A 57,671-nucleotide genomic window follows, 5' to 3' on the forward strand; every position below is an offset into this window, starting at 1 on the left:
CTCGCCGCCGCGCCCGCCGGGCCCGCGGCCGTCGGCCGGGCCCTGCTCGCCACCGCCGAGGCCGAACTCCGGCGCGCCTGGGAACGCGGTTGGCAGCCCGCCGACGTGATGCGGCCGGTCCGCCGCGACGCGCCGCCCGCCGGCCTCCGCTTCGTCCTCGCCGCCGTCGCCGCCGAGGCCCGCCGCTACGCCCCCGGCACGCTGCCCCCGCGCTGGGCCGGGCAGCTCCGCGAGCTGGACGCGACGGTGTGGTGGCCGGACGACGACGCGTTCCTGGACGCCTTCGCGCGCCGCGAGCGCCTCAGCCGCTTCGAGACCGTCGCCACCGCGCTCCTCGCCCTGCGCCTCGTCGCCCGCCTGCCGCACATCGGGACCGCGGGGCCGCTCCCCGGCGCGGCGAGACCCGCGGGCGCGCCGACCGCCGCCGTCGAGCCGAAGACGCTCGCCCGGATCCGGGCGCTGCTCGCCAAGGCCGAGTCGACGGACTTCCCCGACGAGGCCGAGGCGTTCTCCGCCAAGGCGCAGGAGCTCATGGCGCGCCACTCGCTCGACGACGCGCTCCTCGCCGCCGCCCCGGACTCCGCCGCCGGCGACGGGCCGGGGACCTGCCGGCTCGGCGTCGAGGGCCCGTACGAGTCCGCGAAGGCCCTGCTGCTCAGCGCCGTCGCGGAGGCGAACCACTGCCACGCGGTGTGGTCCGGCGAGTACGGCTTCTCGACTGTCGTCGGCTTCGAGGCCGACCTGGAGCTCGTCGAGCTGATGTACACCTCGCTGCTGGTGCAGGCGGACACGGCGATGCGCCGCGCCGCCGACGCGCACCACCAGGAGGCGAACGAGCGGGGCGCGCGCGGCCGTTCGGGCCGCCGGACGCGCGACTTCCGCGAGTCCTTCCTCATCGCCTACGCTGCCCGGATCGGCGACCGGCTGTCCGCCGCCGCCCGGGACGCCACCGAGCACGCCGCCCGTCCCGAGGCCCTGCCCGTGCTGGCCGCGCGCGACGTCGCCGTCGGCGAGACGGCCGGCCGCCTGTTCCCGGAGACCACCTCGCACCGGCTCCGGGGTCGGGACGCGGAGGGCTGGGCGCGGGGGACGGAGGCGGCCGACGCGGCCCGGCTGGGGCGGCGTCCGGGGCGCTGAGGCCGCCGCTCAGTCGCCCCCCTACGGGTCTACGCGTACTCCCACCACCGCCGCACCTCGTCGTCGGTGACCTCGTCGGCCTCCGCCGCCGCGCCCAGCGCCTCCAGTTCGACCTCGGCCGCGCGGGCGTAGTGGTCGACGACCTCGTCCGTGAGCAGCTTCCGGGCCAGGGCGCCGGCCCGGAACCGTGCCACGGCCTCCGCCAGGCCGGCCGGGACCGGCGGCGCGTCCTGCCCGTAGGCGCTGCCGGTCACGGCGGGCGGGGGTTCGAGGGTGTGGTCGAGGCCGTGCCGGATCGCGGCGAGGGCCGCGGCGAGCGCGAGGTACGGGTTGGCGTCGGCGCCGGGCAGCCGGATCTCCAGGTGGAGGCCCTTGCCCCGGCCGACGACCCGGACCGCGCAGGTCCGGTTGTCGTGTCCCCAGGTGAACGCGGTCGGCGCGAAGCTCTCCGGCACGTAGCGCCGGTAGGAGTTGACGTTCGGCGCGTACAGCGGCGCCAGCTCCGGCAGCGCGGTGAGCAGGCCCGCCACGGCGTGCCGGCCGGTGGCCGACAGCCCGCCGCCGGCGTCCGGCACCACCGGCTCGTCGCCCGCCCACAGGGACAGGTGCAGGTGCAGCCCGCTGCCCACGCCCGGGGCCGGGACCGCCATGAAGGACGGCGCCAGCCCCGCCCGCGTCCCCAGGTGCCGGGCGGCGTGTTTGAACAGGACGTGCCCGTCGCAGGCCGTCAGGGCCTCGCCGTACGGGAAGGTGATCTCCACCTGACCGGGGCCGGCCTCCGTCTTGGCCGCCTCCAGGGGCAGCCCCGCCCCGCGCATCGCCGACCCGAGGGCGCGCAGGAACGTGTCCGTCCGGTCGTCGTGGTCGAGGGAGAGGTCCCGGTTGCGGCCGGTGACGGGCCGCAGCCCGGCGCGTCCGGCCGCCGCGAGCTCGTACGACCCCTCGTACAGGACGAATTCGGTCTCCAGCCCGGTCCTGGCGCTCAGCCCGCGCTCCGCGAGCAGGCCGAGCTCGCGCCGGAGCAGCTCCCGGGGCGCCACCGCGACCGGCCGCCCGTCGAGCGTCGCGTTCGTGTGGACCAGCGCGGTCCCCGGCCACCAGGGGAGCACCCGGACGGTCTCCGGGTCGGGGGTGAGGTGCAGGTCGCCGTAGCCGGTGTCCCAGGAGGAGAGGGCGTAGCCGGGCAGCGGGCGCATGTCGACGTCGGTCGCGAGGGCGTAGGCGCACAGGTCCGAGCCGCCGTCGACGACCTTCTCGACGAAGTGCCCGGCGTCGTAGCGCTTGCCCTTGAGCCGGCCCTGCATGTCGACCAGGGCCAGCGCCACGGTGTCGATCCGGCCGCGCCGGACCTCCTCGCGCAGTTCGTCCGGGGTGAGCCGGCCGTTCGAGGGGGTGAGGGCGTCCATCAGACGATGTCCTCCATGAGCTGGGTGCCGCGGGACGAGGTGTCGTACGTGGGCGTGGTGAGGGAGCTCTTGGCGAACGGCCACCAGGCGGTGGCCAGCAGCAGCGCGGCGGCCAGGGCGATGGCGGCGTAGTTCATCGTCTCGGCATTGACCGGGCTGGTCTGCGGCAGGCAGAACAGGACCGTGGCGAACGACACCCAGCCGACCGCTATCCAGCCGACCGGCCGGCTCCAGCGGCCCAGGGTCCACGGCCCCGGGGTGAACCGCTCGGGGTGGCGCAGCCGCAGGAACACCGGGATGACGTACGAGGGCGTGATGCCGATGACGTTGATGGCGGTGACGGCGTTGTAGGCGGTGGTGGAGTACAGCGAGGGCAGGGCGAGGACGAAGGGGCCCACGACCGCCAGCCACACGGCCGGGTAAGGGGTCTGCGTCCTGCTGCTGACCCGCCGCCACAGCCGCGAGCCCGGCAGCGCGCCGTCGCGGCTGAACGCGAACGTCATCCGGGACGCCGACGCGATGCCCGCGTTGGCGCAGAACAGCTGCGCGCCGATGACGATCAGCAGCAGGAACGTCGCGCCGTCGGTTCCCACGGCGTCGATGAAGATCTGCGCGGGTGGCACCCCCGCCTCGGACGTGGTCGCGTAGTCGCTGATGGCGAAGGTGAGACCGGCCAGCAGGACGAAGCCCGCGATCCAGGACACCCAGATCGACCGCACCATGCCGCGGGCGGAGGCCACCGAGGCGTTCGCGGTCTCCTCGGACAGGTGGGCCGACGCGTCGTAGCCGGTGAACGTGTACTGGGCGAGCAGCAGGCCGAGCGCCGTCACGTACAGCGGGTTGTCCCAGCCGGTGTTGTTCACGAACTTGGTGAAGACGAACGAAGGCGACTGATGGCCGTCCGGCGCGATCCACAGCACGCCGACGATGATCGCCACGCCGAGCAGGTGCCACCAGACGCTGACCGAGTTGAGGAAGCCCACCATCCGCACGCCGAAGAGGTTCAGCACCCCGAAGACGAGGAGGATGGCGCCGAAGATCAGCAGGGTCGACTCCGGGGTCGGCTCCGTCCCGAACTGCAACTCGATCAGCGCGCCGATGAACTGGGCCGCGCCGTAGCCGCTGCCGGCGATGCTGCCCAGCAGGCCCAGCAGGTTGACCCAGCCCGTGTAGTAGCCCCAGCGGCGGCCGCCGAGCCGGTTGGCCATGTAGAACATCGCGCCGGAGGTCGGGTAGGCGCTGGTGACCTCGGCCAGGGCCATGCCGATGAAGAGCACCATCAGGCCGACGCCGGCCCAGCCCCACATCATCACCGACGGGCCGCCGGTGTTCAGCCCGAACCCGTAGAGGGTCATGCAGCCGGAGAGCACCGAGATGATGCTGAAGCTGATGGCGAAGTTGCCGAACCCGCCCATGCGCCGCGCCAGTACGGGCTGGTAGCCGAGGTCCCGCAGCCGCTCGCTCTCGTCCGGCAGCCGCATGGAGTGGTCCGGCCCCATTCCTGCTCGTGGTCTCGACGTAAAGGACACAGGACTTACCTCCGAAGCGCTGAACGGGAAGGCTGGTACGGGGACGTGATGGGGACGTTCTCGGTGTTACGGGTGGTGTTACGGGTGGTGTGTCTGATGGCCGACGGGCGGGTGGGGATCCCGCCGCGGCGGCCGGGTACGGGCGCGCCGGTCTACGGGGGCCCCGCCGTCCTAGCGGCGGCTCACCGGCGGCTCACCGGCGCGGTCCCCCGCCCGGCCCGCCGGCCGCGGCCTCGCACTGGCCGCGGGCCCGGACGATCCACTCGGCCGCCACCTCCTCGGCGGGCCGCCGGTCACCAGGGTCGGCGCGGTGGACCCAGGGCCGGGTGGCCGCGCACGGTCCCATCGCCGCGAACACCCGCGCGGCCTCGGTGAACCGGTGGGCCGCCCATAAGGCGTGGGCCAGGTGGCTCAGGTCGAGGATCGAACGGCCGGCCGGATGCGCCGCTTCGAACCAGCCCCGCAGGGCGCGTTCGGCGTCCTGGACGGCGTACTCCCCGGCCCAGTACATGTCCAGCTCCCGGCCGGGGCCGTGCCGGTCGCGCCACAGGCCCACCCGGACGTACAGGGGCAGGGCGAGCAGCGGCGATCCGTGCGGCGTGCGGTCGAGCACCCACCGGGCGAACTGGTGCGCCTGCCCCCAGGAGCCGTCGGCCCGCGTGGCCAGCAGCGTCGTCATCCGGTGGTACGCCTCGCGGTTGCCCGGGTCGCGCCGTTCGACCTCGCCCAGCAGGTTCCAGGGGCCGGGGGCGAGCAGCGGGTCCGGGGCCGGCACGCGGTGTTCGGGGAGCCGCTGGTGCTCGTCGAGCGGGGCGAGGGCGAGCAGGCAGGTCCAGGGCACGGGGTCGTCCGGGGACGCGTACGCCGCGGCGCCGCACGCCTCAACCGCCTCGTCCCACAGTCGGCCGGCGTCCTGGTGCCCCAACCGGTGTGCGCGGACCGTCCGTTCGACGGCCACCCGGGCGTGCATCACGGCCGCGGCGACGCTGTCCGGCTCCTCCGCCCGCCACATCCGCACCATGTCCGTCCCGGCGGCGGCCGCCCCCAGGACCTGGGTGCGGCTCGACCACCGGCTCCAGTCGCGGGCGCGGACGGTCCGGTCGAGCAGCGTCCGCATCGACAGCCAGCGCCCGGCGGGCAGGTCGGGCAGCACCATCCGCAGCTCGTCGTCCAGGCCCGCGGGGTCGAAGCGCGGCCGGAACTCGCCCCGGCCGGCGGCTCCTCGTGAAGTCAGGGCCATCAGGACGTCACGCCCCCCGGCGCCGGTTCCGGCTTCGCTCCCGTACGCCCCCGGTGTTCCCTGCGCGCCCTGCCGAGCGCCTGCCGCAGCGCGTCCGGGCGGGTGGGCGAGCGGGGGGCGTCGGGGACGACGTGCCAGTGCGGGCCGGGCGGCGCCGTGCGCTCGGCGGACGGGAGGAGCACGTGGCAGCGTCGCCCGAGCGGCACCGTGTCCCGTTCCTCCCAGCGCGCCGCCGTGCCCACCGGGACGAGGAAGTACATGCGGGGCTCGGGCCCTTCGGGGTCCAGGACCACCGGGCCGACCGGTTCGCCGGCCTCCCGCAGGAGCGCGACCGCGCGCCGCCCGACGGTCTCCGGGACGCGCACGGCGTCCCACCGCTCGCCCGCCGCGCACAGGTGCGGCCCGTCGCCGACGGGCACCCAGCGCGGGGGGAGGGGCCGGGCCGCCGGACGGGCGCTGGACATCGGACGTCACCTCTTCCACAACGTGGGGCCGACCATTCCATTCGCCGGGCGTTCGCGTGCGGACAGATTGTCCGCGCGTCCTCCGGCGCGGCCTCTTGACACGCGCCTCAGGAAGTGCCGACGCCCGCCCAACTGCCGAACGAGGTCAGCTCATTGGGCGGGCTGGCGTCCATGCGCAGCAGGGCGGCGGCGGTCTCGCGGACGGAGGGGTGGAAGCGGGTGTGGTTCGGCGCGAGCCTGCGCGCCCGCTTGAGGGCGGCGAACGCCCCGGGCCTGTCACCGGCGGCGAGCTTCGCCGAGGCCACGTCGATGAAGTGGTGGCTCGCCCGCTCACCGGCCGTGCCGGCGGGGGGAGTCCACTCGCCGCCGGGGACCGGCGACCACGCGGCCGGCAGTGCCAGGGCCCGTTCGGTGTCGCCCGTGCGGAGCGCGGTGTGCAGCTCGTGGATGCGGATGTTGGTCGGCCCGAACGCCATCTCGTAGGCCGGGGAGTCGCGGTTCCCGGCCGCCCGCGCCACCTCCGCCGCCTCCCGCAGCCGGTCCCGCGCCCGCTCGGGGCTGTTCTCGCGCGCCTCCAGCACCGCCAGTTTCAACAGCACCGCGCCGTCGACGGCGAGGACGTCGTCCCGGGCCGCCGGGGAGGGGGCGCGTTCCAGCTCGCGGCGCAGGGCGGTGAGTCGACGGCGCGCCGGGGCGTACGCGCCCTGCCGGAGCATCGCCCCGGCGACCAGGTACTCGGCGGTGATCCGCAGCAGCGGGTCGCCGGAGCGGTCGGCGGCCCACCGCACGCGTTCGAGTGCCGTGTGCGACAGGTCGTGGTGGCCCGTCTTGTGCGCCAGGGAGTTGACCGCCCGGTAGGCCCGGACCAGCTGGCGGAAGGCCTCCTGCCGCTCCCGCGCGTGGCCGTCCAGGGCGATGTGCGTCAACTCCGTGATGACCGGCGCCAGGAGAGGCCCCATCGGCACGTACCGGGCGTCCCGCCGCAGGGCCGCCACCTGATCCGTCTCCGAGGCCAGGACCGGCAGCGGGCGGGGAGCCAGGGCGAGGTCGTCGGGACTGTCGTGGCAGAGCAGGACGCGCCGGAGGCCGGGAAGGACGGCGTACACACCGTCGTCGGATTCCGTTTCCCCGTAGTGCGGTTGCCCGGTGAGCGCTTCGGGCCCCAGGTGCAGCGCCTTCGCCAGAGCCAGGACGAGCGCGGGCGACGGCTTCCGCTTGCCCGACTCCAACTTCTGTACGTAGCTCGGGGAGATGGCGACCTTCTGCGCCAACTGCGCGGCGGACAGCCCGCGTGCGCGACGGGCGATGCGGAGGCGGTCTCCCGGGGTGGGCCGGTGGCGGGGCGGCGGGCCGGTCTCGTCGTGATCAAGCACTCGGCTCAGACTAGTGAACGGACGTTCGGGCCGGCCCCTCGGCGGACCGTTCTCGCCGATCGTTCCGGACTCCTTCACCGTCCGTTCCGGGTGACGTGCCCGCGCGTCCGCGGGGCGGCCGCTGCGGTGGCCGGGGGTCCGTGCAGGGCCGTGAACAGCCCTTCGAGCACTCGCCCTTGGTGACGGTCGCGATGCGGGGACCGTCACCCGAGTGGCGGCCGTGCCGCATGCTTCCGGGCGGGCGGGCGGGCGGGCGGGCGGACGGGCGGACGGGCGGGCGGACGGGCGGACGGGCGGACGGCGACCGTCGGGGCGCGGCATACTGCGGGGCATGCGAGTGGCGTTGATGAGCGCGGGATCGCGGGGTGACGTGGCGCCCTACACGGGCCTGGGGCGCGCGCTGGCCCGGGCCGGGCACGAGGTCACCCTGGTCACGCACGGATGTTTCGCACCCCTGGTCGAGGCCGCGGGGCTCGGCTTGCACGCCCTGCCGGTGGATCCGCGGGCCGAACTGAACACCGAGCGGGGCAAGGCGCTGCAGAACAGCTCCACCGGCCTCGGGCAGCTGAAGCGCGTGGGGTCGCTCGCGCGGGAATCCGCCGAGCGGATGGCCGAGGAACTGGTGCGGGCCGCGGAGCGGGCGGACGTGCTGCTGCTGTCGAGCTCGCTCGGCACGCTGGGGCACACCATCGCCACTGGTCTCGGCCTGCCCAGCCGGGGCGTCTACCTGCAACCGCACGCCCCCTCCGGGGCGTTCGCGCCGCCGGTCGTCACCGCCGGTTCCTGGGGTCCCACGGTGAACCGGCTGGCGGGACGGGCCGTGGCCGCAGCCGTGGACAGCCTGTACGTCCCCGCCCTGCGCACCGTACGCGCCCGGCTCGGCCTGCCGCCCCTCGGCTCGCGCGCCGCCCGGCGGATCCGGGAGCGCCAGGACTGGCCCGTGCACCACGGCTTCAGCCCCCTCGTCGTACCGCGCCCGGCCGACTGGCGCCCGGGCCTCACCGTCGACGGCTACTGGTGGCCGTACACCGAGCCCGGCGCGGAACTGCCCGCACCGGTCCGGGACTTCCTCGCGGCCGGCCCGCCGCCGGTCTTCGTCGGGCTGGGCAGCGCCACCCTGCCCCACCCCGAGCGCCTCGCGGCGACCTTCGTACGCGCGCTGCGCGCGGCCGGTCTGCGGGGCATCGTCCAGCGGGGCTGGACCGGCCTGGAGGCCGAAGGAGACGACCTGCTCACCGTCGACGAACTGCCGCACGCCGCGCTGTTCCCGCACCTGGCGGCCGTGGTGCACCACGCGGGCGCCGGGACCACGGCGGCCGGCCTGCGCGCCGGCGTCCCCGCCGTGCCCGTCCCCGCCTGGTTCGACGCCCACTTCTGGTCGGCCCGGCTGACCGCCCTCGGCGTCTCGCCCGGCCCCGTCCCCGTCCGCCGCCTCACCGCCCCCGCCCTCGCCGCGGCCCTCCGCCGGGCGACCACCGATCCCGGCTACCGGAGCCGCGCGCAGGCCCTGGCGGCCCGCCTCCGCGAAGAGGACGGCACGGCACCGGTGGTGGCGGCGGTGAACCGGCTCGCGGGGGCGTGAGAGGGCGGCTCCGGCGCGTGCACCCGGGCGCCGGGCGCCCACGCCTGCCGGTGACCGGCTCATCGCCGGTACACCGTGGAAGGAGGTGTCGGTCGCGACGCGGAGAAGGTGAGGGACAGTGACGCTTCTCGATCTTCAGGTGCTGGAAACCGAGGCGGAGGCATGGGGTCGTGAGGCGGAGGAGGCCGCGGGGGCGGGTTCCATCCTTGACCCCAACAGCGGCATCAGCATTCTCATCTGTCACTGACGGAAGGGGCCGCCGATCGGCCGGCGCGAGGCCGGGCGACGGTCACCCTCACCGCTGACTGTTGCGGAATCCGACGATCACCGCGCCCCACCAGCACAGTTGGGACACCAGGGCGGTGCCGGCCCCCCAGGCCAGGAACCGGCGCGACGGCTGTTCACTGGGCCGCAGGCCGGCCGCGCGCCGGTTCAAGAGTCCGGCCTGCAGCCCGTTCAGGGACAGCACGAGCACCATCACCAGCTTGACCCGGGTGAGGGTCGACGACGTGTCCGGGTGCAGCAGCATGCCGCTGCCGACCAGGCCCGTCAGGCCGGCCCAGATCGGCGTGTGCAGCCGGGCGGCGCCGTCGAGGGCCTCCGTCAGCGCCATCCGGCCGGTCAGCCACAGCAGGCCGTAGTAGTCGGCGACGAGCACGGCCCCGAAGCCCAGCACCAGCGTCGCCAGGTGCGCGAAGAGCGCCGCGGAGTGCAGCGAGGCGTCCGCCCGCAGATGCGCCGAGATCCATACCGCGGCGGACCAGGCCGCGCAGACGGCCAGCCCGGTCGCCGCGACCGTCCACCACGAGTCGTACACCCGCACGGGCCGGGGGCGCCGCGCGCCCGCCGCCCAGGCCGGCGTCGTCCGCGCGCGGGTGAGGAGGGGCGCCGACGGGTCGTGGGGCAGGCCGGTGGACACACTTCTCCGATCAGGTAAGGCGAGGCTTACCTCACCGTTGGTGAGTGGTCACTATGACCGCCCCGACCCGCTGATCACCACCCGCGGCCCCTCTTGTGACCACGTCGTTGCCGAGCCGAGACCGGCGCGCCCGCCCGGCCCCGCCCGTCCCCGTACGGCTCAGGCGTCCGGGGACGGCGCCTTCGCGACCCCGATCGGGCAGCTCACGCCCGTACCCCCGATGCCGCAGTAGCCGCCCGGGTTCTTGTCGAGGTACTGCTGGTGGGGCTCCTCGGCCCAGTAGAAGGGGCCGGCCGGGGCGATCTCGGTGGTGATGTCGCCGTGGCCGGAGGCGCGCAGGACCGCCTGGTAGGCGTCGCGGGAGGACTCGGCGGCCCGCTGCTGGGCGGGGGAGTGGGTGTAGACGGCGGAGCGGTACTGGGTGCCGCGGTCGTTGCCCTGGCGGAAGCCCTGGGTGGGGTCGTGGGACTCCCAGAAGACCTTCAGCAGCGCCTCGTAGGAGACGGCGGCCGGGTCGAAGACCACCCGGACCGCCTCCGTGTGCCCGGTCAGGCCGCTGCACACCTCGTCGTACGTCGGGTTCGGCGTGATCCCGCCCTGGTAGCCGACGAGCGTCGTCCACACGCCGGGCGTCTGCCAGAAGCGGCGCTCGGCGCCCCAGAAGCAGCCCAGGCCGAAGTCGGCGACGGCCAGGCCCTCGGGGTAGGGCCCGGCGAGCGGGTTGCCGAGGACGGTGTGCCGGGCGGCGAGCGGGAAGGCCGGCTCGGGGCGGCCCTTGAGGGCCTCCTCCTCGGTGGGCAGACGGTGGTCGTGGCGGAGGTGGGGGAAGAGCATCACGACTCCAGGGCGGCGGCGGACGGTGTGGAGGGGGAACGCGCGGCCGCGGGTCCGGAATTCCCGGCTCCTCCTACCCCCCGTCGTCCCCCCTGGGGCACCCCCCGTCGTCCCCCCGGGGGCCGCCCCCCGGTCAGAACCCCGCCACCGCCCGCGCCCGGTACGCGGTGTACACGGCGACCGGGTCCTCCTCGTACGTCCACGGGATGGCGCCGATGTGCCCGTCCACCGCGCGCAGGTGCTCCAGGGCCTCGGGGTACCGTCCGGCGTTCACCAGGAACCAGGCCAGCAGGTGCCGCACGTGCGGCAGGACCGGGTGGTCGGCGGGGGCGTGGACGACCGCGTACTGGGCCGCCTCGATCGCGTCCCGGACGACGGCGCTCTCGTACAGGCTGCGCACCAGGTTGACGTCGGGCAGGTGGTCGTGGACGGCGAAGAGCGGCAGCGCGGGCAGCAGGCTGCCCTGGGGGGCCGCCGCGGCGGCGCGCCGGGCGAAGGCGTCGGCCTGCTCCTGCGAGCCGTGCCACTTCGCGCTCCAGTAGCGCAGCGCCACCAGATGCGCCCCCATGTGCCCCGGCGCGCGGGAGACCACGGTCTCCCAGACGGACTGGAACTCCGCCTCGCTCGCCCCGAGCCCCCGCTCGACGTTCAGCCGGACGATGTACGGGACCGGGTCGCCCGGCGCGAGCAGCGCGGCCTCGGCGCAGACCGTCCGGGCCTCCTCCAGGATCATGCGGTAGTCCTGCGACGAGGGGTCGCGCATCGCCTGCTGCACCAGGAACTCGGCCTGCACGGCCGCGCCGCCCGCGTCCTTGGGGGCGACCACGCGCCAGTGGCGCAGCCACATGCCGCCGGTGCCGGGCGCCTCGGCCAGCTCCCGCGCCGCGGCCCCGGCCAGCGTCTGCACGCGCTGCCAGCGCAGCTCGGCGGCGCCGTCCGCCGGGGTGCGGGCCAGCAGCTCGGCCGCCGGCTTCCAGTCCTGGGTGCGGCGGGCCTCCTCGACGGCGGCCAGCAGCTCCGGGTCCGGGCCCGGCAGCCGCACGTCCAGCCGCTCGGGGGAAACGAAGCCGTGCCCGTACGACGGGTCGACGGCCGCGCCGGCGCCCCGCAGCGCGTCCTGGGCCGCGCGCCGGCGGCGCAGCGCGGGCGCGACGACGACGCCACAGATGACGACGAGGGCGAGCAGGATGAACAGAAACTCCATGAGCTGTCCTGGGATGGGAGGGAGTGCGAGGGGCGCTCCGCGAGGGGCCGACGACGTAAGGACGAGGCAGCACGCCCGATCGTTCCTGACCTCGGATTCCGAGGCCCGGCCGATCGTTCATCCGCCGGTTACAAGTGAACAGGAGTATTCCGGTAAGGCGGGTACTACTCTCGGAACAATGAGCGACCAGCAGCAGCAATCCTTCGAGACCCTCGCCATCCACGCCGGGCAGGAGGCCGACCCCCTGACCGGGGCCGTCGTGCCGCCGATCTACCAGGTCTCCACCTACAAGCAGGACGGCGTGGGGGGCCTGCGCGGCGGCTACGAGTACAGCCGCAGCGCCAACCCGACCCGTACCGCCCTGGAGGAGAACCTGGCGGCGCTGGAGGGCGGCGTCCGGGGCCTGGCCTTCGCCTCCGGCCTGGCCGCCGAGGACTGCCTGCTGCGTACGCTGCTGGCCCCCGGCGACCACGTCGTCATCCCGAACGACGCCTACGGCGGAACGTTCCGCCTGTTCGCCAAGGTCGTCGGCCGCTGGGGCGTCGAGTGGTCCGTCGCCGACACCTCGGACCCCGCCTCCGTCCGCGACGCGATCACCGACCGCACCAAGGCCGTCTGGGTCGAGACGCCCTCGAACCCGCTGCTCGGCATCACGGACATCGCCGCCGTCGCCCAGGTGGCCCACGAGGGCGGGGCGAAGCTGGTGGTGGACAACACCTTCGCCAGCCCCTACCTCCAGCAGCCGCTGGCGCTCGGCGCGGACGTCGTCGTGCACTCGACCACCAAGTACATGGGCGGCCACTCCGACGTCGTCGGCGGCGCGCTGATCACCAACGACGCCGTGTTCGGCGACGAGCTCGCCTACCACCAGAACGCCATGGGCGCCGTCGCCGGCCCCTTCGACTCCTGGCTGACGCTGCGCGGCATCAAGACCCTCGCCGTCCGCATGGACCGGCACAGCGCCAACGCCGAGCGCGTCGCCGACCTGCTGCTCTCGCACCCCAAGGTCACCCGGGTCTACTACCCCGGCCTGCCGGAGCACCCGCTGCACGAGGTCGCCGCCAAGCAGATGAAGTCCTTCGGCGGCATGGTCTCGTTCCGCGTCGAGGGCGGCGAGGAGGCGGCGGTCGAGGTCTGCAACCGCGCCAGGCTGTTCACCCTCGGTGAGTCCCTCGGCGGCGTCGAGTCGCTCATCGAGCACCCCGGCCGGATGACCCACGCCTCCGTCGCCGGCTCCGCCCTGGAGGTCCCGGCCGACCTCGTCCGACTCTCCGTCGGCATCGAGTCGATCGACGACCTGCTGGCGGACATCAAGCAGGCGCTGGGCTGAGCCGAACCCAGCCCGTCCGGCGCGTGAGGACAGCGCGCGCAGCGCGCTTCGGGGGTGCGGGGGCGGAGCCCCTGCAAGAAACGGTGAAAGGGCGGGGCCGGGGCACCACCCCTACCCCCGGGGCGCCGCACGGAAGATGACACCTGCGGCGCCCGCCCGGCGAGGGCGCCCGCCCGGCCGGGCGGCGAGCGCAAGGCGCCCCCGCCGCGAGGAAGACGGCGAGCGCCGTCAGGAAGCCGGCGGCACCTGCGGCAGAGAGCTGTGCACCTCGGACAGCGCGGAGTTGAACCGAGTCAGCAACGTGCAGAACACCGCCCGCTCCTCCTCCGTCCACCCCTCCGTGCACAACGCCATCAACTGCCTGCGCGAAGCCCGCACCTCGTCCAGCCGCGCCTTGCCGCGCGGCGAGAGCTGGAGGACGACGGCCCGGCCGTCCTCCGGGTGCGAGGTGCGCTTGACCAGGCCGGTGTCGACGAGGGGCGCCACCTGGCGGGTGACGGTCGACGAGTCGATGCCCATGCCCGCGGCGAGCGCCTTGACGCCCATCGGGCCTTCCTGGTCGAGGCGGTTGAGCAGCAGGTAGGCGGCGCGGTCCATCGAGTTGTGGACGCGGCCGACGCCGCCGAGCCGGGTCTGTTCTGCACGACGGGCGAAGACGGCAACCTGGTGCTGGAGAGTGTCGAGGACACCTGGTGCGAGGTCGGTCGTCATGTCCGGAGGGGTGGGCATGGCTGGGGACTCACTTCGTGCGGCGGGCTGGAATTGCTCGGGAATGGGGGACAGAGTACGCGGCCGGACGGGCGCGCGTGCCGTTGCCGGGCAAACCGGTCGGTTCGTATGGTCGCGGGGTCCCGTTCGTTCGGATGGCGGCCCCCTCGCGGGTCCAGGGCTGCGAGACTGGCGGTATGGCTGCACGAGTGGGAGGCGGCGGCGACCGTCCGGCACCCGTCCCTCCCGTTCCCCCCTCTGACCCCGGTACGTCGGAAGAGCCCCTCCCCGGCCTCCCCGTCACCCTCCCCGTCACCCTCGACGACATCCGCCGGGCGCAGAAGACGCTGTCCGGTGTCGCACGGGTCACCGCGCTGGAGGGCAGCCGGCACCTGTCCGGACTGATCGGTTCCCCGGTGCACCTCAAGTGCGAGAACCTCCAGCGGACCGGCTCCTTCAAGATCCGCGGCGCGTACGTGCGCATCGCGGGCCTCTCCCCGGCGGAGCGCGCGGCCGGTGTGGTCGCGGCGAGCGCGGGCAACCACGCCCAGGGCGTGGCCCTCGCGGCGTCCCTGCTCGGAGTGCGGTCCACGGTCTTCATGCCGGAGGGCGCGCCGCTGCCGAAGGTCGTCGCCACCCGTGAGTACGGAGCCGAAGTGCGGTTGCGCGGACAGGTGGTGGACGACGCGCTGTGCGCCGCCCGGGAGCACGCGCGGCGCACGGGCGCGGTCCTCATCCACCCCTTCGACCACCCGGACGTCATCGCCGGCCAGGGAACCGTGGGACTGGAGATCCTGGAGCAGTGTCCCGAGGTGCGGACCGTCGTGGTGGGCATGGGCGGCGGCGGGCTGGCGGCCGGGATCGCCGTCGCGCTCAAGTCGTTGCGGCCGGACGTGCGCGTAGTCGGCGTCCAGGCGGCGGACGCGGCGGCCTACCCGCGGTCGCTGGCCGCCGGCCGTCCGGTGGCCGTGGAGGCGCCGGCCACGATGGCCGACGGCATCAAGGTCGCGCGGCCCGGCGACGTACCGTTCCGGATCGTCCGTCGGCTGGTGGAGGACGTCCGCACCGTGTCCGAGGACCAGTTGGCGAGCGCGCTGCTGCTCTGCCTGGAGCGGGCGAAGCTGCTGGTGGAGCCGGCCGGGGCGAGTCCGGTGGCGGCGCTGCTGGCCGCCCCGCGGTCGTTCGAGGGGCCCGTCGTGGCGGTGCTGTCCGGCGGGAACGTCGATCCCCTGCTGCTGCAGGGCGTTCTGCGGCACGGCATGGCCGCCGCCGGTCGCTACCTCTCGCTGCGGCTGCGGCTCACCGACCGCCCGGGTGCGCTCGCCGCCCTGCTGGAGGTGCTGTCCGCCGTGGACGTCAACATCCTCGACATCGGCCACGTCCGCACCGACCCGCGGCTGCGGCTGACGGAGGCGGAGGTCGAACTGCACCTGGAGACGAAGGGCCACGAGCACTGCGCCGCCGTGCGCACGGCGCTGCGGGAGGCGGGCTACCCGGTGCTGTCCTGATTCCCGCCCGGTTTCCGCTGGTGTCTGCCCGATTCCCGCTGATGCCTGAGGGCCGGGCGAATATCCGGAATTTCCATTCACGGAGCGGAATGCCGTCGGTGAACGTAAAATCCTGTACTACGTCCCCCTACTCCATCTCTGTGCCACGCTCCATGCCACGCCACTGACGGACGGACGGACGCAGGTCACCGAACGGGGAGAAGCTCCATGCCGGGCGCGATTCACGCCGAGGGCCTGGTCAAGACCTTCGGCGAGGTAAAGGCTCTGGACGGCGTCGATCTCGACGTCCCGGAGGGAACGGTCCTGGGGCTGCTCGGTCCCAACGGCGCCGGGAAGACGACGGCCGTGCGCGTCCTGACGACCCTCATCAGGCCGGACCGCGGCACGGCCTCGGTGGCGGGCGTCGACGTGCTGCGGCGGCCCGACGAGGTCAGGCGCAGCATCGGCCTGTCCGGCCAGTTCGCCGCCGTCGACGAGTACCTGACCGGACGCGAGAACCTGCGCATGGTCGGCAGGCTCTACCAGTTGAGCGGACGCGAGGCGAAGCGCCGCGCCGGCGAACTCCTGGACCGCTTCCACCTCGCCGACGCCGCCGACCGCCCCGCCAAGACGTACTCCGGCGGAATGCGCCGCCGCCTCGACCTCGCGGCTGCCCTGGTCGTCCGGCCGCCCGTGATGTTCATGGACGAACCGACGACCGGCCTCGACCCCCGCAACCGGCAGCAGTTGTGGGAGGTGATCCAGGAACTGGTCGCCGGCGGAACGACGTTGCTGCTCACCACGCAGTACCTGGAGGAGGCCGACCACCTCGCGCACGACATCGCCGTCGTCGACCACGGCCGGGTGATCGCGCGCGGCACGTCCGACCAGCTCAAGGCGCGGACCGGCGGGGAGCGCGTCGAGGTCGTCGTGCACCGGCCCGAGCACATCCCCGTCGCCGACGCCGTGCTGCGGGGCTTCGGCGACGGCGGGTCCGCCGTCGAACCGCACACCCGGCGGATCACCGTCCCGGTCTCCGGCGGCGCGCGGCTGCTGGCCGAGATCATCCGCGAACTCGACGCCCGGGACGTCGGCATCGACGACATCGGGCTGCGCCGTCCCACCCTGGACGACGTGTTCATCTCGCTGACCGGCCACGCCGCCGAGACCGCGGACGAGCCGGAGCGGCAGCAGGAAGGGGCCCTGCCATGACCGCCGCCGACCACGCCGTATCCGCCGGGGGCCCGGCGCCCGGACGGGACCAGGGCCGGGGCGGGGGTGGGGGTGGGGGTGCGGGCCGGGGCCGCGTCGTCCGGTCCGTCCACGACTCCCTGGTCGTCGCCCAGCGGAACCTGATCCGGATGATCCGCATCCCCGAGGTGGTCGTCTTCGGGCTGGTCCAGCCGATCATGTTCGTGGTGCTGTTCAGCTACGTCTTCGGCGGCTCGATCGCCGTCGGCGGCAGCACGGAGCCGGCGCTCTACCGCGAGTTCCTCATGGCGGGCATCTTCGCCCAGACGGTCACCTTCGCCACCGCGGGGGCCGGGGCGGGCATCGCCGACGACATGCACAAGGGCCTCATCGACCGCTTCCGCTCCCTGCCCATGGCCCGCGGCGCGGTGCTCACCGGCCGGACGCTCGCCGACCTCGTGCAGACGGCGCTGACGCTGGTGATGCTGGCCATCGTCGCGGCCATCGTGGGCTGGCGGATCCATGGGGGGGTGCCGAAGGCGCTGGCGGGCTTCGCCCTGCTGCTCCTGCTCGGTTACGCCTTCTCCTGGATCGGCGCGCTGATCGGGCTGTCCGTGCGGACGCCGGAGGCAGCCACCTCGGGCGGGCTCGTCTGGCTGTTCCCGCTGACGTTCATCTCGAACGCGTTCGTGCCGGCCGGCAACATGCCGACCGTCCTGCGGGTGATCGCCGAGTGGAACCCCTTCAGTGCCACGGTCCAAGCGGCCCGGCAGCTCTTCGGCAACCTGCCGCCCGGCTATCCCGTGCCGGACGCCTGGCCGATGCGGCACCCGGTGTGGGCGTCGCTGATCTGGTCGGCCCTGATCATCCTGGTGTTCCGGTGGCTGGCGGTACGGAAGTACCGGTCGGCGACGGGGTGACGTAACGGCGTAACGGGCGGGGTGACGTACCGGACGGGGTGACGTGCCGGGCGGGGTGACGTGCCGGTGGAAAGCTCCGGCCCCGGACCGTGGTGCGTGGTCCGGGGCCGGGGAGGGTGACGCGAGGAGCGCGGGGCTCAGCCCTGGTACGGCTTGGCGTCCAGGATGCGGACCTTCGCCTTGCGGCCGTTCGGCAGCTCGTACTCGGCGTCCTCGCCGATCTTCTTGCCGTTGACGCCGGTGCCCAGCGGGGACTGGGGCGAGTACGTCTCGATGTCCGAGCTCGCGTACTCGCGGGAGGCGAGCAGGAAGGCCAGGGTGTCGTCCGGGTCGCCGTCGAAGGCGATGGTGACGACCATGCCGGGGGCGACCACGCCGGTGGCGGCCGGGGCCTCGCCGACCTTCGCGTGCTCGAGCAGCTGCGTCAGCTGGCGCACACGGAGCTCCTGCTTGCCCTGCTCCTCCTTGGCCGCGTGGTACCCGCCGTTCTCTCGCAGGTCACCTTCCTCGCGCGCCGCGGCGATCTTGGCCGCGATCTCGGTGCGAGCGGGACCAGACAGGTACTCCAGCTCGGCCCTGAGCTGGTCGTACGCCTCCTGAGTCAGCCAGGTGACGTTGTCGCTGGTCTGGGTCACAGGTGCTCCTCGTCGGTGCTGGGAAAATCTTCGGGGTCACGGATACAAATGAACGCCCTACTCAGAAGGGTGCACCTCCGTAGGCGGGCGAAACCACGAGCCTAACAATTACGTCCGGAATGGGGGAAGAAGTCGTGGGACGAAATCCGGCAAGGCGCGCGTCGGCGCTGGTCAGCGTGGTTCTCCACGGACTCCCCGGCTGCCGCGCCGATCGCGCCGACCGCTCGGAGGTCCACCGCCCGCCGCGGTCTCAGCCCCGGTCGGTGGTCCGGCAGCCTTCCAGCTCCGTGATGCGCGCGGGAGCGGTGGTGCGGAGGGTGACGAGCTCGGTGAAGTGCGTCTCGCGGCGGTCCAGGGCGACGTCCTTGCGGGCGACCTCGGCCCCGTCCTCGCCCAGCGAGCGGAGGGTGCACACGCCGTTGTCGTTCTTCTCCTTGCGGACCTCGATGACCGCCTGGACCGACGTCGGGGAGATCTTCTTCGAGCGGATGAGCTGGCCGCTGACGTCGGATTTGGTGACATAGTGCACACCGGCCCACGCGACGAACCCGAGCAGCACCGCGAACAGCGCCCCTCCGACGATCTTGAGCTTGCGGTTCGCGCGCTCGTCCGCCGAGCGGCCGTAACGCCCCTCGGGAAGGGCCTCGCGCTGCGCAGCCATGATCATCGCCTCCCGGACGCCGATTTGTGAACGCGGAATGAAACGGCTCCCGCTTCGGTCACTATAGGAGGCGTCTGCCGAGACGAGTGACTGAGGATCGAGCCTTGACTGAGCAGCTGCGAATGATGGCCGTTCACGCCCACCCCGACGATGAGTCGAGCAAGGGCGCGGCCACGATGGCCAAGTACGTGTCCGAGGGGGTGGACGTGCTGGTCGCCACCTGCACGGGTGGGGAGCGCGGTTCCATCCTCAACCCCAAGCTCCAGGGGGACCCCTACATCGAGGAGCACATCCACGAGGTCCGGGCCAAGGAGATGGACGAGGCCCGGGACATCCTGGGCGTCAAGCAGGAATGGCTGGGCTACGTGGACTCCGGGCTCCCGGAGGGCGACCCGCTGCCCCCGCTGCCCGAGGGCTGCTTCGCCCTCCAGGACGTCGACGAGGCGGCCGGGACGCTGGTGAAGCTGATCCGCGAGTTCAAGCCGCACGTGATCACCACGTACGACGAGAACGGCGGTTACCCGCACCCCGACCACATCATGACGCACAAGATCTCCATGGTGGCCTTCGAGGCGGCCGGCGACCCGTCCCGCTACCCCGAGGCCGGCGAGCCGTGGCAGCCGCTCAAGCTCTACTACAACCAGGGCTTCAACCGGCCCCGCACCCAGGCGCTGCACGACGCGCTGCTGGAGCGCGGCATGGAGTCGCCCTACGGCGAGTGGCTGGAGCGCTGGCACACGATGGGCCGGGAGCGCACCCTCACCACCTACGTGCCCTGCGGCGACTTCTTCGAGATCCGCGACAAGGCGCTGATCGCCCACGCCACGCAGATCGACCCGGACGGCGGCTGGTTCAAGGTGCCGCTGGACCTCCAGCGGGAGGTCTGGCCGACCGAGGAGTACGAACTCGCCAAGTCTCTCGTCGGCACGTCCCTCCCCGAGGACGACCTCTTCGCGGGCATCCGCAACAATTGAGCCCATGATGAGCGCGACTGCCTCCCTCGCCGTCACCCACCTGGTGCCGCTCGCCGCCGCCGGGGACGACCTCGACAAGAGCAAGGTCACCCCCGGTGTCCTGGGCTTCATCGTCTTCGCCGTCATCGGCGCGGCCGTGTGGCTGCTGATGAAGAGCATGACGAAGCACATGAAGCGGGTCGACTTCGAGGAGGCGCCGGAGGGCGCCGCCCCGGCGTCCACCACAGCCACAATGACGGCCACAGCGACGGCCACGGCCACCGCCGCCGTCTCCGACGGCGGGGCGACGGGCGGCAAGACCCCCGCCTGACCCAGGGCGGCCCCGAACCGCCACGCCCCCCGACCGCCGGCTGCCCCAGCGCCCGGCGGCGCTCGGCCGATCGCCCGGCCGTCCTGCCACCGGGCTGTTCTCAGCGGTTCGGTACGGCCCGGACCGGTCCGATGCGACGACCGCGCACGGGCCGCGCAGCGGCGGGTGCGGGCCGGAACGGCCACACCCGGTCGCAGCGGGTTCCGGCATGCCCTGGCCCGGTCGCCCTCCGTCCTAAAACCTGGCCCGGCCGGTCCGGCCCCCGCTGCCGCGTGCCGGCCGCACCATGCCGGTACGGCGACGCCATGACGCGGCGCCCCTGACTCAGCGGGTGGCCCAGCGGGAGCGACCCGCCTCTTCTCTCCGACGGCGCCGCCCGGACCAGTGCCCCAGCCACGGCCCCAGCCCCAGGTGTAGCCACAGCCGTCGCCGTTGCTGTCGCCGCCGCATGCCGCATGCCGCATGCCGCATACCGCTGAGAGCGCTAGCGCGAAAGCACGGCCATCACCTCCCGTGCCCGCCGTCCCGGCACCATGCCCAGGCGCCACGCCTGCCACCCGGTCTCCGGCTCCACCCCGCGCTCCAGCACCAGCGCGTACGCCTCCGCGTACTGCTCCAGCGCCGGGTCCACCGCCCAGTCCGCACCCCGCAGCTCCCGCCGCAGGCGGGCCAGGTCCTCCCCGGCCACGGCCGCGCCGACCACCGAGCCGCCCGGTGACACGAACGGCAGCAGCGTGCAGCGCAGGAAGCGGGCCCAGCTCTCGCCGCGCCGGTCGCCGAAACTCGTGAACAGCCGCTCCGCCTCCTCCGTCAGCTCCAGCGCCTGCTCCAGCCGGCCGTTGCCGGCGTCTATCACCGCCAGTTCCAGGCACGACCAGGCCTCGCCGTGCGCGACCCCCACCCGCTGGAAGTCCAGCCGGGCGTCCTGCAGGAGCTGCCGGGCGAAGCCGCTGTTCCGCAGGCTCCCGGTCTGGGCCGCCCGCTGGTCGCGGGTGACCCGTGCCGAGTGGTGGCGGGCACAGGCCAGGCCGTAGACGTCCCGCATCCGGTTGAACATCGTCCGGGCACGCTCCAGCTCCCGGAGCGCGGCCGGCAGATCGCCGAGCTCCTCCAGGGCCTGCCCCAGGTAGAACAGGGTCCACGCCTCGCCGCGCGCGTCCTCGTGCTCCCGGTGCCGGGCGACGGCCTGCCGGAGCCCCTCCACGGCCGCCGCCGCGTCGCCGGCTATCAGCCGGCTCCGGGCCAGCTGGGTCAGGGCCCAGGCCGCGCCCCGGCCGTCCTGTGTCCGCCCGTACAGCTCCAGCGCCTGGCGCAGTTCACCCTCCGCCGGCTCCGGGCGGCCCATGCGCAGCCGCACCTGGCCGAGCTGGAAGTGGGCCCACGCCTGGCCGTGCAGGCTCTCGCTCTCCTGGTGCAGCTCAAGCGCGACGGCCAGCAGGTTCAGGGCCTCCGCCAGCCGGCCGCGGTCGCGCTCCACCGCGGCCAGGGCGTGCATGGTCCACGCCCGGTCGCCGCTCAGCTCCGGGGCCGCCTGCAGCTCCAGCGCCTCCCGCAGCTTCGCCGCGGCCTCCTTGAGGTTCCCCTGGTGCTGGAGGGTGATGCCCAGGTCGCGCAGCGCCCGGGCGGCACCCGCGTGGTGCTGGGCGTCGAGGTACAGGTCCACCACCGACGTCAGCGTCGTCCGGGAGGCGTCCAGCTCGCCGAGCTGCCGGGCCGCGACACCCGTGCGCCACTGCACGGAGCGGGTCAGCAGCTCCCGGTCCGTGGCCTGCGTCAGCTCGCTCAACTCGCCGAGCCGGTAAAGGTCCCCGCGGAGCAGGCAGTAGTCGCACAGCGCGCCCAGCAGGTGCAGCACCGCCGACTGGTCGACACCCTCCGCGTGCCGGAGTGCGGCCGTGATGAAGCTCGACTCGTCGTCCAGCCAGCGCAGGGCCGCGTCCAGCGACGGGAAACCGTGGCCTCCGGCCGCGCCCTCGGCGAACATGTCGGCGCGCGTCGACGTCTTGCCGTCCACCATGCGGATGACCGTGTCGGCGAGCTCCGCGTAGCTACGGATCAACCGCTCCTGGGCCGCTCCCCGCTGCCCCGGATCCTCCTCCTCGTGCAGCCGCGCGTGCGCGAAGTCGCGCACCAGGTCGTGCATCCGGTAGCGGCCGGGGCGCACCGGCTCGATCAGCCCGGCCCGCGCCAGCTCCGCCAGCCGCTGTGCCGCCTCCTGCCCGTCGGCCGCGAGCAGGGCCGCCGCGGCGGCCCCGCCCAGCGACGCCCGGCCGGCCAGCGCGAGCCGCCGCAGCAGCCGCCGCGCGTCCTCGCTCTGGTCCATGTAGCGCAGCCACAACGCCCGTTCCACCGGCCCGGCCCGGCCCGCCGCGTCCAGCTCCACGGCCAGCGCGCGCGGCGACCGCACACCGAGCGAGGACCCGGCCACCCGCAGAGCCAGCGGCAGCCCACCGCACAACTCCCGCACCCGAGCGAGAGATTGCGCGTCGTACAGCTCGTCCGCCGAGGTCGGGGCTTCCTCCGGCTCCTCGTCCGGCGCGGCCACCGAGCGCAGCAGCTCCTCCGCGCCCGCCTCGTCCAGCGGCCCGACTTCCAGCCGGTGCACCCACGCCTCCAGGTCCGGGGGCAGCTCCAGCGGCTCCCGGGTGGTGACCAGCACCAGGCTCTCCGACCGGTCGGGCACCAGGGCACGCACCTGATCCGCGTCGGACGCGTCGTCCAGCACGATCGTCACCGGCAGACCGGTCAGATGCTTGTGGTACGCCTCCGACAACCGTCTGAGGTGCTGCTCGCGCGAGGGGTGCTCCCGGAAGAACAACTGGTCGCGTGGGGCGCCGAGTCGGTTGAGCAGGTGCAGCAGCGCGTCGCGGGTCGACAGCGGCGGCTCCTCCTGGCTCTCGCCCCGCAGATCCACCACGCAGGCGCCCCGGAACTGATCCCGCAGCTGGTGTGCCGCGCGCAGGGCCAGCGCGGTCCGGCCCGAGCCCGGCAGGCCGTGCAGCACCACGACCGTCGGCCTGGTCTCGGTGTGGGCCCGGGCCTGGTGCACCCATTGGGCGATCCGGTCCACCTGCGGCTTCCGGCCTGCGAACGGGCCGTCCCGCTGCGGGAGATCGTCGAAGGACCGGGCCAGGAGGCCGCGCAGCCGGGCCGCCGCACTACGGTCGCCGCCACGCAACTGCGGCACCCGCGACGAGCCGCCCGTACTCGACTTGCCCGACGCCGGGCCCGTGCCGTTGTGCGCTCCCTGAAGCATCCGCTGCCGGTCGAGGAAGGGCCGTATGCCCCGCACCTCCACCGCCGTCCGCCACTGGAGTCTCAACTGCTCGGCGCCGCCCGGCTGTCCGCGCAGCGCGGCCCGCCGGTGGCGGGCGGGCCAGTGGCCGGCCGTCAGCTTCGCGAGCGTCGCCACGGATCCCGCGAGGGCGACCGCGACCGCCGTGCTGACGGCGGTACCCGCGGACGTCCCGTAGCCCAGATCGGCCCCGAAGGCCGTCGCCGCGGTGACGGCCGTCACCAGCATGGGCGTACCCAGCGCGGACCCCGACAGCCGGGCCGACAACGGGCCCACGGCCGCGGCCTCCTCGTCCAGGGCCCCCACGTACGCCGCATACTCCTCGGCCGCCACCCCCGCCAGCGCGTCCAGCTCCTCACGCGCCCGGCGCAGCAGCACGTCCCCGTCCACACGCCCACCCGAACGGCGCACCTCTTCCTCGACCGCCCGCTCCAGCAGGCTCTCGACTTCCGCGCGGTGACCCTGCCGCAGCGCGGGCAGCGAGCTCTGCATGTGCCGTCCCCCTTCGACCAGCGAATGCCCAAGGCGTCCCAGTCTTCCGCCTCGGCGAAGATTCCGGCAGACCTGTGGATAACCGCCTGTGGAAAACCTGGCGCCACCATCTCAGGGAAGCGCCGAAGCACGTCAGGGTTCCCTCAGGGAAAGGCGGGGGGAGAGCCGGGGTCCTGAATGAGACGTTCGGCACTCAGGCAAAAAAGTGGCCCGGACCAAAGTCCGGGCCGTGGATCGGACTACTGCCCTGGCCACAAGTGCAGAAGGATGCCCGCAAGCAACTTGCCGACGAAGGAGCCGGCAACCTGCCTGAAGAACCCACCACGGCAGTTCTGAGACTTGTTCATCACAACACCTCGGAGATCGGCGGACACACGGGTTGCCGGCCTGGGCCCGCAAGGCGGTGTCACTGGGCCGTGGGGACAAGTCCCCTGCGCGTATCCGCTGGATCTCCCCGATCCGACCACGACTGTACGCCAACTGCCCATCGCGCACAGCCGAATGTCTGATGTCACTGGTACAACACTCGCATGGTGATCAGCACCCCGGCCGGTCCCGGCAGCAAAAGCGACGTCTGCCGCCACGGCGAACCCCGGCTCCTGGACACCCGTCTGTGGGGCAAGCAACAGGGCCTGAAGCTCCCGTACCCGGTGGTGTGCCACCTCGTGGACACCGCCGCGTACTTCGCGGAACTGTGGGAGTCGGCCGTCGGACCGCGCATGCGCGCCCGTATCGCCCTGGCGCTGCGGTTGTCGGAAGTCGACGCCGCCCGGGAGCTGGCCTTTTGGGCCGCATTGCACGACGTGGGGAAGATCTCGCCCTCGTACCAGCACTCCCTCTTCAACGACGTGCGCGCGCGGAAGAAGTACCCGGGGCGCTTCGAGCAATTACTCCACGATGGCCGTTACCGGCACGGCAGGGGCGGCACCGACAACGGTGCGGGCCCACACGGCCTTATCACCCACTGGACCCTGCCGGGGATTCTCGAACAGCTGGGCTATCCCCCGGGCGTCCCCCACGGGCCGGTCGGCGATGTGATCGGTCACGCCATCGGGCAGCTGCTCGGTGGGCACCACGGGGTCTTCCACCCGCGGATGGAGCGTCCGCAGCTGAAGCATCCGGCGACGTTCCTGCCGCAGGCCGGGAAGGGCGCCTGGCCGGAACAACGCCTTCGCCACGTGCGCATGGTGCGCGCACTGATCACGAACGACGGCCCTGTGCCGACCGGGATCCTCCCGGCCGAGCTCGCGGTCGTGGTGCTCGGCATGGTCATGGTGGCGGACTGGATGGCCAGCGAGAAGCAGTCGATCGAGGCGGTGAGATGTCCCGAGGACGAAGAGTGCTGCTGCCGCGTCGCCCTCGCACGGCACTGGAAGCGCGCCCGGGAGGTGGCCAGGGACGGAGTAGAGCGGCAAGCACTGGGGAAGTGTGGATTCGCCACCCCGGCGGCGGAGGAACTGCTCCGGGCCGCCGGACTCCCGGACGGCTCCGTGCACGGCCGGCTCGCGCGACGGCTGCTCACAGCGGCCGAGCCCGCGCATGCCGGCATGCTGCTGGTGAGTGCTCCGGCGGGAGCCGCCCGCCGACGGCTCGGGCTGGTCGCGGCCTCGAAGCTGGGCAGGGCGACCGGGGCGCGGGGGATCGCTCTGGCGCTTCCGGGAGAGCTCTACCTCGACGAGGGCTCGGACGATCTGGCGTCCTTGGCGGGCATGCTTATGGACGGCACCGGCCTGCTCGCCCGTCTTCACCCAATGTCCTTGGACGGCGATCCGGAGTCGGCCTTCGAGGACATCCCCGAGCTCAGCCTCGACCCGCCGCATGACCAGGCCACCGCGCAGGAGTGGCTCGCACAGCCGCGCCGCGGTCTGTTGGCACCCCTCGGGGTGGGCGTGCTCGACCAGTTCCTGCCGGCCATCCTCCCCGTGCCGGACAACGCGGTACGGCTCTTCGCGCTCAGCGAGAAGGTGCTCGTAGTGGACGACGTACGTCCGCAGGAACCATGGTCGCATCAGCTCCTGTGCCTGCTGGTGGAGTGGCTGGCGGCGCTCGGGACGTCCGTGGTTCTGCTGACCGACACCCTGGCCGGCGCGAGTGCCGACCGCCTGGTGAGGGCCTACCGGAGGGGAGCGCGAGCGGGTCGGGGGCTGCGGGGCCGGGAGGAGGGAACGCCCCCGTCGGAAGAACTGCCGCGGCCGGGTTGGCTGTACGTCGACGGGCAGGACGGCTCGGTCACCGCGTCCGCGGTCGACGCGCCCAGGAGCTCGGCCCTGCGCGCCTCCTTCCTGGCAGTTTCGCCGCGGCCCGGCGGCACGGGCCCGTATGCGGACACCGTCATGGGCCGGGTCGAGGACAGCGGCTCGACCCTCGTGTGCTGCGGCAGCGTGGAGGAGGCCCAGGAGACGTTCACCGTGCTCGCGCGTCACCGCCGCCGGCACGCGATCCCCGGTGAAGTCCGGCTGCTGCACGAGCGCTTCCCGCGGTATCGGGTCCGCGAACTGGTGGCCGAGTGCACAGCGGCCCACAAGCACCCGACGCAGGACGGTTCGGTGCTCGTGACCACTCCACCCTTCGCCGAGCATCTCCCGTTCCGCGTCGAGCAGGTCGTCACCCCCGCGGTCCCGTTGCCCTCCCTCTTGGCCCGCGCTTCCCGTGGTCGGAACCTGACACTCCTGGAGTACGGGGAACGGGAGGGTTCGCCGATGGACCAGGCGCTGACACAGCGCACGGTCGAGGTGCTCCGAGCCCACGGTCCGCGGCTTCGGCTCCCCGACGACGCCGCGCAGTTGATCCGCCGGGTGTACGACTCCGACGGCTACCTGGCCGCTCTCGACGACGTCACGGCTGCGCGGCAGCGGCGCCTGGCCGCCGTCGCCGATGGACACGAGGCCAGGCTGCTGCATGACGCCAGGATCACCGGCATCCCGAGCCCGGTGAACGTCCACGACGACCTGTACGAGCTGACCCGGGCCGAGCGCGGCCTCACGGAGAAGCGCCTCGCGGCCACGATGGACTTCGAGCAGGCGTACGTGCTGTTCGTCCACCTCCGAGGCAAGACCGCCTTCCTGGATCCCGAGGGGAAGGAAAAGGTGCCGTTCGTCGGGTCCAAAGGAGGGCGCGGTCCGGCCGTGGCCGCTCTGGCCCGGCATACGATCGCGGTTCCGCCACAATGGGCGCCGGAAGGTGGGATCTCGACGCAGATCGGCCGTGGGCGATTCGACAACATCAAGTACAGGAACTGGGTGCAGCGGACGTGGCTGAACCGGGTGTATCCGGTGGTCCTCAGCAGAACCGGTGATTCCTGGACCGGCCTTCTCGGGAGCGTGCGTCTCGGGCTCACCGACGTCGGTCTGGTGAGGCTCGGTTGATTTTTCGAAAGGGCCGCACTGCGCATCGTGATCGCTTACGATCGGCGACAGCCCACGCCACCTGAGGCACCTTCCGGTGTGCGGGCGATGGGCGCCGTTCTATCGTGATCGACCCGCCGTACAGCCCTGCGGGACGGAAGTGAACAGGCCACCGGGAGGGTCGTGGAACCGCCACGGGCGATGAATCTCTTCGACGAGCCGTGGATCCCCGTGCGTTGGCTCCATGGCCAAGCGGGCCCCGAGTCCGTGGGCCTCCGGGACATCCTGGGGCGGTGCCAGGACATCGAAGCCTTGGACATTCCGCTCGCCGCCGCCCAGTCGGCGCTCCTTCGGGTGCTGTACGCGCTCACCGCGCGGGTCACCGGGCTCGACGAGGATCCGGACGGCGACTGGGAGCGCCGGCGCGCCGGCATCCTGGAGGGCCGCGCGCTGCCGCGGGACGGCATCGAGGACTACGTCTCCCGGCAGTACGACCGGTTCTTCCTCTTCGACGACGTCACCGGCCGCCCGTGGCTGCAGGACCCGCGTCTGGCGGACGAGTGCACCGAGACCAGCGGCGTGAACAAGCTGATCCTGACCCGGCCTTCGGGTAACAACTACTCCTGGTTCGGACACTTCCGTGACAGCACCCCGTACGCGCCCTCAGCGGACACGGCAGTGCTGTACCTGCTCATGTGGCACTACTACGGCGCTCCCGGCAAGTGCACCGCCCGCGCGCTCCACGGGGAGCGGTTCTCCGAGGCCAGGCGCGGACCGTTGTCCGGCTCGCTCTCCTACCACCCGGAAGGGGACTCGTTACTGATCACCCTGCTCGCCGGTCTCGTGCGCCCTGGGGTGGAGGTGCGGCCCGAGGAAGACCTCTGCCCCTGGGAGCGCGACAAGCCGACAGACCCGGCGGGCGCTCCTCCGGTACCGGTCGGCCCCTGCGGCTGGTGGACGGACACCTCGCGGCACGCTCTCCTGCTCCAGCCCGACGCTCGCGGGGAGCGCGTCACGGATGCCCACATCACCTGGGCGTACCGTCTCCCCGGAGTCCTCGACGACCCGTACCTGATATGGGAACGCAGGCTTGTCAAGAAGCAGCAGGAGGAGGTACGCACCGCCCGGCAGGCCAAGGCGAACCGAGCCCTGTGGAGGGACCTGGACGGCCTGCTGCGGCACCGGCCTCCGGAGGCGCAGGGCGAGGAGACCACGGTGGAGCCGCCGAAGGTGTTCGCGACCGCGGCCGAGCTCACCGACCAACTGCGCGTCCGGGCGCTCGGCTTCGACCAGGACAAGTCCAAGAACATCCAGTTCGTCAGCGGTCTCACTCCCGCGACCGTGGGCCATCTGACCGATCGGCTTCCCGACACCCAGGTCGCGGTCGGACGACTGCGCAGGCTCGGCGAACGGTACGGGGAGAACCTCACCGAGGCGGTGCGCAAGGCCTGGGCGCTGTACACGAGGGGTGACCCCAAGCAAGCGGGCAAACTCGTCCCACGGGCCGAGGCCCTGTACTGGCCGGCTGCCGAGCGCGAGTTCTGGGCCCGCTTCGACCGTCTCGACCGCACCGGCGAGGACCCCGACGGCGGCTTGGACGTCCGCGCCACGCGCGACGCCTTTCTCCGGCTGGCCCGCGAGGCCTACGCGCGCACGACCGACCCGCTCACCCGCACCGTCCGCGGCAACCAGGCCGTGCTCGAAGCCCGTGGCTTGCTGTGGATGACGCGCCCTGGGCGCAAGAACAAGTAGCCGTCGTGCCGACCGAGACGTGCCGACGAAACGTGCCGACCGAAAGGTGCCCCATGGCAGAGGACCGCGATGCAGCCGCACGAGCGCGCCGCGCCGAACACCTGCGTTTCGTGCGGGAGATCCGGCAGCTGTGTGCCAACAGCCCAGGGGCGCACGCACGCCTGCGCCGTGGTCTGGGCAAGGACGTCAACCAGGCGGACGGAATGCACGAGTTCATCGCCCACTGGCTTCCCGAGAAACGGAACCGGGAGCGGGACCGTGCCTACTACGCGGTCGCCGCGCTCATTGCCGCCCAGCCCCGGCACGTGGTCCGCGGCCGGCCGGCGAACGACACGGAAGCGGAGCAGCCGATCGGCGCCTACGGTCCCAGCTTCGGCCGCACCCTCGCCGAGTCCGTCCTCAAATCCCCCGCGCAGGAGCGTGCGCGTCGGCGCGACAGCGCCCGCAAGCGCCTGGAACTCCTCGTCCGCCAGAGCCCTACTGGGCTGCACCGCTACCTGCCCTCGGCCACCCGTCTCCTGCGCCAGTGCGAGACCGAACCCGACTGGGCCCAGCTGCTGCAGGATTTGATCCGCTGGCCGTGGAACGCGGCCGACATCGGAAGCCGGTGGCAGCAGGACTACTTCCGCGCCCTCCACCTGGACGAGTGGAGGAAGCGGGACGAAGCCGACGCCGCCCAGGCCGTGCCCGAGCCTGGATCGTCCGCCGCCTGACCGCCACCCAGCACACCCTTCCAGAAGGAGCCTTTCGTGCCGACCGCGCACCTGCCCGCGAGCTTTGTGGACGTACACGTTCTGCAGAGCGTCCCCGTGTCCACGCTGAACCGCGACGATCTCAACGCCGTCAAGATGGTCGATTACGGCGGGGTGCGGCGTACCCGCGTCAGCAGCCAGTCGTGGAAGCGGGCATTGCGCCAGGAATTCGAGAAGGAGATCGGCCAGTTCGCCACCCGCACCCGGCGGATCGGGAAGGCCGTCGCCGACGTCCTCAGGGAGAAGCACGGCTGGGATCACCAGGAGGCACGTCTGGCCGGCGCCCATGTCGTGGCGGCCTCTGGCATCAAGTTCGGCATCGAAGGGAAGCCGGACCAGGAGGATTACGAGGCCATCACCAACGGGCTCGTGTACCTGTCCTCCGAATCGATCGAGGAACTCGCCGATCTCGCCGCCGGGCACCGCGACGAGATCAGGAAAAAGAAGATCGAAAAGACGAACGACAAGTCGCGGCTCCCCACGGCCGACGTCCAAGAGATCATCCGTCGAGGCAACGCGGTCATCCACACGTTCGGCCGCATGCTCGCCGAAGTCGACGGCGCGGACGTCGATGGCGCAGTCCAGGTCGCGCACGCGTTCACCACCCACCGCAGCGACGTCCAGGTCGACTACTTCACCGCCGTCGACGACCTGACCGCCGCATGGGGCGAGACCGGCAGCGGCCACCTCAGCGAGGCCGAGTTCTCCGCCGGCACCTTCTACCGCTTCGCCACCATCGACCTGCGCGAACTCGTCACCAACATGGGCAAGGTGCATTCCTCCGGAGGGCCCCGCGACGTCTCCGAGGACGCCCGCAACATCGCCCGGGCCTTCCTCTCCTCCTTCATCCGCTCCCTGCCACAGGCCAAGAAGAACTCCACGGCTCCGCACACCGCACCGGACCTCGTCCACATCAGCGTCCGCGGCGACCGCCCGCTGTCCTTTGCCGCCGCCTTCGAGACCCCCGTGCGCTCCGGGCAGGGCGGCGGGCACGGCACCGCGTCCCGCGCCCAACTCGTCGAGTATGCGCGCACCGCCACCACGCTCATGGGCAGCGACCGCATCCTCGCCGCTCACTGGGCCGGCACCGGCCAGGACGTCGAAGGACTGGGTACCCGCGTCGACACCTTCGACGCACTGGTCGCGGCCGGCGTCGAGGCCGCCTTCGCCCCACTGGAGGGCGGCGCGTGACCGCACCACAGCCGCCACGGGAGCCCGGGCTGCTGTTGCGTCTCGCCGCGCCGCTGCAATCCTGGGGAGAGCGCAGCCACTTCACCGACGAGCGCGACACCGCCGCCTTCCCCACCAAGTCCGGTGTCCTCGGCCTGCTCTCCTGCGCGCTCGGCCGGCACCGTGGGCAGGACATCGACGACCTGCGCCGACTGAGACTCACCGTGCGCGTCGACCGCCCCGGCTACGTGCTGCGGGACCTGCACACCGTCGGCGGCGGCCTGGACCCGAAGGACACCGTCCGAACGGCCAAGGGCGGCACCCGTGGCCTGAACAAGTCCACCGTCTACGGCCACCGTCTCTACCTTGCCGACGCCGCGTTCGTCTGTGCGCTCACCTGCCAGGAACAGGCGGTCCTCGACCGCTGCGCCGACGCGCTGACCGCTCCGCGCTGGCCCCTGTACCTGGGCCGCCGCGGCTGCCCACCCGAGGGCCCCGTCCTGCTCGACCACAGCCGCGACGCCCTCGCCGGCCTCCTCCGGCTCCCGCTGCCCGCACAGGCTCCGGCCCCCGCGGTGACGCTGCTCGCCGACCGCCCTCTCGGCTGGCTCCCGCGCCATCCCGAAGATCCTGACGACGGCACGCGCCCCAGCTCCGAGGTCCAGGACGAACCGGTCGACACTGCCTCGCACCGGCGCACCTTCCGCACCCGCCGGCTATACCGAGGCTGCTGGCATCCACCCGAGCACCTGTACACCGGCGCACTCGGCACCGGCTACCTGAAAGTTCTCGCCGCGCATCTGCGTGCCACCACCGTGAACTCGCCCGATGGCCCGGAGACCACCGTATGACCACCTGGCTCACCCGCCTGACCCTAGACGCTTCCCGGATCGACGTACGCGAGGAACTCCGCAACGCCGTCGCCATGCACCGGCGCGTGATGTCCCTCTTCCCCGACCTCTCCGAACTCGAAAGCGCACGCCAACACTTCGGTGTGCTGCACCGGGTCGAGCAGGAAGGGCGACGCGCCGTACTCATGGTCCAGAGCAGCGGGGAGGCCGCTCCCGAGCGGTTGCCGGACGGGTACGCGGTCGACTCGGCCTCCCGCGACATCCAGCCGCTCCTGGACGCCCTGGCCCACGGCCGCCGCCTGTCCTACCGCTGCGACGCCAACCCCGTCCGCCGCCCCAGCAGCACGACGCGGGAGGTGTACAGGAACCTTCCTTCCGTCGTCGCCCTCCACGGCCGCCACGCCGACGACTGGTGGTACCGCCGGGCGGGCCTCGCCGGCCTCAAGATCTACACCCATCTCTCCCACCCCTTGGACGCCGCTGTCGGCCGCCGTGGCAAGGGCCGTGACGCCCAGAAGGTGCGCCACCACCGGGTCCGCTTCGAAGGCACCGCTGAAATCGTCGACCCCGACGCGCTGCGAGCGGCGATGACCGGTGGCATCGGGCGGGGGCGGGCGTACGGCTGCGGGCTGCTGACGATCGCTCCCCTACGGGCGGGGGAGTAGGCACCAGCGGCTCCCCTTCCCCGGTGATCCGACCCCTGGGGCCTGTGGCGAAACGTCCCGCCCGCCCCGTGGCGCCCGGCACACACGATCGCGGCGCTGTCGTCCCCCGCCCCGGAACGACCGGTACCCGGACGCGCCTCCGCCTTGCGACCGCACGCACTTGGGCGGACTCGACCCGTCCTTCGCCACGGGCAGCGGGCCCAGCCCTGCGAGACGCGCTGGAGGATCGGGATCGTGCGACGATGTCGGTATGGATCGCCTGGCCGATGCCCAGTCGCCGGATTTGCTCCAGCACGCCCGGAACCCTGTCGACCGGTGGCCGTGGGCGCCGGAGGCATTCGAGGAGGCAGAGCGGCGCGGCGCCCCTGTGCTCCTGTCGGTCGGTTACTCCTCGTGCCACTGGTGCCAGTGAACCCGTCAATCGAGTGCTCGAGACACTCACCTCGATCAAGAGCACAGGGCTGTCGTATTTAGAAGGCGGTGGCCGACTGGCGGTGGGTACGACTGCTCGTGCTGGAGGTCCATCGCTACTTCGGGTGGTTCAGAGTGCCTTCACCCCGAGGTCGGCGAAGAGCTTTCTGGTGGCAGGGTCGACAGAGTAGAGCACCGTACCGCGAATGGAACGGGTCATCAGCACACCATAGGCATTCCGCAACGACCGTGTGAGCTCAAAGTCTTCAGCGATGCGTGAGGCTTTGCTCTTCACGTGCTCGCGGTGGGCAACCCAGGCCCCGTCTTCCCAAGTGAGGTCAGGGCCCATGATCACGCCACCCCATTCGTACTCGAGCCCTTGGGCGGTGTGCACGCACCCGATCTGCCCGAAGCCTCCGGGATCGGTCGCCCAGAACTTCCGTCTGGGCACTCCCTGAGTGCTGTGCTGGTCACCGGCATTCCAAGGACGTGCCCAGTCGGGGTCGGGATTGACGTCAGGGTAGGTGCCAGTGTCGTCGGTCCAGTCCCAGCACATGCCGGCGCTTATCCGGGCGCTCGCACCCGCTGGGTCCCTGCTTAGGAGGTAAGACTCCATCTCAGCGGCGCTCTCGGCATAGTAGAGCTCGAAAGGTTCGGGTTCGGCGGCGTCATCGGGGCGCCACATGATTGGGTCCCCGGCCATGAGGCGGCGGACCCAGGTGTCGTACGTCGAACTGCCGACGTTGCGCAGCACCCGGTCCAAGACGATCGGCACAATCTCCACGCCGAGGCTCTGGATCTCGGACTTGAGCCGCTCCGGCGACCATACCTCCTCTGAGAAAAGGCGTTGATCGCCGTCGATGAAGAAGACCGGCACGCGAGCGCGGGTGACGACAGTCGCCACCGTGCTCGGTCCTGTGGGCCGCATGCTGAAGGAGCCGGTCATGGGCCGCTCACTGAGGCGGTGGGCCTCGTCGCAGACGACCAAGTCCAGTTCGTCAGGCCCGAGCTTGTCGGCGACCCGCTTCAGCGTCATGAATGCCTTCTGGTGCCCCTTGGCTGCTCGCTTGAAGGTGTCACGCGAGGCGATGCCGCCAGATACGAAGCCGGCCGAGTAACCCGCTTGCAGCGCCTCTCCCAGAGCCGTTAGCGCGACGAGCGACTTGCCACTGCCTGCGCGTCCCTCGATGACGAAGACCTTCTTCACTCCCGAAGTCCCAACGGCCGCAGTGGCGTCGGCGATCTCCCGAACAGCCCGCAGTTGCCGCTCGATGAGGCTGAACCGGGTGTGCCCGTTGACGATCGCCCCGACGTCCTCGGCGAGAAGGGAGCTCGTGCGCCGACGCTCGAGCAGCTCCTGTGCGGCCTCCGCGCCGGAAGCCGTGCTGAAGTTCGCCACCAGGAACTTCTCCAAGGCCAATGGCTGCCGTGCTGTGAAAGTAGGGATCCCGGGGCGAGGGGACACCTGGCTGATCCATTGGTAGTCAGGGTGCATGAGGTTGTGCAGATAGGCCGCGCCAACCAGATTGACATATCGGTCGTCGAACATGCTGTGGTGCCTGCGCAGATCGTCCATGTTGGCGCTGACCTGGACGGCTGGGTGCTTGACATGCTTCTCGTAGGCTGAGAACGGCGCGTAGACCAGATCCCGGGCGCATGCCTGGCAGAGCATGTTGTCTCCTCGCGCCTTGCAGGACGCGCAGAGCCCAGCCGACTTCGACGCCGTCGGACGCTCGATGCTGCTCCATTGCTTGAGTTCGATGACCGCGTAACTGAGCCGTCCCGACGGGTGCTGTCCTGCGAGGACTACGTCGATGTGGTTCATCGCCCCGTCGGCAAGGTACTCAATGAACATGCGCACCTGGCTGAGGCCGAGGTTGTCAAGTATGGTCGCCAGTTCGTAGACGCTTTCACGCCAAGCTTTGACCTCCGAGGGCTTTGGCTTCTTGTCTTTTGGGTGCGTTGCGGTGTAACACTCACTGATCTTCCGGACCAGTTGGTGACGGTCCCGTACCAGGCGCTGTACGGGCCAGAATGCCTCCATTGGCTTCCAGCCGCCCCCGACCGCCATAGTGTCTGTCTCCTAAGTAGCGAGCCAACGCTCTTGCGAGCCAAGTCACTGGAACCTAGCAGAACCGATTCTGCACCCAGCTTGCGCGCCATTGACCGGCGGTCGCTGTTGGACCGGTGCCGGTAGATGTCAACCTCGGCTGTCCGGGAGCAGCACCGGCGGGCACTGGACTTCACGGTGCTGGATGACGCGGCGGCCACCCAGGACACCGTCACCCAGCTCATCACCGCCCTCCGTGCGGTGATCCGCGAGGTCGCCGGCGCCGCCGATGGCGAAAACCTGCTGCATGGGTAACGACTATGGTGATTCGGGCAAACCCCGCGTTGCCTGGAACGACGAACAGGCCAGGGCCGACCTCTTCGATGCCCTGGCCACCGACTCGCTCAGACTGTTGGGCCACCTCCCTGACCAGGACCTGGACGAGAAGGCCGCGAACGCGGTCGGCATCCTGGCCCTGGTCACCGGACAGGACTTCGAACCGGCCGATGACTCCGACGGCCGTGACGGACGCAGGCGCATCACCCGGGGCACCGCCCGCGACCGGTTGATCTCCACCACCGATCCTGACTCCCGGCACGATCCGCCGCCGCCGGCGGTCCTGGGCGCATAAAGCTCCGGAGTGGACGGCAAGAAACGGATCTCTGGGCGGGAACCGCTCGTTGCCGGGCCTGACGGCCCGGATCGTGCGACGATACCGGCATGAACCGACTGGCCGATTCCCAGTCGCCGTACCTCCTCCAGCACGCCACCAATCCAGTCGACTGGTGGCCATGGGGAGAGGAGGCGATGCAAGAGGCAAAGAGGCGCGACGTACCCATCCTTCTCTCGGTGGGCTATTCGTCGTGCCACTTAGCCGGCTGACCACTGGTGCCACGTCATGGCACGCGAGAGTTTCGAGGACGAGGAGGCCGCCGCCTACCTCAACGAGCACTTCGTCTCCGTCAAGGTCGACCGCGAGGAGCGGCCCGACATCGACGCCGTCTACATGGAGGCGGTGCAGGCGGCCACCGGGCAGGGCGGCTGGCCCATGACGGTCTTTCTGACGCCCGACGCCGAACCGTTCTACTTCGGCACCTACTTCCCGCCCGCTCCGCGGCACGGGATGCCCTCCTTCCGGCAGGTGCTGGAGGGGGTGACGGCCGCTTGGCGTGACCGGCGGGGCGAGGTGGGGGAGGTGGCCGGGCGGATCGTCGACGAGCTGTCGCAGCGGACCCTCGCCGCGGCCGCCGCCGGGGGGCGGCCGCCGGCCGCCGACGAGCTGCACATGGCCTTGATGGCGCTGACCCGTGAGTTCGACGCGGTGCGCGGCGGCTTCGGCGGGGCGCCGAAGTTCCCGCCGTCGATGGTGCTGGAGTTCCTGCTCCGCCACCACGTCCGCACGGGCTCCGCCGCCGCCCTGGACATGGTGACGGCCACCTGCGAGGCCATGGCCCGCGGCGGGATCCACGACCAGCTGGGCGGCGGCTTCGCCCGCTACTCCGTGGACAACGGCTGGGTCGTTCCGCACTTCGAGAAGATGCTGTACGACAACGCCCTGCTGTGCCGCGTCTACGCGCACGTGTGGCGGGCCACCGGTTCGGACCTCGCCCGGCGGGTGGCGCTGGACACGGCCGACTTCCTGGTCCGGGAGATGCGCACCGAGCAGGGCGGCTTCGCCTCCGCCCTGGACGCGGACAGCGACGACGGCCGGGGCCGGCACCGCGAGGGCGCCTATTACGTCTGGACCCCCGAACAGCTCCGGGAGGTGCTCGGGGAGGCGGACGCCGAGCTCGCCGCCGACTACTTCGGTGTCACCGAGGAAGGGACCTTCGAGGAGGGCGCCTCCGTCCTGCAACTACCCGACAGCGAGCGGCTCGTGGACGCCGAGCGGATCGCGTCGATCCGGGAGCGGCTGCTGGCGGCCCGCGCCCGGCGGCCCCGGCCCGGCCGGGACGACAAGATCGTGGCGGGGTGGAACGGCCTGGCCATCGCGGCGCTGGCCGAGACCGGTGCCTACTTCGACCGCCCCGACCTCGTCCAGGCCGCGACGGACGCCGCCGACCTGCTCGTCCGCACCCACATGGACTGGAACGCGCGCCTCTTCCGCACCTCTCTGGACGGTGTCGCCGGTGGCCACGCGGGGGTGCTGGAGGACTACGCGGACGTGGCTGAGGGCTTCCTGGCGCTGTCCGCCGTCACCGGTGAGGGCGTCTGGGTGGACTTCGCGGGACTGCTGCTGGACACCGTCCTGATCCGGTTCCGCGACGAGGAGGGGGCCCTCTTCGACACGGCGGACGACGCCGAGGCCCTCATCCGGCGCCCGCAGGACCCGACGGACAACGCCACCCCGTCCGGCTGGACCGCGGCCGCCGGGGCGCTCCTGACCTACGCGGCGCTCACCGGGAGCGCGCCGCACCGGGAGGCGGCCGAGCGGGCGCTCGGCGTGGTCCGGGTGCTCGGGCCCAAGGCGCCGCGCTTCATCGGCTGGGGCCTGGCGGTGGCGGAGGCGCTGCTCGACGGGCCGCACGAGGTCGCCGTCGTCGGGCCGCACGACGACCCGGCCACCCGGGAGCTGCACCGCACCGCCCTGCTCTCCCAGCGGCCCGGACTGGCCGTCGCCCTGGGCGAGCCGGCCTCCGCGACGGCCGCCGAGGTGCCGCTGCTGGCGGACCGGCCGCTGCTGGCCGGCCGCCCGGCCGCCTATGTGTGCCGCGGCTTCACCTGTGACGCGCCGACCTCGGATCCCGAGGAGCTCGCGGCGAAACTGCGGGGGAGGTGACCCCGCCCGGGGGCGGGGCGGCGTTCAGAGGGTGAGTCCCCGCTCCAGCAGGTCCAGTGCACGGTGCAGGTAGTCGAGCGGATCACCGGTCTGCCCCTCGTCCACCCACACCATCATGGCCTCCTGCGTGGCGGCCAGCACCGTGGTCGCCGCGACCCGCAGTTCGAGATCGTTCTCCGGGCGCCCGGTGCGCTCGGCCAGGACGGTGCACAGGAGGCGTGCCGTCCCGCCCATGCCCTCACCGGAGCGGGCTCGCAGACTGGGGACGTCGCGAATCAGCCGGTTGCGCACCCGCATCTCGGGGCTGTCGCTGCCGAGAATGTCCCGCATGCCCTCCAGGATGGTGTTGCGGATCGCGCGGAGCGGCGGCTCGTCGACCGGACGCGACCGGAGCAGCGCCCCCAGGAGGGGGTCGTGCTCGTCCGTGAGGACGATGTCCTCCTTGGTCGGGAAGTACCGGAAGACGGTGCTGGGCGAGACGTCGGCGGCCTCCGCGATCTGGTCCACCGGCGTCGCGTCGTACCCCTGCTCCTCGAAGAGCCGGTAGGCGGCGGCGCGGATCGCCTGGCGGGTCTGGATCTTCTTCCGTTCGCGCAGCCCGAGCCGGGGGCCCGGCTGGGCGGCGGGGGATGTTGGTGCGGAGGCCATGACCGTCATTGTCCGCCATCCGGCGTTTCGACTGCCACAGCGGTGGCGGGGGCCGCGGCAGTCGCGGGGGCCGTGGCGTGCCCGTCCGGCAGGAAGACCGCCACCAGGGCGGCGGCCAGGAGGGCGACGCAGCCGCAGACCAGCAGCGTCAGGTCCATGCCGTGCAGGTACGCGGCGTCGGCCGAGCGCGCCAGGGCGGTGTCGCCCAGCCGGGCGGCCGTCGCGTGGGCGCTCACGACGCTGTCGTCGGCCACCCCCGCCGCGGCGGCGGACAGCCCGCCGGTGTCCAGCCGGTCGCGGTACGAGGCGGCGAGCAGACTGCCCAGCGCCGCCAGGCCGACCGCGGCGGCCGTCTGGCGGAGCGTCATCATCAGCCCCGAGCCCGTCCCCACCCGTTCCCGGGGCAGGGCGCCGAGGGCCCCGGCCATGGCCGGGATCATGGCGAACCCGAAGCCGAGTCCCACCACGGACAGCCACCCGGCGGTGAAGCCGTAGCCGTCCTCGACCGAGGTGCGGCTGCCGACGAAGGCGGCCGCCGCGATGACGGTCAGGCCGCCGGGGATGACGACACGCCGGCCCAGCCGTTCGACCAGTCGCGGCGCGATCCGGGACGCGGTCAGCAGGCCCAGCGGCATGGGGATGAGGCGCAGTCCGGTGTTGAAGGCGTCGTTGCCCAGGACGCTCTGAAAGTAGGAGGGGAGGACGAACAGCAGGCCGGTGAAGGTGAACATGACCAGGGAGGCGGCGATGCTGTTCCACAGGAACCCGCGGTGGCGGAGCAGTTCGAGGTCGAGCATCGGACGCTCCTGCCGCCGCGAGCGCAGCACCAGCAGGGCGAGCAGGACCACGGCGGCGGCCAGCGTGCCGAGGACGAGCGGGGAGCCCCAGCCGTACCGGGGGCCTTCGGTCACGCCGTAGACGAGTGCGCCGAGGCCGCCGATGGAAAGAATGGTGGTGAGGGCGTCCACCGTGGGGGAGGCGGGGTCGTTGGTCTCGGGTACCAGGAAGCGGCAGGCGATCAGGGCCGCGCCGATGAGCGGAATGTTGATCAGGAAGACCGAACCCCACCAGAAGTGGTCGAGCAGGAACCCTCCGATGATCGGGCCGAGCGGCATGCCCAGCGCGGACGCGGCCGACATCGTGCCGACCGCCTTGTTGCGCTCCTCCGGCGGGAAGATCGCGGGGATGACGGCCATGGAGAGCGGCAGGACCAGCGCGGCGCCGGCGCCCATCACCGCCCGGCCGACGATCACGACGTTCGCGTCGGTGGCGACGGTGCCGACGAGCGCGCCGGCGAGGAAGACGGTCAGGCCGATGCCCAGCATCCGGCGGCGGCCGAAGCGGTCGCCCAGAAGTCCCGCGGGAAGCATCAGGGCGGCGAAGACGACCAGGTAGGAGTCGGCTATCCACTGCAAGGTGCTGGCGTCGGCGCCGAGTTCATCGGCCATGGTGGGCAGGGCGACGTTCAGGATCGTGCCGTCGAAGCCCAGGACGAGCATGCAGGCGACGATCGCGGTCAGGGCCCACCAGCGGCGGGGATCCGGCTGGAGACCTCGCGTGGGCGGGGACAGGGCGGGTGCGGTCGTCACGGGCACGCTCCTTCGAGAGTCGATGGCAAGTGCCAGTAACCCTTAATTGAGAGTTTCTGTCAATACTTGCGGTCTCCGAACGCCTCTCTGACGGGACGCTGATTGTCAGTGGGGTGTGTCACGCTGTGTGCAGGGCAGGGGAACGGTCGGTAAGAGACCGAGTGGGAGGGGTGATCCCTGATGGGTGTCATGGTGAACGCCGTCGCCGCGCTGATCGCGACACTGAGTGTGGGTGCGTACCTGATCGCCGGCGAGGTGGCGGTGGTGGCCGTGGTGCTCGCCGGCGTCGGCGGCCTGGCATGGCGCGTGGCCGCGACCTCGCGGCCGCCGCGCGTCGCGCGCCGGGAACGGACCGCGCCCCGGCCGCTGTCGGACGGCCGGTGGGACGGGTCGTCCGACGCGCGGAACGGGGCGCGGAGGGGGGCGCTCAGGGGAGCGCGGAGGGAAGGGGGGCGGTCAGCCGTGCGTATAGGCCACCAGAGAGATGCCGACGTAGTGCACGACGAAGGCCGCCAGCGTCAGTGAGTGGAACACCTCGTGGAAACCGAACCAGCGGGGTGACGGATTGGGGCGCTTGATGCCGTAGATGACGCCGCCCGCGCTGTAGAGGAGGCCGCCGACGATCACCAGGACGAGCACGGCGATGCCGCCCTTGCGCAGGAAGTCGGGCAGGAAGAAGACGGCCGCCCAGCCCATCGCGATGTAACAGGGGGTGTAGAGCCAGCGCGGCGCGCCGACCCAGAAGACCCGGAAGGCGATGCCGGCCGCGGCCGCGGCCCAGACCGCCCACAGCAGCAACTGGCCGCGGCCGCCCGGCACCAGGAGCATTGTCAGGGGCGTGTAGGTGCCCGCGATGATCAGGAAGATGTTGGCGTGGTCGAGGCGGCGGAGCACGGCCGTGACCCGGGGGCTCCAGTCGCCGCGGTGGTACAGGGCGCTGATGCCGAACAGCAGGCACGCGGTGAGGACGTAGACGGCGCAGGCGATCCGGCCGCGGGTGCTGTCCGCGAGCGCGGTCAGGAAGACGCCGGAGATCAGGACGGCGGGGAACATTCCTGCGTGCAGCCAGCCGCGGAGCCGCGGCTTGACGACTGCCGACAGGGGTTCGGGACAAGAGGGGGAAGGCGCGGTGGTCGCGGCACCGGCGGGAGTTGCGGGCGCGACGTGCGCCGCGTCGGACGCGGGTGTCATGGCCCAATGTTACCTACGCCACCGTAGGTTACGGACCGGTATCACGTGGCGATGGTCACGGGAGTGCCCCCTGGACAGAACCGAAACGGAGTCGGATGATCAAATGAGTGCGGGCGGCACCGGATGAGCGGTCACGAAGCGTCTGGGTCGCAGCCCCCAAGGGGCGAATGTGCAGAAACGGACCAACTGTCGGGTCAGGCACGCGGATGGTCCGTTCCACCCTCAACATGCGACGCCGGGCGCCTCCTGGGTCCCCGGCGGGACGGAGCGATCGTGGCGCGCGCAAATGCGGCTCCCACCACCCCCACCAACCACCAGGAGCTGATCTCCTGGGTAGACGAGATCGCCGCCCTCACCCAGCCGGACCGGGTCGTCTGGTGCGACGGATCCGAGGCCGAGTACGAGCGCCTGTGCGAGGAGCTCGTCGCCAAGGGCACCTTCCGGAAGCTCGACCCCGTCAAGCGCCCCAACTCGTACTACGCCGCCTCCGACCCCACGGACGTGGCCCGCGTCGAGGACCGTACGTTCATCTGCTCCGCCAAGGAGGAGGACGCCGGCCCGACCAACCACTGGAAGGACCCCGCCGAGATGCGGGAGATCTTCCAGGGCGAGAAGGGCGTCTTCCGCGGCTCGATGCGCGGCCGCACCATGTACGTCGTGCCCTTCTGCATGGGCCCGCTCGGCTCGCCGCTCTCCGCGATCGGCGTCGAGATCACCGACTCCGCGTACGTCGCCGTCTCCATGCGCACCATGACCCGCATGGGACAGCCGGTCCTCGACGAGCTGGGCCCCGACGGCTTCTTCGTCAAGGCCGTCCACACGCTCGGCGCCCCGCTGGCCGAGGGCGAGGCCGACGTCCCCTGGCCGTGCAACTCCACCAAGTACATCTCGCACTTCCCCGAGGACCGCGAGATCTGGTCCTACGGCTCCGGCTACGGCGGCAACGCCCTGCTGGGCAAGAAGTGCTACGCCCTGCGCATCGCCTCCGTCATGGCCCGTGACGAGGGCTGGCTCGCCGAGCACATGCTCATCCTCAAGCTCACCCCGCCGCAGGGCGAGGCCAAGTACGTGGCCGCCGCCTTCCCGTCCGCCTGCGGCAAGACCAACCTCGCCATGCTGGAACCCACCGTCCCTGGCTGGACGGTGGAGACCATCGGCGACGACATCGCCTGGATGCGCTTCGGCGAGGACGGCCGGCTCTACGCGATCAACCCCGAGGCGGGCTTCTTCGGCGTCGCGCCCGGCACCGGCGAGCACACCAACGCCAACGCCATGAAGACCCTCTGGGGCAACGCGGTCTTCACCAACGTCGCCCTGACCGACGACGGCGACGTGTGGTGGGAGGGCATGACCGAGGAGGCGCCCGCGCACCTCACCGACTGGAAGGGCAACGACTGGACGCCGGAGTCCGGCACCCCGGCCGCCCACCCCAACGCCCGCTTCACCGTCCCCGCCGCCCAGTGCCCGATCATCGCGCCCGAGTGGGAGGACCCCAAGGGCGTGCCGATCTCGGCCATCCTCTTCGGCGGCCGCCGGGCCTCGGCCGTGCCGCTGGTCACCGAGTCCTTCAGCTGGCAGCACGGCGTCTTCATCGGCGCCAACGTCGCCTCCGAGAAGACCGCCGCCGCCGAGGGCAAGGTCGGCGAGCTGCGCCGCGACCCCTTCGCCATGCTGCCGTTCTGCGGCTACAACATGGGCGACTACATGGGGCACTGGGTCAAGATCGGCCAGGCCGCAGCCGAGCGCGGCGACGAGGCCAAGCTGCCGAAGATCTACTACGTCAACTGGTTCCGCAAGGACGCGGGCGGCCGCTTCGTGTGGCCCGGCTTCGGTGAGAACGGCCGGGTGCTCAAGTGGATCGTCGAGCGCCTGGACGGCAAGGCGGACGGCGTCGAGACGCCGATCGGCGTCCTGCCGACGCGCGCGGCGCTCGACACGAACGGCCTGGACATCGCCGACGCCGACCTCGACCTGCTGCTCTCGGTCGACAAGGAGGTCTGGCGCGAGGAGGCCGCGCTGGTGCCGGAGCACCTCAACACCTTCGGTGAGCACACGCCGAAGGAGCTGTGGGACGAGTACCGGGCGCTGGTGAAGCGCCTGGGCTGAGGGTGACAGGGCGTGGACCGGGAGGTTGTCCGGTCCCGCCCTGCCGTGTTTTCCGAGGCGGATCGGCTTTTCCGAGGCGGGGCGACGCCCCGACCGGGGCGCGTCCGGCTCAGACGTCGTCGGTGATCCCCAGCGCCGCCGCGTGCGCTCGCAGCCGTCCCTCGGCCAGCGCCGCTCCGGCGGCGTCGCCGCGCGAACCGGCGACCACCAGGGCCTGGCCGGCCAGCATGTGCGCCCGCTGGTGCAGGGCGTGGACGCGGGCCGGGCCGCCGCCGGACGCCGTGGGCACGGCCCGCAATGGGGCGTGCCCGCCGCGCAGCCGCTCGACCCGGGCGGCCAGCCGCCGGGCGGCGTCGTCCAGGTCGGCGGACGGGGCCAGGGCCCGCAGTTCGTCGGTCACGGTGAGCAGCGCGGTCAGGTGTCCGGCGAGCCGGATGTCGAGCTCCTGCCCCCGGGAGCGGCGCGGCCCGTGGCCGCCGCGCACGGGTTCGGCCATGGTGTGGACCGACTTGGTGCGGATCGGTTCGTACATGGATGGCCTCCTGTCCTCCTTAGAAGGCCATCCTAACTTAGATTCTGTCTAAAGTTGTGTCCGTGTGAAGAGTGGGCAGGGTCAGGGCTGGCTGTAGCCCTCCAGGAACGTGCCGATCCGGGTCACCGCGTCCGCCATGTCCTTGGCGTTCGGCAGCGTGACTAGGCGGAAGTGGTCCGGCTCCGGCCAGTTGAAGCCCGTGCCGTGGACGACCATGATCTTCTCGGCCCGCAGCAGGTCCAGCACCATCTGCCGGTCGTCCTTGATCTTGTAGACCTTGGGGTCGAGCCGCGGGAACGCGTACAGCGCGCCCTTCGGCTTCACACACGTCACGCCGGGGATCTGGGTCAGCAGCTCGTGCGCCACGTCCCGCTGCTCCAGCAGCCGGCCGCCCGGCAGGACCAGTTCGTTGATCGACTGCCGGCCGCCGAGGGCGGTGGCCACCGCGTACTGGGCGGGCATGTTGGCGCAGAGCCGCATGTTGGCCAGGATCGTCAGGCCCTCGATGTAGCTGTCCGCGTGGGCCTTCGGGCCGCACACCGCCATCCAGCCGCTGCGGTAGCCCGCGACCCGGTACGCCTTCGACAGGCCGTTGAAGGTGAGGGTCAGCAGGTCGGGGGCGAGGGCGGCGGTCGGGGTGTGGGTCACGCCGTCGTAGAGGATCTTGTCGTAGATCTCGTCGGAGCAGACGATCAGGTTGTGCCGGCGGGCGATCTCCGTGAGTCCGCGCAGCATCTCGTCGTCGTAGACGGCGCCCGTGGGGTTGTTGGGGTTGATGATGACGAGCGCCTTGGTGCGGTCGGTGACCTTGCGCTCGATGTCGGCCAGGTCCGGCATCCAGTCGGACTGCTCGTCGCAGCGGTAGTGCACCGCCGTGCCGCCCGCCAGCGAGACCGACGCCGTCCACAGCGGGTAGTCCGGCGCCGGGACGAGCACCTCGTCGCCGTCGTCGAGCAGCGCCTGCATCGACATCTGGATCAGCTCCGAGACGCCGTTGCCCAGGTACACGTCCTCGACGGACAGCTCGATGCCCTTGGTCTCGTAGTGCTGCACCACCGCGCGCCGGGCCGAGAGCAGACCCTTGGCGTCGCCGTAGCCGTGCGCGTCGCCGACGTTGCGCAGCATGTCCTCCAGGATCTCCGGAGGGCACTCGAAGCCGAAGATCGCCGGGTTGCCGGTGTTGAGCTTGAGGATGCGATGGCCCGCCGCCTCCAGCCGCATCGCCTCCTCCAGCACCGGACCACGGATCTCGTAGCAGACATTGGCGAGTTTCGTTGACTGGATCACCTGCATGACGGCCACCATACGGGGGCGCGCGACGCCGCGCGCGAGCTTTCGGGACGCACCCGGCGCGTGCGATCACCGCTGTTCAGGGGTGGTTCAGGGCGCCGGAGCGCGCCGGACGGCACGGCCCGCCAACACCTCCGTCCGCCGTCCGTCTTCCATCGCAAAGCGTCCGGCAATCAGGACATAAGGAATGCCGGTCGGAAGCCGCCGAGGATCTTCGAAAGTGGCACCGGCGGCGACCGTCTCCGGATCGAAGAGCACAAGATCGGCCCGGCGCCCCACCCGCACGAGACCCCGGTCCGACAGCCGCAGCCGGGCCGCGGGCCGGGACGTGAGATGCGCCACGCACTCCTCCAGGGAGAGGATCCCCAGCTCGCGCACGTAGTGCCCGAGGTAGTGCGGAAAGGTGCCGTACGCCCGGGGATGCGGCTTGGCGCCGTGCAGGATGCCGTCGCTCCCGCCCGTGTGCGCCGGGTGGCGCATGATCTCCCGGACGTTCCCCTCGTGCCCGACGTGCAGCAGGACCGTCGTCCCGAGCCGGTCCTCGACCAGCAGTCGGCGGGCCGTCGCCCAGGGCTCCTCGCCCCGCTCGCGGGCCAGCCCCGCGATCGTCCGGCCCGCGTACCGCGGGGCCCGCCGCTCGTCGGCGACCCCCGACACCTCGACCGCCGCCCAGTCGACGGGCACCCCGTGGGAGCCGTCCGAACCCGCCACCTCCAGGGCGTACCGGATCCGGGCCGACGTAGCGTCGTCGCGCAGCCGCGCCAGCACCGCGTCCGGGCCCCCCTCGGCCGCCCAGCTCGGCAGCAGCGACGCGAGCGTGGTGCAGCCGGGAGTGTAGGGATAACTGTCGAGCGTGAGATCCACCCCGCCGGCGCGCGCGGCGTCGAGCAGGCGCAGCAGCTCCGGCGCGCGCCCTTCGTTCCCCGCGAAGTTCAGAACGGTGTGCGCGAGGTGCAGCGCGCAGCCCGCGCCCCTCGCCACCTCGACCATCTCCTCATACGCCCGCACGGCGCGCGCGCCGTACGAACGGTGGTGCGGACAGAAGTACCCGCCGTACCGCGCGACCACCCGGCACAGCTCGGTCAGCTCGGCGTCGTCCGCGTACATGCCCGGCGGATAGGTGAGCCCCGCCGACAGGCCCACGGCCCCTTCCTCCAGCCCCTCCGCCACCAGCCGCCGCATCCGTCCCAGCTCGGCGTCCGTCGCCGGGCGGTCCTCCCAGCCGACCACCAGCATCCGGACGGTCCCGTGCGGCACCAGGTACGCGGCGTCGACCGCGATCCCCTCGCCGCCGAACCCGTGGTCGAGCCGGTCCAGGAACTCGCCCGTCGAGCGCCAGGTGAAGTCGACGTCCTCGCCGGCACCGTTCCACCCGGCGATCTGCGCCCGCACCTCGGCGAGCGTCCGGTCGTCCACCGGCGCGTACGACAGCCCGTCCTGCCCGAGCACCTCCAGCGTCACCCCCTGCGCGACCTTGGCCTCGTGCCCGGGATCACGCAGCAGGGCCAGATCGCTGTGCGCGTGCATGTCCACGAAGCCGGGGGCCAGCGCGAGGCCGTGCGCGTCGACGGTCCGCCGCGCGCTCGGACGGTCGCCCGCCCCCTCGCGGACGATCGCGGCGATCCGGCCGCCGTCCACGCCGACGTCGGCACGGAACGACGGGCTACCACCGCCGTCGACGAGCCGGACGTCCCGGAAGACCGTTTCCATGTGCGGCCGCCTTTCGCCGCCGCCGAACCGGCGGCGCCCTCGGAAGGTACGGACCCGGCGGAACGCCCGGACGGCGCCGGCCCGGCGGAGACCGCGGCCCACCGCCGGCCCTCCGGCCGCGTCAGGCGCTCCTCCGGTCGGGCACATCCGGACCCTACGTCCGCCGGTCCTCTTCCGGCACCCCCGAAGCCTGAAGGCCCCGATGCCCGACGCCTCCCGAGCGCGGCTGCTGTTGGGCTGCCCGGCCCGCCGTCTTGGAAGAACGTCCGCTTCCGAAGAACGTCCGCTTCCGAAGAACGTCCGCTTCCGAAGAACGTCCGCTTCCGAAGAACGCCCGCCTCGGAGAAAACGCCCGCCTCAGAAAAACGTCCGCACGTACTCCGTCACCGTCCCGCCCGCGTCCACCACCGGAATCATCGGCCACTTGTCGAAGGCCGTGCAGGGGTGGGAGATGCCCAGGCCCACCCAGTCACCCACCTCCAGCGGGTCGTCGGCGGGCAGGGAGACGAAGGCGTGCTGGTCGGCGAGGCCCGTGATCGTCATGTGGCCCGCGGGGCGCTCGGCGCCGTCGCGCTCGGAGCGGACGACCTGCGGTTCGGGGAAGCCGAGGTCGTAAGGGGCGTCACGCTTACCAGCGTTGAGGTAGGCGCGGCCCGGTTCCGGGCGGGAGACGCACTGGGCCCAGAGCCGGAAGGCGGGGAGGAGGGCGCCCTCCGCCGGGTGGCGCGCGAACGGGGTCTTGCGGCGGTACTGGCCGTCGTCGTGGGTGACGTACGCGCCGGAGCGCAGCAGCTTGAGCACCGGCGCGGACAGCGCCGGAAGCTCTCCGAAGACCTCGGCGACCGTGTCGAACCACGAACTGCCGCCCGCGCTGACCACGATCTCCTCGACCCCGGCGAACCGCCCGGCCGCGTCGAACTCCGCGGCCAGCGACGTCAGATCGCGCAACCAGGCCCGGACCTTCGCCTCGTCGGCGTCCGGGACCTCCGCCTCGTACCCGGCGACGCCCACCAGACGCAACGTTTCCGCGGCCGCCACCGCGTCGGCGACCAGTGCGCCGTCCGCGGCCGTGCGGACGCCCGTCCGGCCGCCCGCGGCGCCGAGTTCGACGACGACGTCCAGCGGCCGGCCGGCCCCGGCGCCGCGCAGGGCCGCGTCCATCAGCTCGACGCCGCGCACGGAGTCCACGTAGACGACGACCCGGAAGTCCGGGTCGGCGGCGAGTTCGCCGGCCAGCCAGCGGAGCGCGGCGGCGTCCACGACCTGGTTGGCGAGGAAGATCCGCTGGATGCCGAAGGCCCGGTAGACGCGGGCCTGCGCGGGCACGGCGGCGGTGATGCCCCAGGCGCCGTGCGCGAGCTGCCGCGCGAAGAGGCGCGGGGCCATGGACGTCTTGCCGTGCGGCGCGAAGGCGAGGTCGTGCTCGGCGGACCAGCGCTCCATCAGCGCGAGGTTGTGGTCCAGCGCCTCGGCGGAGAGGGTCAGCACCGGGGTGGTGAAACCGCCGGTGAACAGGGAGCGCCGCTGGGCCGTGAGGGCGCCGACGGTCAGCCCCTCCGCGTCCGGGGGCAGTCCCTTGAAACGGTGGTCCACCGGCTCGTGGGCGAGCCGGGCCAGGGCGTCGTCGGCGACGGCCATCGAGCCTCCTCGTGGGTACGGGTCCGGTGCGGCGTCCGTTGCGCACACCGCTCGCGGCTGTCTAACATCCGGCGGAAGGCCAGGTCAACGATGGTCCACGGGCTGGGAGGCGCGGTGCCGGGGCCGTCGTCGGCGCGGCGATCCGACGACGAAGGCGATGCCGTGCGGACGACGCGGGTGCCGCCGTGACGATGACGAAGGCGATGCCATGACCGAGAAGACCGCCGTCACCCCCGCCGGCCACACCACCCCGCCCGCCCGGTTCTCGCACGGCGTGCGCAAGGGGAACATCCTCCAGGTCGCGGGCCAGGTCGGCTTCCTGCCCGCCGGGTCCGGCGAGGCGCCCGTCGTGGCCGGCCCCGGGCTCCGGGAGCAGACGCTGCGGACGCTCGACAACGTGCTGGCGGTGCTGGAGGCGGGCGGGTCCTCGTGGGAGGACGTGGTGATGCTGCGCGTCTACCTCACCGACACGGACCACTTCGCCGAGTTCAACGCGCTCTACGACGCCTACTTCGCCGACCTGAAGGGCGTCCCGGCGGCCCGGACGACGGTGTACGTCGGGCTCCCGGCCGGTCTGCTCGTCGAGATCGACGCCCTCGCCGTCCTGGACTGAGCGAACGGGCCCGTCTGGGCTGAGCGAACGGGCCCGTGTGCGTCACGGGCCCGCCCGGTTCTTGCCTGCTTCCCTACCGCTTCGCGCAGTACTGCTGCTCCTTTCCGATCGACCGGTACATGCAGTCCGCGTTCTCCAGCAGCTGGAGCACCGCGTCCCGGTTGCGCGCCGTCTCCCGGTCGATCACCGAGGCCGGCGGGTAGAAGCCGCCGCCGCCCGCGCCGGTCGGGTACATCTCGAAGGTGTAGGCGAAGATCTTCTGGTCGCCCCACAGCCAGTCGTCGATGGTGCCGTCGGTGATGTAGAGGTCGCTCGACTGCTCGGGCGTGTACCCGTTGCTGGCCGCCATCGCCTTGCCCACCTTGGCGAACGCGTCGTGGTCGTCCTGCGTCATGCCCGACGCCGTGTCGTTGTACGTCCAGCCGAACGGCCACATCACCAGTTCGCTGTAGGTGTGGAAGTCGATCGCGGCCTTGATCCGCTGCTTGCCGCCGACGACCCGGCCGCGCACGAAGTCGGCGACGACCTTGACCTCGGGCGCCGACTCGGCGGCGCGGCCGCGGTACGTCTCGGACCCGGTGCTGCCGGAGGAGCCGCCGCAGCAGCCCCACTTGTAGTTCCAGTTGCGGTTGAGGTCCGTGCCGACGTTCGAGGAGCCGGAGTTGGGCTGCCGGTTCTTGCGCCAGTTGCGGTACGTGCCGGTGGCGATGTCGTATTCGCCACCGTCGGGGTTGACATCCGGGACGATCCAGATCACCCGCTCGTCGACCATCTTGGTGATCCGGGGGTCGGAGCCGTAGCCCTTGCCGAACTCGTTCAGCAGGTAGAGGGCCATCTCGACGGTGAGGTGCTCGCGCGCGTGCTGGTGGTGGGTGAACAGCACCTCGGGCTTGGCCTCGTCGGGCTTCACGCCCGAGCTGATCCGGACGGCGACGATGTCGCGGCCCTCCTGGCTCTTGCCGATGACCCGCTTGCTCATGAACGAGGGGTGGGCCGCGATGCCGGCGTCGATCTCCGCCGTCATCTCGCGGTAGTTGTGGTACTTGGCGTCGCGCGACGGGAAGTCGTGCGGGACGGGCCGTTCGCCCGCGCCGCGGTCGGGCGGGCCGGGCAGTTCGGTCACGCGGTGCCCGAGGGCGCGGACGCGGTCGGCCTGGGCCGCGTTCGCCGTGATGACGACGGTGTTCCCGTGGACGGCGTCGACGGACGCGCCGGTCGCCGCGACGGCGGTGCGCTGGGCGGCGGTGCGCGGGCCCGTCACCTCGTACGAGGCGGTGCGCGGGTCCGTCATCTCGTACGAGTGGGCCGTCCCGGTCCGCGAGTCGCCCGCCGAGGAGATGGCGGGGGCGGCCGAGACAAGGGGGACGAGAGAGGCGAGGGAGAGGACAGTGGCGAGGGCGGCTGCCCGGCCGCCGGGTGAACGCGGTCGCATGACGGCCTCCTGGAGGCTCTGGTGTGTGCGACGGGTGGGGGGTGTGGCCGGGGGTGCTTCGCCAGTGTCAAGAGAATGACATGAGCAGGTCAAGGACTGCGGTGCGAGGGGTTCCGGCCAACTTCGCCGTCACTCCGGTCCGATTGATTGCGTGCGACCTCAAGGTCACCAACAATGCACATGCCAAATCGGAACGCATTCCGTCCGGAGAGGACCACCCCCCATGAGACGACCTCTCGTCGGCGTACTCACCACCCTGCTGCTCGGCGGCGCGGCCGTGACCGGCGTCGCCGCCGCCCCCGCGGGCGCCGCGCCGCAGACGGCCGACGCCCCGCGGGCAGCCGCGCCGGCCGCGCCGCCCACCGAGGCCAAGGCCAAACCCAAAGCCGTCGACTTCGCCGGCACCGTCGCCCTCAGCAACTGCTCCGGCTCGCTGATACGCCTCCCCAACTCGGCCGACAGCGACCCGGGCCTCGTGCTCACCAACGGGCACTGCCTGGAGACCGGCATGCCGGGCCCGGGCGACGTCATCGTCGACAAGGCGTCGTCCCGCACCTTCACGCTGCTCAACTCCACCGCGGGCAAGGCCGCCACGCTCCGCGCGAGCAAGATCGCCTACGCGACGATGACCGACACCGACGTCACCCTCTACCAGCTCACCACCAGCTACGCGCAGATCAAGAAGAGCTCCGGGATCGACGCCCTCAAACTCTCCGCCGACCACCCCGTCACCGGCACGCCGATCAAGGTCGTCTCGGGCTACTGGAAGCGGATCTACTCCTGCAACGTGGACGGCTTCGTCCACGAGCTCCGCGAGGGCGACTGGACCTGGAAGGACTCGCTGCGCTACACGTCCTCCTGCAACACCATCGGGGGGACCTCCGGTTCGCCGGTCATCGACGTCAACACCGGCAAGGTGATCGCCGTCAACAACACCGGCAACGAGAGCGGCGAGCGGTGCACGATGAACAACCCGTGCGAGGTGGACGAGAACGGCAAGGTCACCGTCCGGCGCGGCATCAACTACGCCGAGCAGACCTACGGCATCGCCAAGTGCGTGACCACCGGCAACAGGATCGACCTGAGCCTGCCGGGCTGCGCGCTGCCCAAGCCGTGACGCCGTCGGCGTGACGAAGGGCCCGCCGGGGGATTCCGGCGGGCCCCTTCAGCCGCGTCCGTGGGTCGTTACGGCAGGCCGTGGACGTGCGGGCCGACCGCGTTGGACCAGGCGTTGCCGTTGCTCGCGTCCCAGTTCGTCGACCAGGTCATCGCGCCCCGGATGCCCGGGTAGGTCTTCGCGGGCTTGAACGAGCCGCAGCCGGTGCCCTTGGCCAGGCAGTCCAGGGCGTTGTTCACCACGGACGGGTCCACGTAGCCGCTGCCGGCGCCGCGCGGCGAGGCGGGCAGGCCGAGGCCGACCTGCGAGGGCGCCAGTCCACCCTCCAGCTGGATGCAGGCGAGCGCGGTGAGGAAGTCGACGGACCCCTGGGAGTACACCCTGCCGTCGCAGCCCAGCATGGAACCGCTGTTGTAGAACTGCGTGTTGACGACGGTCAGGATGTCCTTGACGTTCAGCGCCGTCTTGAAGTAGCTCGCCGACGTCGACTGCATGTCGAGCGTCTGCGGCGCCATCGTGATCACGAGTTTGTCGCCGGCCTTCGCCGACAGGGCGCGCAGGGCCTGCGTCATGTACGTCGGGTCGAGCCCGTTCTCCAGGTCGATGTCGACGCCGTCGAAGCCGTACTTCCGCATCAGCCGGTACACGCTGTCCGCGAAGTTGGCGGCGGACGCGGCGTCGTTGACGCGCACGCTGCCACGCTCGCCGCCGACGGATATGACCACCGACTTGCCGGCCGCCCGTTTGGCCGCGATGTCGGCCATGAAGTCCGCCTCGCTGTAGCGCAGACCCGGGTCGAGGGCGAAGTCCACGGCGCCCGGGGTGCTGGTGGCGTCGGCGAAGGCGACGGCGATGATGTCGTACTGGGCCTGGACGTCGCTGATGCGCTGGACCTTGGCGCCGTTGTCGAAGTTCTGCCAGTAGCCCGTCACCGCGTGCTTCGGCGTCGTCGGCTGTCCGCCGCCCGCGGCCGTCGTGGCCGTGATCTCGCCGGAACGGGGCGACTCGCCAGCCGCGTTGACCGCCGTCACCTGGAAGCGGTACGTCGTGGAGGGCGCGAGTCCGGTGGCCGTCGCCGAGGCGCCGGTGACCGACTGCGTCTTCACGCCGTCGCGGTAGACCTGGTAGCCGGTGGCGCCGGTGACCGGGGTCCAGGACAGGTCCACGGACGAGGACGTGGTCCGGCCGGCCGTCAGGCCGCCGGGGGCGGACGGCACCGGGTCGCCGGGGTCGCCCGGATCGCCTGGGCCGCCGCCCGGGCCGGTGAGGGTGACGTCGTCGGCGAAGTAGGCGCTCTGGCCGTACCAGCCGTGCGTGTAGACGGTGACGGAGGTGGTGTTGGGGCCGGTGGTGAAGGAGGTGGTGAGTTCCTTCCAGTTCGAGCCCGTTCCCGGCGTCCAGGTGGAGACGTCGGTGGTGCCGGTGCCGCTCGCGCCCAGGTACACGTACGAGCCCTGCGCCCAGGCGCTCAACCGGTAGGCGGAGCCGGGTTTGACGGCGACGGTCTGCGCGCAGCGGGCGTTGTCGAGTCCACTCGGCACGGCCTTGAGGGCGGCGGTGCCGGAGTGGGTGGGGGTGCCGGTGGTACCGCTGTCGCCGGAGCAGGTCCAGGGGGAGAGGCCGTTCTCGAAGCCGGCGTTCTTGAGGAGGTTGGGCTCGGCCTGCGCTGAGGGGGCCGCGTGCGCGGGACCGGCGCCGGTGAGAGCCGCGCCGCCTGTGGCCAGGGCGAGGGCGGTGAGGAGACCGCCGAGGCGGCGGTTTCGCCTGGGGGCGCGGCGGGCCGTTCTGGGGCGCGCGTCAGGACATGAGTGATCCACTACTGCCTCCGGTGGGGGGAGAGTTGAGACGGTGAGTGGGGGGTATCGCTGGGGAGGGGGGTGGTCACCGTCTGGTGCGTGAGGATGGTCCAGACCAATCCATCCGTCAAGGGGATCGGTGGGGAGCGGCGTGGTTCACCCGTGGCCGTCGGGGGTCGGTGCCGGACCGGTCTCGTACGGAATGGAGCCGATCTCCGTCCGGAACCGGTCCGGAGAGGGCGGGAAGGGGCCGGACCGGGCCGGTTCGGAGGAACTGTTCCGAGCCGCCTCGTTCGTGGATAAAGTGCGGGGCGCCGACGTGCGCGGGGCGTCGGCGCCGAACGGAGACGATCCATGGCCACCGGGACGCCTGGGGCCGGAGTGGACGGGGATTCGGACGTGCCGATCGCGATAGCCGTCACCAGCCCCGACCTGGTGCTGCCCGCCCCCGACGGCCCCGCCCCGACCGCGGCCGTCCTCCAGCCGCCCGAGGCGCAGCCGCTGGAGACCGCGGTGGCCCAGGCCGCCGTCCTGCTCGACCGGTGCGGCCACCTGGTCGTCGTGCACTCCGACGCGCTGCCCGCCGCCTACGTCCGTCGGCTGCACACCGTCCGCGCGGTGCTGGAGAGCGACCGGATCGCCCTGCTGCCCGTCGCCCTGCCGCCGCTGGCGGTGGGCGTGCTGGCCCGCCAATTACGCCAGCTGTCCGTCTCCGACCTCGGCCCGGGCGTGCTGGCGTCCGCCACCCGCCTCCTCGCCCACTACATCTACGCCGGCGCCCAACTGGCCAGCATCGCCCGCTTCGACCGGGTGCCGGTCGGCCTTGGCCCGCACCTCACCTCGCTGCTTCCCGGTGTCCGTTTCGGCGTCCTCGTCAACCCCGCGCCCCGCCTCGTCCGCCCCGGAGGTGACGACGTCCCTGGTCCTGCCTACCCGACCCGGCTGACCGTGGCCCGTGACGGGCCCCGCAAGGCCGAGGACTGGGTCGTGGACGTCCTCGCCCCGGAGTGGCGCGTCGAAGGGGTCCAGGAAGTGTCACCGCTGCCCGCGGAGTCCGTCCGCTGGTGGGGGACTCGCAGGGCCGTGGAGTTCGCCGCCGCCATCCCCGATCCGTCGATCCTCTACCAGCTGATCGCCTCCGTCCGGCGGGAGGAGTGCCGGTGGTGCGGGCTCGAACTCATCGGCGACCGCTGCGGGTTCTGTGCGGCCGGTGGGGAGGCCGCGGCATGAGGGACGGATTCCGGGGGCGGGGCCGTGCGTATTCGGACGCCGCTCGAAGAGGTGCCTTAGGGGCGAACGCCCCACGGGGGCAGGGCGATCGGCGTACCCTCGCGGTTCGGGCCGTCGGCCGGCCGGAGGGTGTCGCGAGGGCGGCGGGCGGGATCACCAGCCTGTATGCGACAACCGGCGGAGCTCCGAGCGAACGGTCCGGTCGGCTCCGCACCACCGGCCGTCACCGCGCCACCGGCCGTCACCGCGGCGTCGGCCGGCCCGTCCGGGAAGGCACCGAACCGACGTACCCCAACCGATCCCCAGTGAGGTCCGCCGCCCCATGAACTCACGCCAGCGACGCGGGATCATCCTGCTGCTCCTGTCGGTCCTCTGCGCTGTGGGAGCGGCTGCCGGGGTGTACGCGGTCGTCGAGGACGCCGAGTCCAAGGTCGGCCCGGAGGTCACGGCCTACCGGCTGCGGTCCGATGTCGCGGCCTACCGGGCGCTGGACGAGGGACAGTTCGAGAAGGTGTCGATGCCCAGGCGCTGGCTGCCCGACACCGCGGTCACGGACCTCGCCGAGCTGCGCGGCAAGATCGCCGTCACTCCGCTCCGCAAGGGGTCCCTGCTGCAGAGCGACATGATCGTCAACCGGCCGGCCCTCGCCCCCGGGCAGCAGGAGATCGCCATCATGATCGACGCGGCGACCGGCGTGGCCGGGAAGATCACGCCGGGCTCGAAGGTCAACATCTACGCCACCTTCGACGGCAGGAGCGGTGCGGCCGGGGGTGCGGCCGGCGGCTCCGGCAAGGACGCGAAGGACGCCAAGGACCCGAGCCCCCAGCCGGTGTCGAAGATCATCGTGAGTGGCGCACAGGTGATCGAGGTCGGCAGGCTCACGCCGCTCGACGGCCGGACCGGCGGCGTCCGGACCGGCGCGTCCGGCACCCGGCAGGCGGGCGAGGCCGTGCCGATCACCTTCGCCCTGGGCGCGAAGGACGCGCAACGCGTCGCGTACGCCGAGTCGTTCGCGACCCACGTACGGCTGGCCCTGGTGGCGCCGGGCGACGACGCCGGCGTCAACGGAGCCGACCGCACGTACACCCTCGACGGCGACAAGTAGACGGGGGACGTTCCCGGTGACCATCCGCATCCTTCCGGCCGTCGCGGACCCGGAGACCGGCCGGGCCGTCGGCGGACTCCTCGCCCAGCTTCCCGGCGTCGAACCGCTGCGTACCGTGGGCGACTCGACGGCGCTCCTCGACGCCCTCGCCCTCCTGGGCGCCGGCTCGGTCGCAGGACTCCCCGAGGTCGTCCTCGTCCACGAACGGCTGGGGCCCGCCCCCGCCCTCGAAGTCGTCCGGGAGGTGGCCCTCCGCTTCCCCGCCACCGGCGTCGTCCTCCTGTCCGCCGACGCCGGACCGGCGCTGTACGCCGCCGCCATGGACTGCGGCGCCCGCGGCCTCGCCGCTCTCCCGCCCAAGTACGACGAACTGGGCGCCCGCGTCCAGGCCGCCGCCCACTGGGCCACCGGCGTCCGCCGCCACCTGGACGCCGGCCCGGGCGGCCCGGCGGGCGGCGGGCCCGGCGCGGCCGACGGGCGCCTCGTCGCCGTCGTCGGCGCCAAGGGCGGCGTGGGGACGACCGTCGTGGCCGTCCAACTCGCCCTCGCCGCCCGGTCGGCGGGCCACGAGGTGGCCCTCGTCGACATGGACCTCCAGTCCGGCGACGTCGCCTCCTACCTGGACGTCCGCTTCCGGCGGTCCGTCGCCGACCTCGCCGGCATCAGCGACATCTCGCCCCGCGTCCTCCAGGACGCCGTCTTCCCGCACCCCACCGGCCTCGGCCTGCTCCTCGCCCCCGCCGAGGGCGAACGCGGCGAGGAGATAGGCGACCCCGCGTCCCGCCAGATCACGGCGGCGCTGCGCCGCCGCTACCCGCTCGTCGTCGCCGACTGCGGCACGCAGATCACGGCGGCGGGCGCGGCCGTCATCGAGACGGCCGACCTCGCCCTGCTGGTCACCACCCCCGACGTGGTGTCCGTGCGGGCCGCCAAACGCATGGTCCGGCTGTGGGACCGGCTCCAGATCCGCAAGGCGGAGGACACCATGACCGTCGTCAACCGGCACACGCGCACCGCCGAGGTGCAGCCGCCGCTCGTGGCCCGGACCACCGGGACGCGGGTGGCCCGGACCGTCGTCCCCGCCGCGTACAAGGAGCTGCGGGCGGCCGTCGACTCCGGCCGGATGCAGGACCTGGACGCCCGGTCGGGGGTCCGGCAGGCGCTGTGGACCCTGGCCGGCGAGCTCGGCCTGGCCGCCCCGGCGTCCGGCGCCCGGCCCGTCGGCGGGCAACGCCGGCATCGGGCGCTCGGAGCGGGGAGCCCGGGGGCTGGTGGTGCCGTGGCAGGCGGTTCCGGAGCGATGAGTGGTGCGGAGGGGGCGACGGGTGGTGGGACGGGCCCTGACCAGCTCGCCCCCGTTCCCGCGCCCTCGCCGTTCCGCCGGTTCCGCAGGTGGGGCGGGGACAGGGGGCAGGTGGCCGTCGAGTTCGCCGGGATCTTCCCCATGATCCTCGTCGCCCTGGCGGTGGTCTGGCAGTGCGTCCTGGTCGGTTACACCTACTCCCTCGCCGGCCATGCCGCGGACCGCGCGGCCCGCGCCGGCGCGGTGGGCCGCGACTGCGCCGAGGCCGCCCGGGCCGACCTGCCGGGGGAATGGCGGACCGGCGCGATCGACTGCGGCCGGGAGGGCGACGTCTACAAGGCGACGGTGAAGCTGAAGGTGCCCGTGCTGGTACCGGACGCGGTCGACTGGCCGTGGGCGGTGGGCGGCACGGCGGGCGTGGCGAGGGAGGACTGAGCGGTGGCGGGGGACTCGCGGTTCCCGCGGGGCGGGGCGATGCGGTTCTTCCGGGGCCGGGCGACGCGAAACCGCCCGCCGACCCCGGCCGGTACGCCGTGGTTCCGCCGGCGGTCGTCGGACGACCGTGGGTCCGCCGCCGTCGAGTTCGTGGGTTTCCTGCCCATCCTCCTTCTTGTAGGTCTGGCCGCGATCCAGCTCGGGCTGGCGGCCTTCGCCGCCCAGCAGGCCGGCACCGGCGCCCGCGCCGCCGCCCGCACAGCGACGCTCGACGACCCCCGCGCCGCCCCGGAAGCCGCCGCCAGGGCCGCGATGACCGACTGGGTGGCCCGGCGCGCCGACACCGTCCAGGCGCCCCCCTGTACGCCCGGCGCCGAGGTCACCGCCACGGTGGATGTCGCCGTGCCCGGGCTTCTCCCCGGTACCGGCTTCCACGTCACCCGGCACGCCACCATGCGCTGCCCCGATGAC

Annotated in this window: 44 protein-coding genes and 3 pseudogenes (1 of these 47 running past the window's edge); 25 read left to right on the forward strand and 22 right to left on the reverse strand. The window is 72.4% G+C overall.

All coding sequences use genetic code 11. The features are described 5' to 3' along the window. A partial coding sequence (locus JNW98_RS03385) for a DUF2786 domain-containing protein (RefSeq protein WP_223766546.1) occupies positions 1-1,137 on the forward strand: 1,137 nt, incomplete at its 5' end. A 29-nt stretch (positions 1,138-1,166) separates the two neighbouring features. On the opposite strand, the gene JNW98_RS03390 is transcribed toward JNW98_RS03385, so the two are convergent. From JNW98_RS03390 to JNW98_RS03410, 5 genes are all read right to left on the reverse strand, one after another. Continuing rightward, positions 1,167-2,543, reverse strand: coding sequence for a glutamine synthetase family protein (locus tag JNW98_RS03390; protein ID WP_223766547.1), 1,377 nt, complete (start codon positions 2,541-2,543; stop codon positions 1,167-1,169). Then, entirely contained in the window at positions 2,543-4,042 is a 1,500-nt protein-coding gene (locus tag JNW98_RS03395; RefSeq protein ID WP_223766548.1) for an amino acid permease, read from the reverse strand. Before JNW98_RS03395 ends, JNW98_RS03390 begins: the two co-directional genes overlap by 1 nt. Positions 4,043-4,265: 223 nt before the next feature. After that, positions 4,266-5,312: a hypothetical protein gene (locus JNW98_RS03400; RefSeq protein WP_223766549.1), complete on the reverse strand. Its 1,047-nt coding sequence runs from the start codon at positions 5,310-5,312 to the stop codon at positions 4,266-4,268. Then, complete coding sequence (locus JNW98_RS03405) at positions 5,312-5,776, reverse strand: hypothetical protein (protein WP_223766550.1); 465 nt, start codon at positions 5,774-5,776, stop codon at positions 5,312-5,314. Before JNW98_RS03405 ends, JNW98_RS03400 begins: the two co-directional genes overlap by 1 nt. 107 nt (positions 5,777-5,883) lie before the next feature. Continuing rightward, entirely contained in the window at positions 5,884-7,149 is a 1,266-nt protein-coding gene (locus tag JNW98_RS03410) for a helix-turn-helix domain-containing protein (RefSeq protein ID WP_223766551.1), read from the reverse strand. Positions 7,150-7,480: 331 nt separating this feature from the next. Between JNW98_RS03410 and JNW98_RS03415 the strand changes: the two genes are divergently transcribed. Both JNW98_RS03415 and JNW98_RS03420 read left to right on the forward strand, forming a co-directional pair. Further along, a complete protein-coding gene (locus JNW98_RS03415; protein WP_223766552.1) occupies positions 7,481-8,731 on the forward strand; it encodes a glycosyltransferase in 1,251 nt (416 codons plus the stop codon). Positions 8,732-8,849: 118 nt separating this feature from the next. Then, positions 8,850-8,978 carry a SapB/AmfS family lanthipeptide gene (locus tag JNW98_RS03420; protein ID WP_223766553.1) on the forward strand — a complete coding sequence of 43 codons (129 nt, stop codon included), beginning with the start codon at positions 8,850-8,852 and terminating at the stop codon, positions 8,976-8,978. Between the two features lie 48 nt (positions 8,979-9,026). Here the strand turns inward: JNW98_RS03420 and JNW98_RS03425 are convergent, their stop codons facing one another. From JNW98_RS03425 to JNW98_RS03435, 3 genes are all read right to left on the reverse strand, one after another. After that, a complete protein-coding gene (locus tag JNW98_RS03425) occupies positions 9,027-9,650 on the reverse strand; it encodes a hypothetical protein (protein WP_223766554.1) in 624 nt (207 codons plus the stop codon). 159 nt (positions 9,651-9,809) lie between these two features. Next, complete coding sequence (gene msrA, locus JNW98_RS03430; protein WP_223766555.1) at positions 9,810-10,484, reverse strand: peptide-methionine (S)-S-oxide reductase MsrA; 675 nt, start codon at positions 10,482-10,484, stop codon at positions 9,810-9,812. A gap of 133 nt (positions 10,485-10,617) precedes the next feature. Beyond that, complete coding sequence (locus JNW98_RS03435) at positions 10,618-11,688, reverse strand: hypothetical protein (RefSeq protein WP_223766556.1); 1,071 nt, start codon at positions 11,686-11,688, stop codon at positions 10,618-10,620. A gap of 178 nt (positions 11,689-11,866) precedes the next feature. On the opposite strand from JNW98_RS03435, the gene JNW98_RS03440 reads away from it, so the two are divergent. Next, positions 11,867-13,018, forward strand: coding sequence for a cystathionine gamma-synthase (locus JNW98_RS03440; protein ID WP_223766557.1), 1,152 nt, complete (start codon positions 11,867-11,869; stop codon positions 13,016-13,018). 228 nt (positions 13,019-13,246) lie between these two features. Here the strand turns inward: JNW98_RS03440 and JNW98_RS03445 are convergent, their stop codons facing one another. After that, a complete protein-coding gene (locus tag JNW98_RS03445; protein ID WP_004949133.1) occupies positions 13,247-13,747 on the reverse strand; it encodes a MarR family winged helix-turn-helix transcriptional regulator in 501 nt (166 codons plus the stop codon). Positions 13,748-13,923: 176 nt separating this feature from the next. Between JNW98_RS03445 and ilvA the strand changes: the two genes are divergently transcribed. The 3 genes from ilvA to JNW98_RS03460 all read left to right on the forward strand — a co-directional run bounded on the left by ilvA (position 13,924) and on the right by JNW98_RS03460 (position 17,324). Next, positions 13,924-15,234 (forward strand): threonine ammonia-lyase, encoded by a 1,311-nt coding sequence (ilvA, locus tag JNW98_RS03450; RefSeq protein ID WP_223766558.1) that lies wholly within the window; start codon positions 13,924-13,926, stop codon positions 15,232-15,234. Between the two features lie 207 nt (positions 15,235-15,441). Further along, complete coding sequence (locus JNW98_RS03455) at positions 15,442-16,425, forward strand: ATP-binding cassette domain-containing protein (RefSeq protein WP_223766559.1); 984 nt, start codon at positions 15,442-15,444, stop codon at positions 16,423-16,425. Beyond that, a complete protein-coding gene (locus JNW98_RS03460; protein WP_223766560.1) occupies positions 16,422-17,324 on the forward strand; it encodes an ABC transporter permease in 903 nt (300 codons plus the stop codon). The genes JNW98_RS03455 and JNW98_RS03460 overlap by 4 nt, the downstream gene beginning before the upstream one ends. 137 nt (positions 17,325-17,461) lie before the next feature. Here JNW98_RS03460 and greA read toward each other — a convergent pair whose 3' ends face one another. Further along, positions 17,462-17,959, reverse strand: coding sequence for a transcription elongation factor GreA (gene greA, locus JNW98_RS03465; RefSeq protein ID WP_223766561.1), 498 nt, complete (start codon positions 17,957-17,959; stop codon positions 17,462-17,464). Positions 17,960-18,209: 250 nt separating this feature from the next. Further along, positions 18,210-18,620, reverse strand: coding sequence for a DUF4307 domain-containing protein (locus tag JNW98_RS03470; RefSeq protein ID WP_223766562.1), 411 nt, complete (start codon positions 18,618-18,620; stop codon positions 18,210-18,212). A 104-nt stretch (positions 18,621-18,724) separates the two neighbouring features. Here JNW98_RS03470 and mca point away from each other — a divergent pair, with 104 nt between their 5' ends. After that, positions 18,725-19,594 carry a mycothiol conjugate amidase Mca gene (gene mca, locus JNW98_RS03475; RefSeq protein ID WP_223766563.1) on the forward strand — a complete coding sequence of 290 codons (870 nt, stop codon included), beginning with the start codon at positions 18,725-18,727 and terminating at the stop codon, positions 19,592-19,594. 7 nt (positions 19,595-19,601) lie between these two features. Then, complete coding sequence (locus tag JNW98_RS03480; protein WP_223766631.1) at positions 19,602-19,904, forward strand: RAMP4 family protein; 303 nt, start codon at positions 19,602-19,604, stop codon at positions 19,902-19,904. A 484-nt stretch (positions 19,905-20,388) separates the two neighbouring features. On the opposite strand, the gene JNW98_RS03485 is transcribed toward JNW98_RS03480, so the two are convergent. Continuing rightward, positions 20,389-23,691, reverse strand: coding sequence for a tetratricopeptide repeat protein (locus tag JNW98_RS03485; protein ID WP_223766564.1), 3,303 nt, complete (start codon positions 23,689-23,691; stop codon positions 20,389-20,391). Positions 23,692-24,221: 530 nt separating this feature from the next. Between JNW98_RS03485 and JNW98_RS03490 the strand changes: the two genes are divergently transcribed. From JNW98_RS03490 to JNW98_RS03520, 7 genes and pseudogenes are all read left to right on the forward strand, one after another. Then, entirely contained in the window at positions 24,222-27,056 is a 2,835-nt protein-coding gene (locus JNW98_RS03490; protein ID WP_223766565.1) for a CRISPR-associated endonuclease Cas3'', read from the forward strand. 180 nt (positions 27,057-27,236) lie between these two features. Continuing rightward, positions 27,237-28,787: a type I-E CRISPR-associated protein Cse1/CasA gene (gene casA, locus JNW98_RS03495; protein ID WP_223766566.1), complete on the forward strand. Its 1,551-nt coding sequence runs from the start codon at positions 27,237-27,239 to the stop codon at positions 28,785-28,787. Between the two features lie 53 nt (positions 28,788-28,840). Further along, a complete protein-coding gene (casB, locus tag JNW98_RS03500; protein ID WP_223766567.1) occupies positions 28,841-29,500 on the forward strand; it encodes a type I-E CRISPR-associated protein Cse2/CasB in 660 nt (219 codons plus the stop codon). Positions 29,501-29,536: 36 nt separating this feature from the next. Beyond that, entirely contained in the window at positions 29,537-30,730 is a 1,194-nt protein-coding gene (gene cas7e / locus JNW98_RS03505; RefSeq protein WP_223766568.1) for a type I-E CRISPR-associated protein Cas7/Cse4/CasC, read from the forward strand. Continuing rightward, on the forward strand, positions 30,727-31,560 hold the full coding sequence (gene cas5e / locus JNW98_RS03510) for a type I-E CRISPR-associated protein Cas5/CasD (RefSeq protein ID WP_223766569.1): 834 nt from the start codon (positions 30,727-30,729) through the stop codon (positions 31,558-31,560). The genes cas7e and cas5e overlap by 4 nt, the downstream gene beginning before the upstream one ends. Beyond that, complete coding sequence (cas6e, locus tag JNW98_RS03515) at positions 31,557-32,225, forward strand: type I-E CRISPR-associated protein Cas6/Cse3/CasE (protein ID WP_223766570.1); 669 nt, start codon at positions 31,557-31,559, stop codon at positions 32,223-32,225. Before cas5e ends, cas6e begins: the two co-directional genes overlap by 4 nt. Before the next feature lie 250 nt (positions 32,226-32,475). Beyond that, positions 32,476-32,631, forward strand: a pseudogene (locus tag JNW98_RS03520) (DUF255 domain-containing protein); the annotation flags it as partial. Positions 32,632-32,766: 135 nt separating this feature from the next. Here JNW98_RS03520 and JNW98_RS03525 read toward each other — a convergent pair. Then, positions 32,767-34,707 carry a DNA/RNA helicase domain-containing protein gene (locus tag JNW98_RS03525; RefSeq protein WP_223766572.1) on the reverse strand — a complete coding sequence of 647 codons (1,941 nt, stop codon included), beginning with the start codon at positions 34,705-34,707 and terminating at the stop codon, positions 32,767-32,769. 153 nt (positions 34,708-34,860) lie between these two features. Here JNW98_RS03525 and JNW98_RS03530 point away from each other — a divergent pair. Further along, positions 34,861-35,284: pseudogene (locus tag JNW98_RS03530) on the forward strand (IS5/IS1182 family transposase); the annotation flags it as partial. A 122-nt stretch (positions 35,285-35,406) separates the two neighbouring features. Beyond that, positions 35,407-37,465: pseudogene (locus tag JNW98_RS03535) on the forward strand (thioredoxin domain-containing protein). 24 nt (positions 37,466-37,489) lie between these two features. On the opposite strand, the gene JNW98_RS03540 reads toward JNW98_RS03535, so the two are convergent. From JNW98_RS03540 to trhA, 3 genes are all read right to left on the reverse strand, one after another. Further along, positions 37,490-38,122 carry a TetR/AcrR family transcriptional regulator gene (locus tag JNW98_RS03540; protein ID WP_223766573.1) on the reverse strand — a complete coding sequence of 211 codons (633 nt, stop codon included), beginning with the start codon at positions 38,120-38,122 and terminating at the stop codon, positions 37,490-37,492. Beyond that, entirely contained in the window at positions 38,119-39,612 is a 1,494-nt protein-coding gene (locus tag JNW98_RS03545) for an MFS transporter (RefSeq protein ID WP_263420371.1), read from the reverse strand. Before JNW98_RS03545 ends, JNW98_RS03540 begins: the two co-directional genes overlap by 4 nt. Before the next feature lie 546 nt (positions 39,613-40,158). Further along, complete coding sequence (trhA, locus tag JNW98_RS03550; RefSeq protein ID WP_223766575.1) at positions 40,159-40,893, reverse strand: PAQR family membrane homeostasis protein TrhA; 735 nt, start codon at positions 40,891-40,893, stop codon at positions 40,159-40,161. Positions 40,894-41,166: 273 nt separating this feature from the next. On the opposite strand from trhA, the gene JNW98_RS03555 reads away from it, so the two are divergent. Next, the gene (locus tag JNW98_RS03555; protein ID WP_223766576.1) at positions 41,167-42,999 is read left to right on the forward strand and encodes a phosphoenolpyruvate carboxykinase (GTP); all 1,833 of its coding nucleotides are present in this window, start codon (positions 41,167-41,169) and stop codon (positions 42,997-42,999) included. A gap of 109 nt (positions 43,000-43,108) precedes the next feature. On the opposite strand, the gene JNW98_RS03560 is transcribed toward JNW98_RS03555, so the two are convergent. From JNW98_RS03560 to JNW98_RS03575, 4 genes are all read right to left on the reverse strand, one after another. Next, the gene (locus JNW98_RS03560; protein ID WP_223766577.1) at positions 43,109-43,531 is read right to left on the reverse strand and encodes an SCO4983 family protein; all 423 of its coding nucleotides are present in this window, start codon (positions 43,529-43,531) and stop codon (positions 43,109-43,111) included. Positions 43,532-43,612: 81 nt separating this feature from the next. After that, positions 43,613-44,824, reverse strand: a complete 1,212-nt coding sequence (locus tag JNW98_RS03565) for a pyridoxal phosphate-dependent aminotransferase (protein WP_223766578.1) — start codon at positions 44,822-44,824, stop codon at positions 43,613-43,615. An 87-nt stretch (positions 44,825-44,911) separates the two neighbouring features. Then, a complete protein-coding gene (locus JNW98_RS03570) occupies positions 44,912-46,531 on the reverse strand; it encodes an N-acyl-D-amino-acid deacylase family protein (RefSeq protein WP_223766579.1) in 1,620 nt (539 codons plus the stop codon). A gap of 357 nt (positions 46,532-46,888) precedes the next feature. After that, on the reverse strand, positions 46,889-48,169 hold the full coding sequence (locus tag JNW98_RS03575; RefSeq protein ID WP_223766580.1) for an amino acid deaminase: 1,281 nt from the start codon (positions 48,167-48,169) through the stop codon (positions 46,889-46,891). A 208-nt stretch (positions 48,170-48,377) separates the two neighbouring features. Between JNW98_RS03575 and JNW98_RS03580 the strand changes: the two genes are divergently transcribed. After that, the gene (locus JNW98_RS03580; RefSeq protein ID WP_223766581.1) at positions 48,378-48,782 is read left to right on the forward strand and encodes a RidA family protein; all 405 of its coding nucleotides are present in this window, start codon (positions 48,378-48,380) and stop codon (positions 48,780-48,782) included. A gap of 73 nt (positions 48,783-48,855) precedes the next feature. Here the strand turns inward: JNW98_RS03580 and JNW98_RS03585 are convergent, their stop codons facing one another. Continuing rightward, complete coding sequence (locus JNW98_RS03585) at positions 48,856-50,214, reverse strand: M14 family metallopeptidase (RefSeq protein WP_223766582.1); 1,359 nt, start codon at positions 50,212-50,214, stop codon at positions 48,856-48,858. Between the two features lie 223 nt (positions 50,215-50,437). Between JNW98_RS03585 and JNW98_RS03590 the strand changes: the two genes are divergently transcribed. Further along, positions 50,438-51,331 (forward strand): trypsin-like serine peptidase, encoded by an 894-nt coding sequence (locus JNW98_RS03590; protein WP_223766583.1) that lies wholly within the window; start codon positions 50,438-50,440, stop codon positions 51,329-51,331. 68 nt (positions 51,332-51,399) lie between these two features. On the opposite strand, the gene JNW98_RS03595 is transcribed toward JNW98_RS03590, so the two are convergent. After that, the gene (locus JNW98_RS03595; RefSeq protein WP_223766584.1) at positions 51,400-53,148 is read right to left on the reverse strand and encodes a chitinase; all 1,749 of its coding nucleotides are present in this window, start codon (positions 53,146-53,148) and stop codon (positions 51,400-51,402) included. A gap of 378 nt (positions 53,149-53,526) precedes the next feature. Here JNW98_RS03595 and JNW98_RS03600 point away from each other — a divergent pair, with 378 nt between their 5' ends. The 4 genes from JNW98_RS03600 to JNW98_RS36475 form a co-directional block, all read left to right on the forward strand. Continuing rightward, positions 53,527-54,357, forward strand: coding sequence for a hypothetical protein (locus JNW98_RS03600; RefSeq protein WP_223766585.1), 831 nt, complete (start codon positions 53,527-53,529; stop codon positions 54,355-54,357). Between the two features lie 322 nt (positions 54,358-54,679). Beyond that, complete coding sequence (cpaB, locus tag JNW98_RS03605; protein ID WP_223766586.1) at positions 54,680-55,462, forward strand: Flp pilus assembly protein CpaB; 783 nt, start codon at positions 54,680-54,682, stop codon at positions 55,460-55,462. A 16-nt stretch (positions 55,463-55,478) separates the two neighbouring features. Then, entirely contained in the window at positions 55,479-57,200 is a 1,722-nt protein-coding gene (locus JNW98_RS03610) for a CpaE/TadZ family protein (protein ID WP_223766587.1), read from the forward strand. A gap of 150 nt (positions 57,201-57,350) precedes the next feature. Further along, positions 57,351-57,671: the 5' portion of a pilus assembly protein gene (locus JNW98_RS36475; protein WP_308015465.1), read on the forward strand. It continues 201 nt past the right edge of the window; 321 of the gene's 522 nt are visible here — the first part of the coding sequence; the start codon lies at positions 57,351-57,353; the stop codon falls past the right edge of the window.

Origin of the sequence: Streptomyces huiliensis (assembly GCF_020037025.1) — a bacterium.
Classification (GTDB): domain Bacteria; phylum Actinomycetota; class Actinomycetes; order Streptomycetales; family Streptomycetaceae; genus Streptomyces; species Streptomyces huiliensis.

What these genes read in the sequence shown, in the direction of transcription:
- JNW98_RS03460 (WP_223766560.1), top strand. Translation starts at nt 16,422, where the DNA reads ATGACCGCCGCCGACCACGCCGTATCCGCCGGGGGCCCGGCGCCCGGA.
- JNW98_RS03575 (WP_223766580.1), bottom strand. Translation starts at nt 48,169, where the DNA reads ATGGCCGTCGCCGACGACGCCCTGGCCCGGCTCGCCCACGAGCCGGTG.
- JNW98_RS03585 (WP_223766582.1), bottom strand. Translation starts at nt 50,214, where the DNA reads ATGCGACCGCGTTCACCCGGCGGCCGGGCAGCCGCCCTCGCCACTGTC.
- cas6e (WP_223766570.1), top strand. Translation starts at nt 31,557, where the DNA reads ATGACCACCTGGCTCACCCGCCTGACCCTAGACGCTTCCCGGATCGAC.
- JNW98_RS03400 (WP_223766549.1), bottom strand. Translation starts at nt 5,312, where the DNA reads ATGGCCCTGACTTCACGAGGAGCCGCCGGCCGGGGCGAGTTCCGGCCG.
- JNW98_RS03480 (WP_223766631.1), top strand. Translation starts at nt 19,602, where the DNA reads ATGAGCGCGACTGCCTCCCTCGCCGTCACCCACCTGGTGCCGCTCGCC.
- JNW98_RS03485 (WP_223766564.1), bottom strand. Translation starts at nt 23,691, where the DNA reads ATGCAGAGCTCGCTGCCCGCGCTGCGGCAGGGTCACCGCGCGGAAGTC.
- msrA (WP_223766555.1), bottom strand. Translation starts at nt 10,484, where the DNA reads ATGCTCTTCCCCCACCTCCGCCACGACCACCGTCTGCCCACCGAGGAG.
- JNW98_RS03565 (WP_223766578.1), bottom strand. Translation starts at nt 44,824, where the DNA reads ATGCAGGTGATCCAGTCAACGAAACTCGCCAATGTCTGCTACGAGATC.
- JNW98_RS03445 (WP_004949133.1), bottom strand. Translation starts at nt 13,747, where the DNA reads ATGCCCACCCCTCCGGACATGACGACCGACCTCGCACCAGGTGTCCTC.
- JNW98_RS03490 (WP_223766565.1), top strand. Translation starts at nt 24,222, where the DNA reads ATGGTGATCAGCACCCCGGCCGGTCCCGGCAGCAAAAGCGACGTCTGC.
- trhA (WP_223766575.1), bottom strand. Translation starts at nt 40,893, where the DNA reads ATGACACCCGCGTCCGACGCGGCGCACGTCGCGCCCGCAACTCCCGCC.
- JNW98_RS03560 (WP_223766577.1), bottom strand. Translation starts at nt 43,531, where the DNA reads ATGTACGAACCGATCCGCACCAAGTCGGTCCACACCATGGCCGAACCC.
- JNW98_RS03540 (WP_223766573.1), bottom strand. Translation starts at nt 38,122, where the DNA reads ATGACGGTCATGGCCTCCGCACCAACATCCCCCGCCGCCCAGCCGGGC.
- JNW98_RS03590 (WP_223766583.1), top strand. Translation starts at nt 50,438, where the DNA reads ATGAGACGACCTCTCGTCGGCGTACTCACCACCCTGCTGCTCGGCGGC.
- JNW98_RS03545 (WP_263420371.1), bottom strand. Translation starts at nt 39,612, where the DNA reads ATGCTCGTCCTGGGCTTCGACGGCACGATCCTGAACGTCGCCCTGCCC.
- casA (WP_223766566.1), top strand. Translation starts at nt 27,237, where the DNA reads ATGAATCTCTTCGACGAGCCGTGGATCCCCGTGCGTTGGCTCCATGGC.
- cpaB (WP_223766586.1), top strand. Translation starts at nt 54,680, where the DNA reads ATGAACTCACGCCAGCGACGCGGGATCATCCTGCTGCTCCTGTCGGTC.
- JNW98_RS03415 (WP_223766552.1), top strand. Translation starts at nt 7,481, where the DNA reads ATGCGAGTGGCGTTGATGAGCGCGGGATCGCGGGGTGACGTGGCGCCC.
- JNW98_RS03455 (WP_223766559.1), top strand. Translation starts at nt 15,442, where the DNA reads ATGCCGGGCGCGATTCACGCCGAGGGCCTGGTCAAGACCTTCGGCGAG.
- JNW98_RS03525 (WP_223766572.1), bottom strand. Translation starts at nt 34,707, where the DNA reads ATGGCGGTCGGGGGCGGCTGGAAGCCAATGGAGGCATTCTGGCCCGTA.
- JNW98_RS03580 (WP_223766581.1), top strand. Translation starts at nt 48,378, where the DNA reads ATGACCGAGAAGACCGCCGTCACCCCCGCCGGCCACACCACCCCGCCC.
- casB (WP_223766567.1), top strand. Translation starts at nt 28,841, where the DNA reads ATGGCAGAGGACCGCGATGCAGCCGCACGAGCGCGCCGCGCCGAACAC.
- JNW98_RS03470 (WP_223766562.1), bottom strand. Translation starts at nt 18,620, where the DNA reads ATGGCTGCGCAGCGCGAGGCCCTTCCCGAGGGGCGTTACGGCCGCTCG.
- JNW98_RS03395 (WP_223766548.1), bottom strand. Translation starts at nt 4,042, where the DNA reads ATGGGGCCGGACCACTCCATGCGGCTGCCGGACGAGAGCGAGCGGCTG.
- JNW98_RS03405 (WP_223766550.1), bottom strand. Translation starts at nt 5,776, where the DNA reads ATGTCCAGCGCCCGTCCGGCGGCCCGGCCCCTCCCCCCGCGCTGGGTG.
- JNW98_RS03440 (WP_223766557.1), top strand. Translation starts at nt 11,867, where the DNA reads ATGAGCGACCAGCAGCAGCAATCCTTCGAGACCCTCGCCATCCACGCC.
- JNW98_RS03435 (WP_223766556.1), bottom strand. Translation starts at nt 11,688, where the DNA reads ATGGAGTTTCTGTTCATCCTGCTCGCCCTCGTCGTCATCTGTGGCGTC.
- JNW98_RS03390 (WP_223766547.1), bottom strand. Translation starts at nt 2,543, where the DNA reads ATGGACGCCCTCACCCCCTCGAACGGCCGGCTCACCCCGGACGAACTG.
- JNW98_RS03570 (WP_223766579.1), bottom strand. Translation starts at nt 46,531, where the DNA reads ATGGAAACGGTCTTCCGGGACGTCCGGCTCGTCGACGGCGGTGGTAGC.
- ilvA (WP_223766558.1), top strand. Translation starts at nt 13,924, where the DNA reads ATGGCTGCACGAGTGGGAGGCGGCGGCGACCGTCCGGCACCCGTCCCT.